The 57,671-nt window shown below is 41.1% G+C and carries 44 protein-coding genes and 2 pseudogenes (1 of these 46 running past the window's edge); 11 read left to right on the top strand and 35 right to left on the bottom strand.

Annotated features, from left to right (window positions below; genetic code table 11):
- The 3 genes from IPO83_03575 to IPO83_03565 form a co-directional block, all read left to right on the top strand.
- Positions 1–835, top strand: the end of a protein-coding gene (locus IPO83_03575) for a serine hydrolase (protein MBK9730361.1). The gene continues 917 nt to the left of window position 1, outside the view; 835 of the gene's 1,752 nt are visible here — the last part of the coding sequence; its start codon lies off the left edge, out of view; the stop codon is at positions 833–835.
- A 124-nt stretch (positions 836–959) separates the two neighbouring features.
- A complete protein-coding gene (locus IPO83_03570; protein MBK9730360.1) occupies positions 960–1,475 on the top strand; it encodes a biopolymer transporter ExbD in 516 nt (171 codons plus the stop codon).
- Between the two features lie 350 nt (positions 1,476–1,825).
- On the top strand, positions 1,826–2,602 hold the full coding sequence (locus tag IPO83_03565) for a DUF2490 domain-containing protein (protein ID MBK9730359.1): 777 nt from the start codon (positions 1,826–1,828) through the stop codon (positions 2,600–2,602).
- Between the two features lie 3 nt (positions 2,603–2,605).
- Here IPO83_03565 and IPO83_03560 read toward each other — a convergent pair whose 3' ends face one another.
- The 12 genes from IPO83_03560 to IPO83_03505 all read right to left on the bottom strand — a co-directional run bounded on the left by IPO83_03560 (position 2,606) and on the right by IPO83_03505 (position 16,505).
- On the bottom strand, positions 2,606–3,118 hold the full coding sequence (locus tag IPO83_03560; GenBank protein MBK9730358.1) for a hypothetical protein: 513 nt from the start codon (positions 3,116–3,118) through the stop codon (positions 2,606–2,608).
- Positions 3,119–3,178: 60 nt separating this feature from the next.
- Positions 3,179–4,483 carry a porin gene (locus IPO83_03555; protein ID MBK9730357.1) on the bottom strand — a complete coding sequence of 435 codons (1,305 nt, stop codon included), beginning with the start codon at positions 4,481–4,483 and terminating at the stop codon, positions 3,179–3,181.
- 17 nt (positions 4,484–4,500) lie between these two features.
- A complete protein-coding gene (locus IPO83_03550; GenBank protein MBK9730356.1) occupies positions 4,501–5,847 on the bottom strand; it encodes an anaerobic C4-dicarboxylate transporter in 1,347 nt (448 codons plus the stop codon).
- A gap of 84 nt (positions 5,848–5,931) precedes the next feature.
- Positions 5,932–7,044, bottom strand: coding sequence for an ABC transporter permease (locus IPO83_03545; GenBank protein MBK9730355.1), 1,113 nt, complete (start codon positions 7,042–7,044; stop codon positions 5,932–5,934).
- A gap of 5 nt (positions 7,045–7,049) precedes the next feature.
- Positions 7,050–8,156: an ABC transporter permease gene (locus tag IPO83_03540; protein MBK9730354.1), complete on the bottom strand. Its 1,107-nt coding sequence runs from the start codon at positions 8,154–8,156 to the stop codon at positions 7,050–7,052.
- 2 nt (positions 8,157–8,158) lie between these two features.
- Complete coding sequence (locus IPO83_03535; GenBank protein MBK9730353.1) at positions 8,159–8,896, bottom strand: ABC transporter ATP-binding protein; 738 nt, start codon at positions 8,894–8,896, stop codon at positions 8,159–8,161.
- Positions 8,893–9,870, bottom strand: a complete 978-nt coding sequence (locus IPO83_03530; protein MBK9730352.1) for an ABC transporter ATP-binding protein — start codon at positions 9,868–9,870, stop codon at positions 8,893–8,895. Before IPO83_03530 ends, IPO83_03535 begins: the two co-directional genes overlap by 4 nt.
- 213 nt (positions 9,871–10,083) lie before the next feature.
- Entirely contained in the window at positions 10,084–10,440 is a 357-nt protein-coding gene (locus IPO83_03525) for a four helix bundle protein (GenBank protein MBK9730351.1), read from the bottom strand.
- Between the two features lie 200 nt (positions 10,441–10,640).
- Complete coding sequence (locus IPO83_03520; GenBank protein MBK9730350.1) at positions 10,641–11,534, bottom strand: HlyD family efflux transporter periplasmic adaptor subunit; 894 nt, start codon at positions 11,532–11,534, stop codon at positions 10,641–10,643.
- Between the two features lie 24 nt (positions 11,535–11,558).
- On the bottom strand, positions 11,559–12,848 hold the full coding sequence (locus tag IPO83_03515) for a TolC family protein (protein MBK9730349.1): 1,290 nt from the start codon (positions 12,846–12,848) through the stop codon (positions 11,559–11,561).
- Positions 12,849–12,870: 22 nt separating this feature from the next.
- Complete coding sequence (locus tag IPO83_03510) at positions 12,871–13,482, bottom strand: TetR/AcrR family transcriptional regulator (protein ID MBK9730348.1); 612 nt, start codon at positions 13,480–13,482, stop codon at positions 12,871–12,873.
- 617 nt (positions 13,483–14,099) lie between these two features.
- Positions 14,100–16,505 (bottom strand): hypothetical protein, encoded by a 2,406-nt coding sequence (locus IPO83_03505; GenBank protein ID MBK9730347.1) that lies wholly within the window; start codon positions 16,503–16,505, stop codon positions 14,100–14,102.
- A 210-nt stretch (positions 16,506–16,715) separates the two neighbouring features.
- Here IPO83_03505 and IPO83_03500 point away from each other — a divergent pair, with 210 nt between their 5' ends.
- Complete coding sequence (locus tag IPO83_03500) at positions 16,716–17,027, top strand: nucleotidyltransferase domain-containing protein (GenBank protein MBK9730346.1); 312 nt, start codon at positions 16,716–16,718, stop codon at positions 17,025–17,027.
- A gap of 246 nt (positions 17,028–17,273) precedes the next feature.
- Here the strand turns inward: IPO83_03500 and IPO83_03495 are convergent.
- The 6 genes and pseudogenes from IPO83_03495 to IPO83_03470 all read right to left on the bottom strand — a co-directional run bounded on the left by IPO83_03495 (position 17,274) and on the right by IPO83_03470 (position 24,525).
- A pseudogene (locus IPO83_03495) lies at positions 17,274–18,892 on the bottom strand (NAD-dependent malic enzyme).
- Positions 18,893–19,009: 117 nt separating this feature from the next.
- On the bottom strand, positions 19,010–20,410 hold the full coding sequence (locus IPO83_03490; protein ID MBK9730345.1) for a DASS family sodium-coupled anion symporter: 1,401 nt from the start codon (positions 20,408–20,410) through the stop codon (positions 19,010–19,012).
- A gap of 226 nt (positions 20,411–20,636) precedes the next feature.
- Positions 20,637–21,206: a hypothetical protein gene (locus IPO83_03485; GenBank protein ID MBK9730344.1), complete on the bottom strand. Its 570-nt coding sequence runs from the start codon at positions 21,204–21,206 to the stop codon at positions 20,637–20,639.
- The gene (locus tag IPO83_03480; protein MBK9730343.1) at positions 21,194–21,829 is read right to left on the bottom strand and encodes a hypothetical protein; all 636 of its coding nucleotides are present in this window, start codon (positions 21,827–21,829) and stop codon (positions 21,194–21,196) included. Before IPO83_03480 ends, IPO83_03485 begins: the two co-directional genes overlap by 13 nt.
- A gap of 28 nt (positions 21,830–21,857) precedes the next feature.
- The gene (locus IPO83_03475) at positions 21,858–23,312 is read right to left on the bottom strand and encodes an aspartate ammonia-lyase (protein MBK9730342.1); all 1,455 of its coding nucleotides are present in this window, start codon (positions 23,310–23,312) and stop codon (positions 21,858–21,860) included.
- Positions 23,313–23,482: 170 nt separating this feature from the next.
- Positions 23,483–24,525: pseudogene (locus tag IPO83_03470) on the bottom strand (type II asparaginase).
- Between the two features lie 371 nt (positions 24,526–24,896).
- Here IPO83_03470 and IPO83_03465 point away from each other — a divergent pair.
- The 4 genes from IPO83_03465 (at position 24,897) to IPO83_03450 (ending at position 29,098) form a co-directional block, all read left to right on the top strand.
- Positions 24,897–25,802 carry a polyphosphate kinase 2 family protein gene (locus IPO83_03465; protein MBK9730341.1) on the top strand — a complete coding sequence of 302 codons (906 nt, stop codon included), beginning with the start codon at positions 24,897–24,899 and terminating at the stop codon, positions 25,800–25,802.
- Between the two features lie 366 nt (positions 25,803–26,168).
- Complete coding sequence (locus IPO83_03460; GenBank protein ID MBK9730340.1) at positions 26,169–27,893, top strand: SulP family inorganic anion transporter; 1,725 nt, start codon at positions 26,169–26,171, stop codon at positions 27,891–27,893.
- 567 nt (positions 27,894–28,460) lie between these two features.
- Positions 28,461–28,727 (top strand): hypothetical protein, encoded by a 267-nt coding sequence (locus IPO83_03455; protein ID MBK9730339.1) that lies wholly within the window; start codon positions 28,461–28,463, stop codon positions 28,725–28,727.
- Positions 28,724–29,098 (top strand): type II toxin-antitoxin system VapC family toxin, encoded by a 375-nt coding sequence (locus IPO83_03450; protein MBK9730338.1) that lies wholly within the window; start codon positions 28,724–28,726, stop codon positions 29,096–29,098. The genes IPO83_03455 and IPO83_03450 overlap by 4 nt, the downstream gene beginning before the upstream one ends.
- 396 nt (positions 29,099–29,494) lie before the next feature.
- On the opposite strand, the gene IPO83_03445 is transcribed toward IPO83_03450, so the two are convergent.
- From IPO83_03445 to IPO83_03390, 12 genes are all read right to left on the bottom strand, one after another.
- Positions 29,495–33,082, bottom strand: coding sequence for a hypothetical protein (locus tag IPO83_03445; GenBank protein MBK9730337.1), 3,588 nt, complete (start codon positions 33,080–33,082; stop codon positions 29,495–29,497).
- The gene (locus tag IPO83_03440) at positions 32,991–35,162 is read right to left on the bottom strand and encodes a hypothetical protein (protein MBK9730336.1); all 2,172 of its coding nucleotides are present in this window, start codon (positions 35,160–35,162) and stop codon (positions 32,991–32,993) included. Before IPO83_03440 ends, IPO83_03445 begins: the two co-directional genes overlap by 92 nt.
- Before the next feature lie 207 nt (positions 35,163–35,369).
- Positions 35,370–36,641, bottom strand: a complete 1,272-nt coding sequence (locus IPO83_03435; GenBank protein MBK9730335.1) for a serine hydroxymethyltransferase — start codon at positions 36,639–36,641, stop codon at positions 35,370–35,372.
- 111 nt (positions 36,642–36,752) lie between these two features.
- Complete coding sequence (locus IPO83_03430; protein ID MBK9730334.1) at positions 36,753–37,943, bottom strand: hypothetical protein; 1,191 nt, start codon at positions 37,941–37,943, stop codon at positions 36,753–36,755.
- A 132-nt stretch (positions 37,944–38,075) separates the two neighbouring features.
- The gene (locus IPO83_03425; GenBank protein ID MBK9730333.1) at positions 38,076–38,954 is read right to left on the bottom strand and encodes a GMP synthase; all 879 of its coding nucleotides are present in this window, start codon (positions 38,952–38,954) and stop codon (positions 38,076–38,078) included.
- Positions 38,955–39,163: 209 nt separating this feature from the next.
- Positions 39,164–41,899: a T9SS type A sorting domain-containing protein gene (locus tag IPO83_03420; protein ID MBK9730332.1), complete on the bottom strand. Its 2,736-nt coding sequence runs from the start codon at positions 41,897–41,899 to the stop codon at positions 39,164–39,166.
- A gap of 59 nt (positions 41,900–41,958) precedes the next feature.
- Positions 41,959–43,065, bottom strand: a complete 1,107-nt coding sequence (locus tag IPO83_03415; protein MBK9730331.1) for a carboxylate-amine ligase — start codon at positions 43,063–43,065, stop codon at positions 41,959–41,961.
- A 124-nt stretch (positions 43,066–43,189) separates the two neighbouring features.
- On the bottom strand, positions 43,190–44,152 hold the full coding sequence (locus IPO83_03410) for a hypothetical protein (GenBank protein MBK9730330.1): 963 nt from the start codon (positions 44,150–44,152) through the stop codon (positions 43,190–43,192).
- A gap of 70 nt (positions 44,153–44,222) precedes the next feature.
- Positions 44,223–44,933: an esterase family protein gene (locus tag IPO83_03405; protein ID MBK9730329.1), complete on the bottom strand. Its 711-nt coding sequence runs from the start codon at positions 44,931–44,933 to the stop codon at positions 44,223–44,225.
- A gap of 145 nt (positions 44,934–45,078) precedes the next feature.
- A complete protein-coding gene (gene rfbB, locus IPO83_03400; protein MBK9730328.1) occupies positions 45,079–46,164 on the bottom strand; it encodes a dTDP-glucose 4,6-dehydratase in 1,086 nt (361 codons plus the stop codon).
- Between the two features lie 24 nt (positions 46,165–46,188).
- Entirely contained in the window at positions 46,189–47,478 is a 1,290-nt protein-coding gene (locus IPO83_03395; GenBank protein MBK9730327.1) for a nucleotide sugar dehydrogenase, read from the bottom strand.
- 33 nt (positions 47,479–47,511) lie between these two features.
- Positions 47,512–48,102, bottom strand: a complete 591-nt coding sequence (locus IPO83_03390) for an N-acetyltransferase (GenBank protein MBK9730326.1) — start codon at positions 48,100–48,102, stop codon at positions 47,512–47,514.
- Positions 48,103–48,277: 175 nt separating this feature from the next.
- Here IPO83_03390 and IPO83_03385 point away from each other — a divergent pair, with 175 nt between their 5' ends.
- Positions 48,278–49,570 (top strand): choice-of-anchor L domain-containing protein, encoded by a 1,293-nt coding sequence (locus tag IPO83_03385; GenBank protein MBK9730325.1) that lies wholly within the window; start codon positions 48,278–48,280, stop codon positions 49,568–49,570.
- Positions 49,571–49,651: 81 nt separating this feature from the next.
- On the opposite strand, the gene IPO83_03380 is transcribed toward IPO83_03385, so the two are convergent.
- The 5 genes from IPO83_03380 to IPO83_03360 form a co-directional block, all read right to left on the bottom strand.
- Positions 49,652–50,599, bottom strand: a complete 948-nt coding sequence (locus IPO83_03380) for an SDR family oxidoreductase (protein MBK9730324.1) — start codon at positions 50,597–50,599, stop codon at positions 49,652–49,654.
- Positions 50,600–51,201: 602 nt separating this feature from the next.
- Positions 51,202–52,935, bottom strand: a complete 1,734-nt coding sequence (locus IPO83_03375) for a tail fiber domain-containing protein (GenBank protein MBK9730323.1) — start codon at positions 52,933–52,935, stop codon at positions 51,202–51,204.
- A gap of 12 nt (positions 52,936–52,947) precedes the next feature.
- A complete protein-coding gene (locus IPO83_03370) occupies positions 52,948–53,340 on the bottom strand; it encodes a hypothetical protein (GenBank protein MBK9730322.1) in 393 nt (130 codons plus the stop codon).
- 12 nt (positions 53,341–53,352) lie between these two features.
- Positions 53,353–54,336 carry a T9SS type A sorting domain-containing protein gene (locus IPO83_03365; protein ID MBK9730321.1) on the bottom strand — a complete coding sequence of 328 codons (984 nt, stop codon included), beginning with the start codon at positions 54,334–54,336 and terminating at the stop codon, positions 53,353–53,355.
- Positions 54,337–54,784: 448 nt separating this feature from the next.
- Complete coding sequence (locus tag IPO83_03360) at positions 54,785–55,585, bottom strand: hypothetical protein (protein ID MBK9730320.1); 801 nt, start codon at positions 55,583–55,585, stop codon at positions 54,785–54,787.
- Between the two features lie 278 nt (positions 55,586–55,863).
- On the opposite strand from IPO83_03360, the gene IPO83_03355 reads away from it, so the two are divergent.
- Together IPO83_03355 and IPO83_03350 are read left to right on the top strand one after the other, a co-directional pair.
- Positions 55,864–56,298 carry a hypothetical protein gene (locus IPO83_03355; protein ID MBK9730319.1) on the top strand — a complete coding sequence of 145 codons (435 nt, stop codon included), beginning with the start codon at positions 55,864–55,866 and terminating at the stop codon, positions 56,296–56,298.
- A 227-nt stretch (positions 56,299–56,525) separates the two neighbouring features.
- Positions 56,526–57,671, top strand: a 1,146-nt coding sequence (locus IPO83_03350; GenBank protein MBK9730318.1) for a thioredoxin family protein, incomplete at its 3' end; no start/stop codon positions are given.

Genomic DNA, 57,671 nt, shown 5'->3' with positions numbered 1-57,671 from the left:
GGTTGGTAACACTAAGGAGCAGCTACAAACAATAAGTCACAGCGGTTTCATAAATGGCTTTAATACGCTGATTACCCGTATTCCATCGGATAAATCATTGATCGTGTTATTAAGCAATGCCGGAGGCGCTCCGCTTGATCAGATGACTATTGCTATTAATGGCATTCTTTATAATAAGCCATATAACTTTCCTAAAAAGTCAATTGCTTATTCGATGATGGAGGTGATAGAAAAAGACGGCATAACAACTGCACTTTCCTATTTTAAAGCAATCAAAGATTCAGACAGTTATTACCTCAGTGAAAGTGAAATGAATGATGTTGGCTATCAATTGTTGCAATCGGGTAAAGCCAAAGAGGCAGCAGCAGTTTTTAAACTGAATGTTGAAGCATATCCAAATTCATTTAATGTGTATGATAGTTACGGGGAGGCACTGATGGCTGTGGGAAATAAGAGTGAGGCAATTGAAAACTATATGCAATCTGTAAAATTAAATCCGGGCAATGAAAACGGCTTGAAAGTATTGAGAGCGCAAGGAATAAATACGGATACCTTAATCATAAAAGTTTCTATAGAAGAATTGAAATTACTGGAAGGTGAATACCTGGTAACAAATCCTGCATCGGAAAGTGATAGCAAGTGGCAGATTGAATTTGAGGTAGTGAATGGAGTACTGTATGGAAACGACCGCGGCTACCGCTACAAGCTGGTTCCCGTTGGTGATAACAAGTTTAGGAATCCGGATGATGGAGCATTATTGGTATTCGATACCACAGACAAGGATGCGATAACGCTCCTGCTTTTTGGAAGATTCAAGTTCAGGAAGGTGATATGATAATGGATATATGACGATTATAGAATTACCATGTCACAAAAATGTGATCTTTTTGCAAATTCCATAGCCAAGGTTAATAGGTAAAGAGAAGAGAATTAAATTACATGTACCTAAATCTTCTGATATGGAAACCTCTTCCAGCAGCTCTTCAAATCGAAATGCATTAAAAAGAAATAAGCAGAAAAAACTCTCCACTCATATCGACATGACACCAATGGTCGATCTGGCATTTCTGCTAGTGACCTTCTTTATTTTGACCACTTCCATGGCTAAGCCAAAAGCGATGCAAATTGTAATGCCTTCAGAGGGAAACGAAAGTGATTCGCGTAGTTCTGAAACGTTGAGTTTACTGATTGGACACAATGCAGTATCCTATTATTACGGAATGGATGTTTTCACTCATCAGGAGATCAGATGGAGTGAATTAAGGGAATTCCTGGTGAAGAGCAACCAGCGAATCCGGAATTTACAACGTGAAAAAAACTGGAAGGAAAATGGTGTGATGATTTTAATAAAGTCGATGGACGATTCTAAATATGGTGACCTGGTGAATATGCTCGATGAAATAAAAATTGCCCGGATTAATTCCTATGCAATCATGGATCCAAGGCCGGAGGAAATAGCAGCCATAAAAAAATGAATGTTTTTCTTCCCTGCAGCAAGCGTTCACTTGTGATATTAGTTTGTGCTCATCCGTCTTTTGAGTATAACTGTCTAGGAACGCGGCCTCAATAGTTTTTGTGAAATTATCAGGGTTTTCGTTTTTTATCGCTGAAGTATTTGATGTTTACGTAATCGAGCTTAACACCATAAACATAATTCCCAGAGATATCAAACACCATTTTCCTCAAAGGACTTAGGGAGTCGTTGCATTATACTTTTAGTTTTTTAGTCCTGCGAAAGTCAGGTCCAGTTTTTCTCCCAACAGCTACTGAAAGAGATAACCCGCTTTCTAAGTTGAAAACTAAATGTTTTCTTTGTGGTCTCGACATGAAAACGCTAATTGTTCTTATCATTTTCATTTTCCCGGAGGCATTTTCCCAAAGCGCATTTTCCCAAAACATTTCATCAACGCAGTTCGCTAATGAACTGAAATTCTCACGGCCACTGGCAAAACGATGGTCGGGTGAACTTTCGTTTTCGAGTAACTGGATGCAATCACCACCTGCCGATGGATTGTTCGATAAATATTCGCAGTGGTCAGTCGGTGGATGGGGACACAATTATATTGCGGCAAAGTGGAGGATATCATTGGGAATTTTATACTATCACAACCTGGAGATTGATGAACCCCAACAGATGAAAAGCAATGAGATCCGTTTCAGCGGTCAAGGAATTTATTACATAAAGAAGATTGGTTATACGTTCACAAACCGTTCGCGTTTAGAATGGCGCAATTTACAGGATACGGAAAGTAAATATAACAGCGTGCTTCGATTACGTGAGCAGGTGAAATTAATAGTGCCCATCAACTCAAAAATTATTCGCCAGGGCGTATTTTACGGATTCGCGTCTGAAGAAATTTTTATTAAAACACCATCAGATGAAACCGGTGATGAAATATTTGACCGCAATCGTTTTGAAATTGGAGTAGGTTATGGCATTACAAACGATATGAATGTGGAGGTTTATTATGCCAATGATTTTGTCCCGCGTGATATTGATGAGGTCAATTCCATCTTTAACATTGATTTCAGCTTCCATAACCTCATACCGAATCTCAAAAAACGACTCAGTCCACCACCACCTTCAGCTCCGGATGAGTGATGCTCACTTCACTTTTTCTTCCTTTAACGATTTGATCAGGCAATCGAGTTGATCCCGTACCGCTTCTTTGTGCAACTTGAATGTGTAAGTTCTTTCACCTTCATCACCCATCATTATCTTCACCTGGATCACTTCTTCTTTTCTGAAAATGGGGATAAGCTCGTCGGCAATAACGTACAGGAAGGTGAGGGAAGTGTCGCGGACAACATACCGTGTATCGAAATGCTTTAGCACATAGGTTGAATCATTCGAGAGTGTAACCGTTAAATCATTCTTCAATTTAGTTCCGGCGGGTTTTGCCGGAAATGGCCTCGGCTTGAGCGCAAGAAAATAATTCTGCTCATCAGTAATGGCGCCCCCTTTGAGTGACTTCGACTGTGCCCAGTAAAATGGAACATAATCCACGTAGTAATACATCACCTCATCCACGCCAAGGCGGTTCTTCACTTCGCATTGACTGAATGCAATGCCAGCTGAAGCAATAAAAAGAAAAACAAGACTCCATCTTTTCATCATTACCTTAAAATTAATACACGTCATGGTTTCCAAAAAAAAATTTCGTGGTCGATCTTTTAACTACAAGAGACTAACCTGAATACGGGCTTCAAAGAATTGCACATTTCCTTTCAGATTAAACCTGTCGAGAATGCCATAACCATATATAAATTCCATTCGAAAAATTTTCGAAAGATACCAGTTAACCATGGGAGTAATACGCGTCATCTGACCACCGTGTATATAACCATTATTCAAATCAAAAGTGCCAACATGCAATACGGCCTCCCATTCTCCCGCTCCACCTTTAAACACGGATTTTTTAACAGGCACAAATCCGTAAATATTTCCGGTGGTATTGTAAGGGCGGGAAGTGTTTGTAAGGAAATAGCTTAATGTTAAGTCTCCTCCATAAAAATGAAGCGTTGCAGAATCATTTGAATAGAAATTGTGAGAGATCACCTCTGAGGCTATCATAAATTTACCGGTTCGAAAATTTATTTCACCTCCAATGGAAGTCGCGTTATTGGTCACGAACTGTCCGGTATTTATAAGCTGCGGAGTAGGATTAGATTCCGGGCGCGACTTTATTGTAAATTGATTATTTAATGGCTTGCCATACCGGATATTAGCAGCTATATGAAACACTGTGTTGGTATTCGTATTATAAACAGGTAACCATCCAACTCTTGCAATAAATTGTGAAGAATAGGTTGAAAAGGACTGTCCTTTAGATAGCAAATCAGTGTAAGCGGCAAGGTTCATGAATATCCTCGATTTCGGTAAGTAGCCAAAGTATTTAATACCATCTGCTAAAATAGGGATGGGATCTAATGCCATTTGTCTTTCATTGTTTATACCTGAATGTCCGTTCATTACCTTGATCATCGAAAAACCTTCTTTTGTTCTTCCAATGAAAATATGTCCTTTTAGTTCCGGTATTCCGATAGTAAGACCACTTTCCCGCACGAGCCATGTCTTTTCATCGCCATCATACATGTACGCAAATTTGTAAGCTATATATCTTTTGGTTTTAAGAAAACGACCGCTAAAGAGCAAACGAAAATCTCTCGTTTCATAGCTGGGAGATAAATCAAGACCAGCGGAGTCCATTTGCTGTTTAAAAACTTCGTTTTGTGCGTAAGAAGTGAAATCGCCAATATAACCGGCTCCAATTCTAAACATTGCCTCTGTGCCTACAAACTCATTGGGCGGTAAATCTTCTTTATCCTTTGCGAAGGTTGTATCAGCATCCCTGGCGTTGAAATAAAAACCATTTGTGCCATCGGGAAGACTATCGGTAGTGCCAGCCTGCGAATAACATTCATAATGCAATGACTGCATCAATATCAACAACAGTACTGTAAATCGGAACAGGTATTTCATGTAGACTATTTTTTTTATCACAATAAAAAACTGGCCAGAAGAAATCCAACACCGATAGAAACAACCGTTGCCACCATACCTGGCAATAAGAAACTGTGATTGATGACTAGATTGCCAACTTTTGTAGTGCCTGTTTTATCCATGTTGATGGCTGCAAGTAACGTAGGATAACCGGGAATTAAAAAGAAACTTCCCACAGCAGGAAACATCGGGATTAGAAAAGCAGCCGGTATACCTAGAGCTAACCCAAGCGGCATCATTGCTTTGGTTGTTGATCCCCAACTGAACATCAAAACACCAACTACAAAGATGGCAATGGTAAAAGTCCAGGGATGTGCTGCAGTGATGCTACCCAATGAATCCGCAATCACCTGTTTGTTAGCATCCATGAAAGTAGCGGCCATCCACACCACGCCGAAAACAGAGATCAATGCACTGCCCATAGAATTGAACAAGCTCGCTTTCACAATTTTCGCCGGACTTGTTCCGGTAAGAATTACCATCAGTGCAGCAGCAGAGAGCGCGATGGTTTCAATCACGGTAACCATTTTCAAAGTGCCATCTGCATTGGTATGAAAACTTGCATTGCCTGCTGCTGTGTCAGGTACTATATCAGGAAAGGTTCCGCTTAACACGATCAAAAGGATCGTTACACCAAATATTATCACCGCGCGTTTTGCTTTTTTTGTTTGAGCCGCATCAGGTGTAGATTCTTCCGACAACTGATTAATAGCTGAAGCGAATTCAGGATCTTTCATCTTCTCCAGAAAAACCGGATCGTTATCGAGTTCTTTTCCGTAACGCATCATTACTAATGCGGCCGCCACTGAACCAATGAAGCATGCTGGAATGCATATAAGCATGATGTCTGCTGCTGCTCCCGGAAAAGCGAGAATGGCAGCAAACGATGCTGTAGCTGCCGACATCGGACTTCCGGTGAGAGCCGCATGGCAGGCAATCACTGACGCACTCAATGGACGTTCAGGACGAATGCGATTCTTTACTGACACATCGGAGATAATGGGTAACAAAGAATAAATGACGTGCGAGGTGCCAGCAAAAAGGCAGAGTACATAAGATACAATAGGTGCAATGATAGTGATGCGTTGCGGATTCTTACGGATAATTTTTTCTGCAATTTTCACGATGTAATCCAAACCACCTGCAGCTTCCAGTGCTGCTGAAAGTGTAACTACGCAAAGAATGATAAGCATGATATCACCGGGCGGATCGGCAGGACGCATTCCAAAAAAGGTGACATAAATAAACACACCAACTACTCCCATTAAACCAAGAGCAATTCCCTTAAGGCGCGAACCAATAAGAATCATTGCGAGAAGAACGAGAAGTTGCAGCCAGATCATAGTTGGAAATTTTGGTTGAAGGAACTCTTATTAATTTTGTGAAATTAATTAAATACTGAAATGCAGGTTAGTGCCGAACTTCCCTCAAACCGTTTTACGGTAACTGCGAATTGCCCACAGGTTAAACAAAAGTGCAAAAGTACCAAGTGCCTTTAACTCTGTTGTGAGTTCAGCAATGCCACTTCCCTTCAGATAAACTAATCGCATTACCTGCATAAAATACTTCAGCGGATTTACGATGGTGATATTTTGCGCCCATAACGGCATGCTGCTTACCGGTGTAAACAAACCGCTCATCAGTATCAGAATCAAAACAAAAAAATACATCACAAACATGGCTTGCTGCATGGTGTCAGAATAATTGGAGATCACCAGGCCGAGACCGGAAATTCCCAATATGTAAATGGCTGCAAAAAAATAAATGGTGCTGATATGTCCTGCCGGTACTAACCCATACATCAGGTAAGCAACGCCAAAGCTGATGGTTAAAACAATGAACCCGATGATCCAGTAAGGAAGGAGCTTGGATAGGATAAATGTAAATCTTGTAATGGGTGTTACATTAATCTGTTCCATCGTTCCGGCTTCTTTTTCGCCAACAATATTCAGTGCAGGAAGAAAGCCACAAAGCATGGTAAGCAACATTACCATTAAAGCAGGAACCATGAAAATTTTATAGTTGAGTTGCGGGTTGAACCTGTTTTGCGTTACTATCTCAATGTTTGGAATTGCTGAAGACGCAGTAACCTGGATCCATTTGGTTCTTACTTCCGATGAAAAATCATTCACAATGCCTGAAAGATAGGCGCTTCCCAAACCTCCTTTTGTACCGTTTACTGTATTCGCCGAAATCAAAAGCTTTGCCTGCTGTTCACGAATCAGATCCTTTTCAAAATTCACAGGAATTTCAAGAATGATATCTGCTTTATCTGTTTCAACATTCTCCAATGCGCTCTTATAATCCGGAGATACATCTGTTAATTTAAAGTATCCGGAAGAAATTACCTTATTAACTAATCGTAAGGAGTAATCGCTGTGATCGTTGTCGACCACGCTCAGGTTTATATTTTTGATTTCAAAGTTTGCCGCCCATGGAAATACCAGTAAAACCATGAACGGAAAAATCAGGATGATTTTCGGCATGAATGAATTCCGGACAATTTGTTTGAACTCCTTTTCCAGCAAGTATTTTAACATTGTTGTTACTCCAACCGGTTTTTAAATTTTTTTAAACTGACAGTGATGATCACCAACGCCATTACACATAGAATGATTATTTCTTTAATAACCGATGATACAGCGGTTCCTTTAATCATGAGGTTCTTCATCGAAATAATAAACCACTTTGCAGGTATGATGTTGGATAGCCATTGTAACGGCACAGGCATATTTTCAATGGGAAACATCATCCCGGAAAGCAACATAACCGGCATCATGAAAGCCATGCCCGATATTAGCATGGCTGCCATCTGCGATTCTGTTAAAGTAGAAACCAATAACCCTAATGCAAGCGAAACAAAAATAAAAAGCATTGAAACTGCTATGAGCCAGAACAGGCTTCCTGCAACGGGCACTCCCAAAACAAAAACAGATAAAAGCAAAACAGTAGTAAGGTTTACGCAGGATATAATAAAATAAGGAACCACCTTGGCAAGAATAATAAGGATCGGTTTCATAGGCGAAACAAGCAGCACCTCCATCGTTCCCATTTCCTTTTCGCGGACTATGGCAATGGAGGTCATCATGGCGCATATCAACATAAGGATCATTCCTAAAACGCCCGGAACAAAATTATAGGCCCCTTTCATTTGTGGGTTGTAAAGAAATTTTGTCTCGGTCGAAATTCGGAGCGGAACACTTGATTGATTCATCAGCTCCTGTTGATACGATGCAATGATGGCACTTGCATAATTGGTAAGCGTGGTAGCAGTATTAGGATCTGTTGCATCAGCAATCAGTTGTATCTGTGCATGGCCGCTGTGCATTAAATTTTCATTGAATCGTTCGCTGAAACAAATTACCAGGCCGGTTTTTCCCTCACGGAAGAGCGTTGTAATTTGATCAGGATTATTCAGAATAGTTGAAATACTAAAATGCTCATTCGCCTTAATCCGCTCAATTATTTTTTGAGTGGCAATATCCTTTGACGGGTCGCAGATCGCCACGTTGGCATTTTTAACTTCTGTGGTAATGGCGAATCCGAATAAAATGATCTGGATAACGGGCATTCCCAGCAAAATCATCATGGTCCGTTTGTCGCGAAAAATATGGCGAAACTCTTTTAAAACGAATGCTCCGAATTGTTTCATGCTCAGTCAGCTTTACGGGTTGCTTTACGCGCAAGTTGCTGAAACACTTCATCCATATTTAACGCACTGTAATCCTGTTTCAGTTTTTTAGGCGTATCCAATGCTTCAATTTTACCATCCACCATTATGGAAACACGGTTGCAATACTCAGCTTCGTCCATGTAATGTGTAGTAACAAAAACAGTGATCCCGCTTGTTGCTGCCTCATAAATAAGTTCCCAGAACTGTCTGCGTGTAACCGGATCTACACCACCCGTAGGTTCATCAAGAAATACTACTTTGGGATGGTGGAGAATAGCCACTGAAAAAGCTAGTTTCTGTTTCCAACCTAATGGCAGGTCTTTTACCAATGTTTCCCGTTCCCGTTCAAAATTCAGTCGCTGCAGCAATTCAGTTGTTTTAATGTTGATTTGTTTTTCTTTAACTCCGTAAATTCCTGCAAACAACCTGATGTTCTCCCACACTTTCAAATCGTTGTAGAGTGAAAACTTCTGGCTCATATAGCCGATATTCTTTTTTATGCTTTCCGGATTCTTTCTAATGTCGAAGCCTGCAACACTTCCTTCTCCTGCCGTGGGTTTGCTCAATCCGCAAAACATACGCATAGCTGTGGTTTTACCTGCACCATTCGCCCCGAGAAAACCAAATATCTCTCCTTGCTCCACGTCAAACGTAATATTATCAACGGCTGTGAAATTGCCGAAGCGTTTGACCAAACTTTGTGCTTCAATTACTTTCATTGCTTATTGTTGTTTGAATTTTCCATACCAAAATCCATAAAGCAGTCTTCAATGTTTGCCTGTATTTGCTGAATTAAAATTCCATCGTGACCTTTTTCAATTAAATAGGATTCCATTTCTTTCATAGAATAATTTCCGGTATCAATAGTAACATGATGCGCATCGCCAAAAGCAAAACAGGAAATTACATGTTCGTTCATCCTCAAGTCGCTTAAAAGTCTCGGCATGTTATTGCTCTGTACAGCCCATAATACTTTTCCAAATTGATTAATAATATTTTGAGGCGAGTCAATTTTCAATATTTTTCCCAGGTTGATTAAAGCGATACGGTCGCATAAATTAGCTTCGTCCATATATGGTGTTGAAACAAGAATAGTGATCCCTTGCTGTTTCAGGTTTTTCAGCATGCCCCAAAACTCCTTGCGTGAAACAGGATCAACTCCCGTGGTAGGTTCATCCAGGAACAATACTGTTGGTTTGTGAATTAACGCACAGCTCAATGCAAGCTTTTGCTTCATCCCTCCGGAAAGTTTTCCCGCTCTTCTGTCTTTGAAGGGTTCAATCTGACTGTAAATATCTTTTATCAAATAATAATTCTCTTCAATAGTAGTGTTGAACACCGTTGCAAACAGGTGGAGGTTTTCTTCAACGGTCATATCCTGATAGAGAGAAAACCGACCGGGCATATACCCAATACTGTTGCGTATTTTTTTATAATCATTCACCACATCCATTCCATCCACAGTGGCTGTACCTTTATTGGCAACCAGCAAAGTAGTCAGCATTCGAATAATCGTTGTCTTGCCTGCACCATCCGGACCAATCAGACCGAATATTTCTCCTGCATATACACTAAATGAAACCTCATCAACAGCCACAATTTTCTTCCTGCCATACCACTTAGTCAAGCCGTGGACTTGAATTGACAATGGATAATTGACAATTGACAATGTGTCTTCGTTGTTAGATCTCATTTAATTCTTAAAATAATATTCCATTAATTTTTTTACACTGTTGGTTGTACATTGATATAAATTGAATTGACAATTGATAATTGACAGTTGACAATGTGTCTTCGTTTTTAGTTTTATTTAATTTGAAGATGATATTCCATTTATTTCTTCTTCGCTGTTAATTGTCAATTATCCATTATGAATTATCTATTATCCATTGTCCATTGATTCAGATTATCTTCCTAATGTTTTCTTCGTCGATTTTACTATGCTCATTAATAGTTTTACTACTTCGGAACAGTCATTGTGTATTGATTGAAATTCTTGCATTGATATATAATCTGTGTCTTTCAGCAACATCAACCAGTATTCGGTTTCATTCGCTTCTTTTAAAGCAATATTCATTTTGTTTAGAAAATCCGCTTTTGATTGAGCATGCTCGGCCTCACGAACTAATGCGCCAATTGGGGTTCCACTTCTCAATGTTTGCTTTGAAAGAACAAATTCCTTTTTATCAGCAACAAGAATCTTGTATAGATTCACAATTCGAATAGCGAATGAGTAAGTTTTTTTTGCAATTACATTTTCCATAGATTCAGTTACTAGTTGACAGTTGATAATTGATAGTTGACAATGTGTCTTCGTTTTTAAATTTCATTTGATTATTAAGATGATATTCCCTTTATTTCTTTTTTGTTGTTAATTGTCCATCCATTGTCAATTGTCCATTGTCCATTGTCCATTGTCCATTGTCCATTGTCAATTGTCAATTGTCAATTCTACATTGTCCATTAAAAAACCACTTCCCCATACATCCCAATCTTCAGCAACCCATCATTTTGAACCCTGATCTTAATAGCATAAACCATGTTTGCTCTTTCATCTTTTGTCTGAATACTCTTAGGAGTAAACTCAGCTTTGTTGTTGATCCAATCTATTGTTCCATCGTAGGATCTTAATTTATCGTTACCATCGTCAACATTCACTTTCACTTTTTGTCCAAGCTTAATGTTTGCAAACTGATCGTTGGTAATGTATGCTCTCAATTCAATAACCGTTAAGTCGGCAATTTTATAAAGCGGTTTTCCGGCTGCAGTCATTTCGAATGTGTTGGCATATTTAGTCAGCACGGTTCCATTAACAGGATTAATTATCCTGCATTTACGCAACTGATCTTCAACCTGCGCCAATTGCGTTTGAACTGTATTTCCCTGCTCATCGAGCGTTGTAGTAGTGGTGTGCAGCACACTTTTCTGCGCAGCAATTTTCGATTGGAGGACAGCAATTCTTGTATTCGCATCATCCAGTTGTTTTTGCGAAGCCACTTCGCCTTTCACTAAATTCTCCATTCGCTTTTTATCAATCACGGCATTATCCAACTCGTTTTGTAAAGCTTCAATTTGTGTTTTAACATCGGGCCTTCCGGAAAGAATTGCCTTCTGACTTTGCGTCAATTGCATTTTAGATAAGTGTAATTGCGTGCTGTCAATGTATCCAACCTGTTGACCTTGTTTAATCACATCACCTTCGCTGATATCAAAAGCAAGGATTTTACCGGTTGCCTCAGCCGAAATAATTGTTTCCGTTGCTTCAAAGGTTCCTGAAGCATCATGATTACTGTTCTCATTTTTACATGAAAACAACAATACACTTATGGAAAAGATTTGTAGCAAATTACTTTTCATACTGCTTTGTTTGAGATGTTCCTGTTAGTTTCCGCTGATGGTTTTATAATTGTACATACTCATCAGCAATTGCACATTGTGCAACGACTGATTGCTGCGCGCTTCACTTTCCTTGCTGATGGCATCTATTAAATCGTTCATCGGACTTATGCCGTTGTCGTATTTCAACTGGTACGATTTTTTGATGTTGCCTTTCAACAAAACAATTTCATCATCCTTGCTGATGATTGCTTTTTGTTTTTCGATTTCACTTGCTGCCTGTTTGAGTTGAAGACTATTGGTAAACAAAAATGCTTCCTGTTGGTTGGAGATTCTATCCAACTGGATTTTGGAGAGCTGCTTATTGTTGGATGATTTATAAATTCCCGCGGTATTCCATGAAACACTTAATCCTGCCACAGCTAACGAATTTATTTTTGTTGAGGCGAAATCCATTCCCGGCTCAATCAGCACTCCGGCAGCCAGGAATCCAACTTTAGGCATATTATAAACCTTATCAATTGTAGATCTCGCGCCAATTAATTCCTGTTGCCTGGCATACAAACCAAGCTCCGCCCTGTTATTGATGAGCGCTGCGTATGATTCAATCACTGGAGGCTTTTCAATCTTCACATTTTCATTCAGCGGCACACCGGTCATAAATGAAAGCATTTCAACATAACCCTTTCTTGTAAAATTGAATTCAATTTTCTTTTGCTCGATGTTTAAAATTTCTGCTTTCACTTCATCCACATCACTCTGGTACGCAAGTCCATTGTCTTTTGAAAGTTTTACTTTATCCAGGTTGCGGTTCAGGTTTTCATTCAGAATATTGAGTTGCTTTAATTGTTCATCGATCACCAAAATCCCGAAGTATAATTGATTTACACGCTCCCTGATGTTATAAAACGCCAGGTCAGTATTTGCTTTGTCAACTTCGGTACTTGCTTTCGCAATTTCCTTTTGTGCATGTGTTGCTCCGCCATCCCAAATTGCCTGGTTAATTTGACCGATACCAATGAATTGAAATTTCTCCGGCTCCGTTGGTTCTTGGCCGGGAATGTTTACAGACGGAAATCCACTTATGATATAAGCACCAATTGCATTGAGACTTACCTGCGGCAAGTAGGCTTTGTTAGCATTTGAGATGGTATACTCCAGCGATTTTGCAATCAGATCATATTGCTTGATAAGCGGATAATTTTCTTTTGCCTTTGCCTGGCAGGTATCAATATTCAGTTGCGCAAAACCATTCGTTCCGGTCATTATAAAAACGATCGCAAGCAGCATTGCGTAACCGGAATATAATTGGTGACAAGGTCGCGGTTTTATCATTTGAATAAAGTTTTATGTAAAATCACTTTGCTTTTAAAATGGCTTTTACCCAAACAGGAATCAATTTCTTCCGCTCATTCATCAGAGTGATGAACGATTTTTCATTCACCATGCCCGTCATTATCAGCATGGGTTTGGCAACAAACGGAAACACTGTCATTCCTAAAATATTGACCAGGAAATGAGCAGGATTAATATCAGCTCTTTTTTCTTTCAACTGTTTGATAAAGGATGACTGAACAATTATTTTGTCTACCGGGAATTTCTGTATGATTTCGAAATTCTTCTTTCTCAGTTCATTCAAAACGAAAGTGGGGAGGTCAGGGTTTTCAGCAAGCACATCAATATAACCTGAAACAATCAATTCAATTTTTGTTTCAAGGCTGGTCGACGGATCGGTCAGCAAGGGCACAATAACTCCGAAAAGCTTTTCAATTTTTTCCTGCATCACCAGGTCAAACAATTTCTTTTTGCTGCGGAAATAATAATTCAGCAGCGCGAGGTTGATGCCAGCTTCCTCTGCAATATCACGCGTTCGTGTAGCTGAAAATCCTTTCCGCATAAAAACCTTTCGCGCGGCAGTTTTTATTTTCTCCTCCGTATTGGTTTGAACCGATGCTTTTTTCTTTGCCACCCTTCACTTTATTAAGAGACTGCAAAGAAAGAACCTTTTATCTTTTTAAACAAGTATTTTAATCATTTGATTAAATCAAAATTTTAAACACTGATTTGAATCAGCCGGACACTTTCTTACGTCGCTTACTCTTGGACAAGCTCAGGGCAGATAAGCTCAGAGCGCGCAATATCAGGGTGAGCTTCCATATACTTTTCGAGACAAACGGTTGTGGAGTTAAAGTTAGTCCCACATAATAAATCCTCCGTTCGCTGCGGGTTTCATTTTGCCTTTGCACTTTTCCCTTGGGCAGTGAGGATCATACAGGTAATCCCAAAGTTTGAGAGAATCCTTTCTTTTACACTCAGGACACTTTACAACTTTCCTGACGAACATGCTTGTTTTCTTGTCCCGATCCTTTCCATCGTAACCTATCGTTGCATCAAAGAGGATTCCGCAGGACGTACATTCGAAGGTGCGCGTTGTAGCCACAAATCCCCGGTCGCGACCTCCGCTTCCAAAAAATTCATACGCACAGCTTGTGCATTTATATTTTCTTCCTATACCCATAAGCAACACTTATACTGATCATAATTCCATTTCCTCATCCGACATTTTTAAGATGATCGGGACGCATTTTAATTCTTCAAAAAACCAAGCTCATAAACCATTGGCTGCAATTTTTCGGTTAATGACCTGTACGCTTCTTCAAAGGATTTAAAACTTACAGGAGCAAAATCGCTGCTTGCATTACGCGCCTGCAAGGCTTTTCGCACCTGGTACCAGCCCACATCGGCGCGGTTCAGTTTTAATTCATGCCTTACGGTGCGGGTATCCGTCTGCGCAAAATAGGCCTGCCATAGTTTCTTTCCTTCTGCTAAAACAAGCAGTGCTTCGGATGAAAGTTCTTTGTCTTTTAAATATTGCACCATAAAATCACTCTCAAACCTGTCGGGCGCATTTACTTCTTCTTCGGTATAAGGAATAAAATGATTGACGATGCTCCATTTTTTGCCATTCCATTCTAAGTCGTTGGCGCTTGCTGTTCTTTGCTGACGATTAAATAGCATCCAAACCAAACAATCGTTTTTAAACTCTTCACTTAATGGTTTGGAAGGCTGTAAAAATTGATCTCTATCGTTGAGCCATGTTGGTATTACAAGCCTGCGAACAGAAAATAGAATTGCACTTTGCCAAAGATTTTTATCGGTAACAAAAAATCCACCTGCGCTACCATACCCAGATGAATAAATAACAGTATGTTGCTCTGCATGCTGTAAATCGTTGCCCGCACAGTCCATACAGCCAATTGCACCATCTACCCATTTCGTTCCACGTAAATCTTTGGTGGCAGTGGCGGGAGTAACAGCATTTTTTAAGGGAATGACTTCTACTTTATTTGCCTTTGGCCGAATAATCCATTCACTCAGAAATTGGTTGATGGGTATATTAAAAAATGATTTATCGCCAATAGCATTTGCGCTTTTATTTAATACTTCGACGGATATTTCAGTAATCGAACTTTTTACGGCTGCTTTTTGATTTGATTGCCAAATTAAAAAGCCGATAGGGAATTTGCCTGTTAATCCATCGAATGCTTTGTTGTGAACAACAAACCCGCCTAAATATTTTGCGCTCCATTTCTGACGAAATTTTTCAAAGTCAGGTGCATTGATGTATTTCATTGTACTAAACATTGCAATTGTAGCATTAGGTATTTCTGTTGCAATCCTACCAATAAATTGTGTAAACAATTCATTACTTGCTTTCCCATAATCCTCCATTGCAACAGCGGCGAATTTTGTTTTTGCAAGACCGCTTTTATTTTCTGCGTCACCGACCATTGAAGTATTTCCACGATTAGTAGCCGAAGCATACGGCGGATTCATCAACACCAAAATCTTTTTCCCCGCAGCAATTGCTTTGCGCAAGCTCTCCGGTATTTTGTTGGTGAGTGTGTAATCTATTTTGCCATCGTCGGTAATGTCATCATTCAGATAATCGTATTGAAAGCGTGTGGCAGCAACACAGGTTTTGGTGGCCTTCATTACATCCACATCAGCAGTATCCAACGTGCTCATGTAAATATTGCGCGGATTGCTGTGTTTTACTTCCAGGTTGCCCACGCCGCAGCACATATCCCAAACGATGTATTCCTTCTGCCAGTTCTCGCCAAGCGTTTCGGTGAGCTTGTCGTAAGCTTTGTCCACCACATTCAGCGGTGTATAGAAAGCACCTTTAAAGCTGCGCTCGTCGAGCGGTATCAACGTATCGCGCCGTTCCAATAAATAATCGCGGTATTGTTCCTTCGGAGGGCGGTGGTAAATGGCCCAGAACTGCCGGTAGGCCTCGCGGTTGCCCAACTCAAAAAGTTTACCACCAAGCGTAAACACAGGAGAAGTGCCTTTGTGTAGTAATTGCGCAGGCAAATCATCATGCGTGCTTTGTGTGCCGTCGCTCATCACATCCGCAAAAAACAACAGGGCGTAATCTTCATCGGTCACTCCTTTTATTTCGCGCCCGATCATTGCCACCCATTTATCAAACACCTGTTTCAGGTTGTCGGGTGTAATTTGTGTGCGGATAATATCGCCTTTGGCAATCGCATTTTTTATGGTACTGATAAACTCCTCTTCATGTGTTTCAATTTTAAAGGAAACAAAATGAGTTCCGATGTAAGCGCTCACGGCATCCAAAGCATCCTGCGTGTAACCGCTGGCACTCTTGCCCCACTTGATTGTTTTCTTTTCGAGGAAAGGAATTACATCAGCGCTTTTCATAATGGCTGCCTTCTTCGTGTCAATCACCGCAAGAAAAGGCGGTACATATTCACCATCGTTAAGCGCCCGCTGCACATAGTGCATCAGTTGGGTAAACATGGCGTACGTAGAATGTTTGCTGGTGTCTTTAGCTTCAAACCATATTTCTTTGGTTTGAATATCAATCAGGTTTTTGCTGTAGCCCTTTAAGCCAAGCGCTTTAATGTAAGCGTCTTTTACATCTTCTTCGCTTTTGGCTTGTTGAAGTTTTTGGTAAAGGGACATGCTGTTTTTTAATTCTTATTTTTTATTTCCGCTGTGTAAGACATCTAATTCTTTAAGCACATCATAAGTATAATGGTATTACAAAGAAAAGAAAAGAGTTCTCTTTGTGGCAATTTCTCTTTCAACATTTGGTGCGAGATAATGCGAATGAGTTGACCGTTACTCTCCGGAACCATCGTTGCAAACATTTTTTCTTACTACCTTCATTCCATGTCATCAGAAAATCATCTTCGGCAATTAATCAGGCAAGCGGTACTGGATGTTGATCCTTCGGCAGAGATGTACCTATTCGGATCACGAGCTCGTGGTGACGCCGATAAGTTTTCTGATTGGGATGTTCTTATTCTCTCCTCAATGCAGGTAGATGAAAAAGTGAAAGATCTATTCCGCGACAAAATTCTTGAAGTGGAGATCGCCCAAGACCAAATAATTACATCCATCATCTACTCAAAGTTGAACTGGGGAAACTATTCAGTGACTCCACTCTTTCAAAACATTCAGAAAGAAGGCGTGCAGCTATGAAAAGTAATGAGGAACTGATTCAATATCGCATTGAACGTGCAAGAGAAACATTGGCTGCTTCCAAAGACTTGATTACCGAAAATTTTATTGATACTGTTGAAGGGTTGATTTGAAAATAAAATTAATTTCTTTTGCTTCACGTTCTCAATGGGACAGGCAATACCCGAAAAATCGGCACAAGTCGACAAACTCAGGACAAGCCCTTCGACAAGCCCTTCGACAAGCTCAGGACAAGCCTAAACAATTTTAATCCGAATATTTTGGCTCGTACATCTTGCTTTTTATGAAAGCACTTATGTCCTCCGGTCCTTCCACGCCTGCTAATCCGCTTTCAAATATTTTATCTGCAATCTTTACGGCTATATTATAAGACACTTTTAAAATATTATCTACACGCGGATAAATCAAACCCTTTGCAAAGTCTTCTTCCGTTACCTGTTCGGCAACTGCTTCAGCCGCGATAACAAACATTTCATTGGTCACTCTTTTTGCTTCTGTTGCAAGCACCGCCAAACCCATGGCCGGAAAAATAAACACGTTGTTGCCTTGTCCGGGTGTATATTTTTTTCCCTCGTACATAACAGGCGCGAACGGACTGCCGCTTGCGAAAATTGCTTTGCCTTTGCTCCACGTATATGCCTGCTCAGCCGTACATTCTGAATGCGACAAAGGATTTGAATATGGAAAGATGACAGGCCGGTCGTTTACTGCACACATATTTTCAATCACCTGTTGATTGAATGCTCCTCCCACAGTACTGACCCCGATGATGGCTGTGGGCTTCAGTTCTAATATTGTGTTTGCAAAATCATCTGAAGGTTCGCGTTCATGTGCAAACGGCTTTTGATATTCGGCAAGGTCATCTCTTGATTTTACAAGCAGTCCTTTTATATCAAACATCCAGACACGCTGATAGGCTTCTTCCTTACTAAGTCCATCCTTCATAAATTTATAAACGAGCATTTCAGCAATGCCAAATGCGGCCGCTCCTGCACCGAGAAAGAGAATTTTTTGTTCCCGGAATGGCTTCCCTGAAAACCTGTTCGATGTGATAATGCCAGCGGTGGCAATTGCTGCAGTGCCTTGTATGTCGTCATTAAAAGTGCAAATCTTATCCTTGTATTTATCGAGAATGCGGATGGCATCGACACCCGGCAAGTCTTCCCATTGAATACAAATTTTAGGAAACACTTCATTTACTGCGGCTACAAACTCCTCTATGAATGCATCAAATTCCGGTCCCCTGATTCTTTTTCTTTTCAGTCCTGGATACAAAGGATCATTAAGAAAATCTTCATTATTGGTTCCAACATCCAGTATTACAGGAAGCGTATATTCAGGAGGAACACCGGCACAACTTGTATACAAAGCCAATTTTCCTATCGGGATGCCAATGCCGCAAACCCCAAGATCTCCTAAACCTAATATGCGACCACCATCGGTAACAACAGTGAACCGGACATCCTTAACCGGCCAGTTTCTGAGAATATCCCTGATGTTATTTTTTGCTCAATGGAAATAAATAAACCTCTTGGTCGCCTGGAAATATGACCAAGACGCTGGCATGCTTCGCCAACTGTTGGCGTATAAATTAATGGTAAAAATTTTGCCGGATCACTTATTATTGCTTTAAAGAATAAGGTCTCGTTCGTGTCGAGGAGATTGGCGAGATAAATGTACTTATTGATGGGTGAGTCCGCATTATTCAATTGCTCGTTTACCCTCATGATTTGTGTCTCTATTGTTTCAACGGCATGTGGCAAGATTCCCTCCAGCCCATATTTCTTTCTTTCAATCAGCGTAAAAGCAGTGCCCTTATTCTTTCTCGGGTCCCGCAATAATGAATAACCGGATTTTTCCATCATGTTTTTATTTAGCAATCAACATGTTCGTGTTGTCAAATTCCTTTTTTCTAATGCAATGGATTAAAATGGTGATTGAACAATCTATTTTATTCATATTTTATTATTTTTAAATACCTTCTAAGACAAAAACAAAACCCACAAAATTGTGAGCAGCGGCCCAAGAATCCCAACCAGTATTCCTGTATACCGAAAGTCTTTTTGTTCCACCAATCCAGTACTGTATATTATCGCATTGGAAGGGCTTGATGCCAGCAATACCAAAGCGGCAGATGATGAGATGGCAACAATCATTGCCGCTTCTAACTTCAGTGCAGGAAGTATGGCCATGCAAATTGGAACCATGATGGCCGTTGCAGTGGAATTAGTCATCACATTCGCAAGCAGCATTGCCAGAAAACCAAAAATAGTGAGCAGCACTATGCTGGTTAATTCAAGACTTATCAGCATAGCAGCATAGTGTTCTAACAATCCTGTATGTTCAAGACTCAGCCCAAGCGATATGCCGCCGGCAACTAATAAAAGGGTGTCCCAGGCCATGCTGCGGACATCCTTTCCATCAAGAACACCTGTAAGCGTAAAAATAACAAGCGGAATTGCACATACGGATGCCACCTTCATTCCATGCAAAGAAGTAGTAAGCCACAAACCCACGGTTACTAAAATTACTGCAATCACTATTTTTCGATGGAGTGATGATCCTTCAGATTTTTCACTTTCATTCAGATCAGGAAAAGAAATGGGAGTCGTGTCTTTTACATACGTCTTTATTAGAACAAAGCAACTTACCACCGTTATAAATACTGCTATGGGTGTGCCGTAAATCATCCAGTCGAGAAACTCGATGGTGACACCATTATTTTGCAACGCTCCGGCAGCAATTGCATTGGCAGGCGTACCTATGATGGTTGCAATTCCACCGGCTGTAGAAGCCAGCGGAATGCCTAACAAAAGTCCTTTGGCAAAATTTCGGTTTTTATCAAGCAGTTTAATTAATGGCAACACTGCTGCCAACACCATGGAAGTAGTGGCGGTGTTGGACAACACCATAGAAACGAGCATCGTGATAATCATCACGCCTATAATAATGTTCCTTGGGTTTGTTCCTGCAATTTTCAGTGTGAACCTGAAAAGCGTTTCATCCAGCTTTGTTTTAGCCATTGCTTTTGCAAGAAAAAATCCTCCCAGCAAAAGCCAGATGATGCTATCAGAAAATGTTCTTACATAAATATCAATATTTTCAGGAGATGCATTAAAATGTTTATTACCGAGCGCGAATACGAGATAAGCGATTATAAAAAGACTGACTGCAAAAGCTGGAATGGCTTCCGTAATCCATAATCCAACAGCAAAAAATAACAGGAACAAAACATACACCTGCGAATCGGTAAAGCCAGGCTCCTTAATAAGAAGCGTTAAAATAAAAGCAACAACAAAAGTTATCAGAAATAAATAGAGAGACTTATTCTTTCCCCAACTTCCATTGGCATTTTGTTTTTCCAAATCCGTCGGTATTATCATTCGTCAACTAAATTTCAGAACATCTTTTTGAAAACAAAGAGAGACTGCTCACTCAATTTTATTTTGATAGTTACGGACATTCCCTGATTGTATTTGCAAGTATTTAAGACAATAACATTCAGCTCATTAATTCTGTCCAGAGAGAAGTTTCATTCGAAGTGGCAACATCAAACATGCTAATCCGTCAGTGAACAGCATGTTTGATGTTGACCAATTGCTGTAATCTTTAAAATACTGCCAATGGTGTAACAAATCCGATCGAAAATTTTCCTGTGGTGTAATCCACTGCTCCCAAATTAGTCTTGGAATAATCGGAATAATTATAAATTCTTCCGACCCAGTTAGCATAGAAACGCAGGTTGAGATCTTTGAACGGATAATACTCAATGGTAGGAATGTAGCCGTAAGCAACCCGGATGCTATTGTCATCACCAGGTGCATACTCATTATCATCCATCCAGTTTTCAAATTCAACCATGCCGACTAACGCAAGGTTGATATGGTAATTCAACCTGTAATAGAGATGGAGCCAATTCCCGATGTACGTTGTATTGGGTACAGCATAAGGATAAAGTTCATCCGGAATGGTTGCACTTACAATACTGGTACGGTCAAGGTCTTCCTTGTAATAGTTGAAATCGTATTCAATCGTAAACTTCTTGGATATCTTCACCTGGTTGCCCAGCGTAATGTACTGCATGTAAGTGCCGCTGGCTTCGGTGAAAAATGAATAGGACCAGATGGGTTTGTATTTGCCGTTAAATAAACTTCCGCGCCAGTTTGCTACAAATGCCAGCGGCGCTTTGCTTCCGTTATGTTAGGCTGGCTTCCGTAGATTTCATTGAAAGACTTTGTTCTCGAATTCAAAACCTGAACTGTAAACTGATGTTGGGGCGCTGCTTTGTAGCTTACTCCTACACCAGCCAGGAAATTGTCTGCATAGTCAATGATATCCGAATACTGGTAGATGTCGATCGGATTGTAATCAAATTCGTAGCCGCCCCAGTCAGCGCACAATTTCCCTGCTGAAAGGCTCCACTTATCGGTTAAATCTACACGCACCATGGCAAGATCAACAGAAGCGCTCAGGTTGTCAACAGATTGCGGTTCCGTTGTTTTGGTGAAGCGATTGCGCCAACGGAAATAAACCTTGTCTGTCACCATTCCGCGTAGCTCCACGCGAAATTGCTCCATATTGAACCGTGATCCTGTATAATCATTGTCCGTGAAATAATTTTGGAACGCGAAACGCGTGTTAGCGATCAGGCTCATATTTTTAAGCAACCCTTGTTTCTCTTCGGGAATAAGTGTTTTGTAATAAGTGGTATCTCCTACCTGACGTTCTGTTACCTGGGCTATTGAAGCCATTGGCACAAAAAGTAATGCGAGCAGAAAGATTAAAAGGTGGGTCTGTTTCATGGCTCTAATTTTTTAGGTTAACCAATATTTATTTCTGTCCTGTCATGGCAGCAGGGTCTAAAAGCTTATTTATCTGATCTTCTGTCAATAATTTCTTTTCACGTATCAATTCCAATATCCCCTTGTTTGTCGCTAGTGCTTCTTTTGCCAGCTCAGTTGTTTTTTCATAACCCAATATAGGATTAAGCGCCGTTACAATTCCAACGCTGCGATCCATGTAATGCTTGAGCACGTCTTCGTTGGCAGTAATTCCATCAATACAATTTTTTGCGAATAATGGCAATGATTTAAAAAGTATGGCTTGTGATTCCATGATAGCAATAGCAACCACGGGCTCATAAGCATTCAGTTGCAACAACCCGTCCTGCGACGCGACCGTAACAGTTAAATCGTTTCCAATAACTTTAAAACATACATTGTTCATTAACTCCGGCATTACGGGATTTACCTTACCAGGCATAATAGATGAACCGGGTTGAAGTGCAGGTAAATTGATTTCAAAAATACCAGTGCGTGGACCTGATGCAAGGAATATCAGATCGCTGCTGATCTTTGACAAAGTGACAGCAAAGTTTTTTAATGCAGCGGAGTACATCACAAATGCCTGCATGCTGCTTGTAGCTGCAACCAGGTCATGAGCCAGCACCATGGGCTTGCCAGTAATTTTCGCAAGTTGAACTGCGCATTTTTCCGCATAACCAGGAGTCGCAGTTATACCTGTACCAATAGCTGTTGCACCCATATTCTCTTCATATAAATAAGCCTCCGTTTTACGGAGCACATCAATTGCGTCATCAAGCTGATTACCAAAGCCATGAAATTCCTGACCCAGCGTCATCGGAACCGCATCCTGGCCCTCCGTGCGGCCCATCTTCAGTAGGTTTTTAAATTCATCTCCCTTTTTATGAAATGACTGAGAGAGCAACTGCGCCTGGCTTATTAACTTGTCGTTGTGTAATAACAATGCTACGTGAATAGTTGTAGGGTATACATCGTTTGTTGATTGACCCATGTTTAAATCATCATGCGGTTCTATGTACTGATATTCTCCTTTTTTATGACCGCTCATCTCCAGCGCAATGTTGGCCAACACTTCGCATGAATTCATATTGGCCGACGTTCCGGCTCCACCTTGATACAAGTCAACCAAAAACTGGTCGTGATATTTTCCATCGATCACCGCCTGGCAGGCTTTTTCAATAGCTGCCAGCTTTTCCTTCGACAATCTTCCTTCCACCTGGTTGTTGGCACGGGCAGCAGCCAGCTTTACCATGGCATATGCTCTTACATAGTCCGGGTAAAAGTTTGTTTTTACTCCGCTCACCGGGAAATTTTCCAGCGCTCGCGCGGTCTGAATACCATAATACGCATCAGCGGGAATTTGTTTATCGCCAAGCAAATCGTGTTCTGTTCTTGTTTGAGCATAGATGTCCTGAGTGAAAAATAAGATCAGGATAAGTAGCACCGGTTTTAGATTTTTCATTGTTCTTTATTTATGGTTAGAAAATTTTTATTTCCTGAAGACTGTTGAAATTTATTTATCGGACGTGTTCCAATACTTCGACAAGCTCAGGATGGCATCGCAAGATGTCACCTGAACTTGTCGAAGATTATACTGATTGGATATGATTTGCAAATCACTTCAGAAACAACTTAGTGCTTGAAGAAATAGCTCTGCAGTTGCTTTTTATCTTTTGTTTGTGTAAGACCAAGCATTAATAATATCCTGGCTTTCTGAGGAGTAAGGTCATCTGAAACGATAGTGCCCAGTTCATCATCATTAATTTCATCATGAAGAACAACCCTGCCTGATGGTGTCCGGCTTGCACGGCAAACAATAATTCCTGCTGCAACAGCACGCTTCACTCCATCCGTAAATGCCTTGTTGAAGTTGCCATTTCCGACACCTGCTATTACAATGCCATCCACTTTTTACTAATCAGCAGATCAATCTGGTCGGCTGATGCATCAGCATACATGTAAACAATATCCACCCGCGGCAGCTTGGTTTCCGCAGTTATACTGAATGGTGTTTTTCCTTCCCGCATAGAAGAGGAATAATATTCTACTTTACCATCGTAAGCCTGGCCAACTGCACCGGTATTTGGCGAGCCAAATGCATTTGTTTTTGTGGTGCTCATCTTCATTACTTCCCTTGCATCATAAATCCCCTCATTAAAACTAATCAGTACACCTCTGCCCTTGGTCTTTGGATCTATAGCTACTGTAATGGCATCGTACAGATTCTTAGGACCGTCAGCACTGATGGCAGTTGCCGGGCGCATGGAACCGGTAAGTACAACCGGCATATCGGATGGAACTACCAGGTCGAGAAAGTAACCGGTTTCTTCCTGGGTATCAGTACCGTGTGTAACCACAATACCTTCAGCTTCTTTATTCTTAATGATTTCATTGATACGGATGGCAAGCTTTTTCCAAATATCAATGGTCATGTCCTGACTCCCCACGGAAGCAATTTGTTCACCCGTAATATTTGCAATTTTTTTTACGGTAGGTATGGAACCAATAAGATCATCGATGGGAATTTTACCTGCGGTATAACCTGCCCGGTCAGACGATGCGCCCGCTCCGGCAATGGTTCCACCTGTTGCTAAAATTATTACACGTGGTAGTTGTTGTGCCTGAACTTGTGTAATCAGAATCAGGATTACTAAAATCGAAAGTAGCTTTTTCATAAATAAACTTTTTGGGTTAGGAATTTATTTGAAAGAAATGGTTCGGATTTATGGAGCGCCTTTAAAGCACCATAATACACGTTTTAAGTTTTTGCAAAAATGCGAAAAATACTACTGAGTATTGAATAAATATCGGTAACCATAGGTTTGTAATTCATCGGGCGAGATGTATTTTTTTCCGGGGGTCATGTTATACGATCTTCCTTTTGAAAGCATGCAAAAAAACATTGTTATCGGAATGAAGTCTCACACACTGCCTTAGATTTTTTCAATAAGTAACAGGTGCGTGTTCAGCCTTATAAATAATAATGTCATTGTAATTTAGTTTGGAAACTTCTATTATTACATTTTTCATTCAATTTCTTCAAACAATGAAACTCAAAGAGATCATCAAAGTATCAGACGAACTATCAGCACCTTATCGTATTACTGATGGTGAAAAATTCAAACTCAAAGACATTGATCCTGATGATACCGGCCAATTGGGTTCGGAGGATAAGCCCCGCGCAAAGGAAGCGTTGCAGATCGGCGTAGAAGCGCTTGCTACTTTGCAGGACATGCTGTATGCACAGGATCGCTGGAGTTTGTTACTGATTTTTCAGGCCATGGATGCTGCCGGAAAAGACGGTGCCATCAAGCATGTAATGAGTGGCGTTAATCCACAGGGTTGCCAGGTATCTTCTTTCAAAGCACCCACTTCAACAGATCTTGATCACGATTATCTATGGCGCTGCCAGAAGGAATTACCCGAGCGTGGCCGCATCGGAATTTTTAACCGTTCCTACTATGAAGAAGTGCTCGTAGTGAAAGTGCATCCTGAATTGATGAAATATCAGAAAATTCCTCAGGACCTGGTAGATAAAGATCTTTTTGACAATCGTTATAAAGACCTGCGCAATTTTGAAAAATACTTATCACGTAATGGTACACTTACCATAAAATTCTTCCTCCATCTTTCGAGGAAGGAACAGAAAAGAAGATTTCTTGAGCGCTTTGACAATGCAGATAAGAACTGGAAGGTTTCTTCATCAGACATAAAAGAACGCGCGTTTTGGGATGATTACATGGATGCTTATGAGAAAATGATCCAAAATACCGCCACTAAACATTCGCCATGGTATGTGATTCCTGCAAATAATAAGTGGTACACACGTGTGATTGTTGCAGCGGCAATCATAGATACCATGGCAGGGCTGGATTTACATTATCCTAAAGTCGATGATGCAAAGCTGAAAGAAATTGCAACAGCGAAGGAAATGCTGCTGGCTGAAAAGTGAACTTGATAATAGCGAATATCGATTAAAGATTTTTTTAAAAAGTAAAAACTCAGTCTGGATTGACTGAATTGATAACTGGCAGACATTTCAAAAAGCTAAAAGAGCGGAGTCATTCCGAACTTGATTCGGAATCTCGTGTAAAAAGGAAGATGCCGTAATAAATTCAGCATGACGTATCAATTTTAAGATGGCTTCTAAAATTATTCATGCACGCGAGAAATGAAATGGCCAAAGAAACAAAATTCAAAATATGGAACAACGATCAACGATTTTGAATTGAGAAATAAAAAGCTCAGCGCCTCATTAAATTCGAAAATCATACATCGTTAATCGATAGCCGATATTAGTTTTTGATGCATAATTCTGATGGAAGAATCTTCGCCCACAACAACAAAACCAATCCTGCATCACCTTCGCAATTGGAGAACACTTATTCCCATCCTCCAATGGTTTCCAAAGTATGAGAAGAAATTTTTAACCTGGGACATCATTGCCGGAATCACACTGGCCTCCTTCGTTCTCCCTGAATCAATGGCGTATGCCACGCTTGCCGGACTTCCTGTGCAGGCCGGTATTTATTGCTGCCTGGCTGCAGGATTGTTCTTCGCGGTTTTCACTACTGCAAAACAAGTAGCTGTTGGTCCAACATCAGCAATTTCGCTCATGGTGGGAACCACTGTAGCTGTTCTTTCCGGCGGAGATTTACAGAGATGGATGGCCATTGCTGAACTTACTGCATTAGTGATCGCTGTCATTTGTGTACTGGCTTATATTTTCAAGCTCAGCTCTCTAGTCAGCTTCATCAGTGAAAGTATTTTACTTGGATTCAAAGCTGGCGCGGCACTTTCAATTGCAACCACCCAATTACCGAAAATATTTGGCGTAGAAGGAGGAGGATCAAATTTTTTCGAACGCATTATTACCTTGATAAAAAACCTGCCTGAAACAAACTGGATCGTATTTGCTTTTGGAATGGTTGCACTCGCGCTGTTGCTCATTGGTGATAAACTATTTCCCGGAAAACCGGTTTCGCTCGTAGTGTTGATTGCTTCCATTGTAGTGATTTCTGTCACGTCCTTAACTTCCTATGGCATTCACATTACGGGTGCTATTCCGAGTGGAATGCCATCGATCGGCAAACCCTCTCTTCGCATGAGCGATGTGGATGGCGTGCTTGCGCTTGCGTTCGCCTGTTTCCTCATGGGTTACATTGAAACGGTTTCTGCTGCCCGCACCTTCGCGTTGAAAAATAATTATGAGATCAATCCACGGCAGGAATTACTTTCCATGGGTGCCGCGAATTTTGCAGCGGCATTTTCAGGCGGTTATCCTGTTGCCGGTGGTTTATCACAATCAACTGTGAATGAAAAGTCAGGAGCAAAAACTCCGTTGTCGCTGATTATTTGTTCAGTTACACTTGCTGTGTTATTACTTTTTTTCACAGACTTGCTCAAAAATCTTCCTGAGGTTTTACTGGCAGTGATAGTAATTCATGCAGTTGCCGGTCTCATAAAAGTGAAAGAACTTAAACGCATTTATAAACTCAGTAAGCTGGAGTTCACGGTGGCCATGATTGCTGTTGCCGGTGTACTGACTTTTGGTATATTAAAAGGCGTTATGATTGCTGTTTTAATGTCTATTGCATTTCTGCTGCGTCGCACAGCTACGCCGAATGTAGCAGTGCTTGGACGGATTGGCAATACCGTTCGCTTTTCCGATATCTTGAGGCATACTGACAATACAGAGATCGATGGCGTAAAAATTTTACGTGTTGAAGCATCCATACTATATTTTAATGCTGATCATATTTTCGCTGATATTATGCGCAAAATCAGTCTCGACAAAAACAACAATAAGCTGTTGATACTTGATTTGTCGTCTTCACCATTCGTTGATGTTTCGGGATCAAAGATGTTGCTCCAGCTTAGCAATGAGCTAAAACTCAGAGGTGTCACCTTTAAAATTGTGGAAGCTCTTTCGCAAGCGCGTGACCTGTTGCGCGCCCAGGGCATGGAAGAAATAATCGGACATATCAGCAGGAAAGTTTCAGTGAATGATATCGTGTTGGAATATGCATCAACAAATAAATAACAACTATCGTCTGTTTTTTTTAACGTTAATTGGTTTGACAAATAGAGTCGGGTTGTCTTTTGAAAAAATTATCAGTTTAATTCCTAAAAAGCCTCCACTTTTCACAAGCTACCTTCACTTGATTTAACTAAAATTTCAAGGAAATTTATTGCTAACCAAAAGTCGTGACGAAAAATCTTATAACTATTGATCCGGAAATTATGAGCAGCAGTCCTGTATTGGCAGAAACCGTATGCCTGTTAAAAACCTTTAAGATTACATATAAACCGGTGAAACATTGGAATCATTACTCGATGACTTTCCACCGGTAAAAAAAAGTCAGACAGTAAAAGTGCTTGATGTAGGTTTAAGTATGATATTGACTAAAGTATTTTCAAATGAAAATCCTACTCGACGAATGCGTATCCAAAAAATTATGACTCAGCAAAAAAGCCGGTATTGCTTTTAAGACTGATGAAACTCCAGCCTTGAACAGCGCTTATCGTAAAGGGCATGAAATAAAATCACATTCTTATAAAATAGAAATGAGCAGTTGATAATATGTACAGGGGATGCAGATGAAAAACTATGAAGAATCTTTCCATGAAAATATTTACCTTTGAATTGATCATGAAAACAAAAACCAGCTACCGGGAAGTGCTCAAACTGATCACTCAGTTGCCTGAGCAGGATTTTGAAAAACTTCTCTCAGTTTTGAAGAATGCTAAGTCTGATTTTATCACTGCTAAGCAATTCGATAAAGAATTTCTACTCTCCGCTCCAGTTATGTCTTCAAGCCAATTTAAACAGTATCAGAAATTCAGAAAACAATTCAATGAATGGCGACAGAACTGATTTGCCTCGATACGTCGATACTCATTGATTTCTTCAGAAAAAAGGAAAAAAATAAAAGCAGGTTCTTTCAATTTTCATCACAGCAATACCTGTTTGCAGTTTCCACCATAACAGAGTTTGAAATTTTTGTTGGTAGTAATTCCATGCAACAAACCTATTGGGAAGAATTTTTCAACCAGCTTCTAATTTTACCTTTCACAAGTCAAGCGGCCCGAAGAGCAGCAACAATTGAAGCGGAATTGAAACGCATAGGTAAAGGATTGGAAATTCCTGATCTAATGATCGCTGCAACTGCCATTGAAAACAATCTGAAGTTAGCAACATTAAATATTTCTCACTTTCAAAGAATAACCAACTTAAGGTTGATGTAGAATTATTCCATTAATAGGAACAAATGCATCACACCTTTGTCGCTGAATTAAAAATTTCCCAGTTAAAACAACTTTTCTTTCATTAAAATTTAAAGTGTATAAATACAAACCATCAGCGCCAAGTTGTGAGACCGGAATGATGAGTGGACTGGTTCCCATTTTTTCTTATGAGCTAACTCACACGAACTACTTGCTTTCATTTGCAAAATCAACTTCTTTCCTTATTCGATCACTTATAACACGCCTTTCTATAAATCATGAGGTCACAGAAAGTTTACTTCGCTGACATTTTATTGTAAGTATTATACACACTTCAAGTTACATTTTTTCAACTCTCGATGAAAAAAAACGCAACACATACATTGTATGTGCTGCCTGAAAAATTCCGAACAATGATTATTTCCCGCTCACCACAAATGGTGCACGATACATCATATCACCCACATGTATCACTACGAAATACATTCCGGCGGGAATGCCGGCGTCAAGGTATAAATCAGTTTCAATGGAGTGATCCATAAATGTTGATTTATTAAACCAGATGGTAGTACCCATCAGGTTTTTTATTTCTGTGAGGCAGTCTCCGCTTTCTACTTCACCTGTGCTCATCCGGATGTGCAATTCATGGTTCGTTGGATTTGGATAAATCAACCAGGAAACATGATCACCTTCCATACCATTTTGCGCATCACCTTTGCAATTGATGACGATCGTTATGGTGTTGGAAGTAACAGCACATCCCGATGAATTCGTCACAACACAAGTATAGTTACCTGCAAGTGAAGCTATATAGGTAGAAGCTGTAGCGCCGGCAATCACATTACCCTCTCTTTTCCAGAGATAAGTAAGACCTGAACCTGTGTTGGCTGTAATGGTCTTTGTTTGTCCTGCACAAATGCTGTTGCTGCCACTGATGCTGATGGTGGAAGCCGGCAGCGGATTTACAGTAACCTTAAGACCGCTGCTCGTTTTGTTGCAGCCATTAACATCTGTCACTTTCACTTTATAGGTGCCGGAGGAAACAGGGGCAAATGTTTGATTGGTGGCGCCGATCACATTGGTTGTGCCTTTAAGCCATTGGTAGTTATACGGTCCGCTGAGTGTAGTAAGATAAGTACCTGAATTCAAGCAGTAGGTGATCGGCCCCACTGCAGTTACACTCACCGAAGGTATAATCCAGGCCGTTACATTCATCGCTGCAGAAGTTCCTGTACAACCACCTGCATTGGTGACAGTGACAACATAGCTTCCGGAAGCACTCACGACATTGGTTTGTGTGGTCTTGCTATTTGACCAGTTGTAGCTGCTGTAACCACTGCCTGCGTCAAGCGTTACACTGCCACCATCACAAAATTCTATTGGTCCGGAAGTAGTGATAATGGGCACAGGTAATTGACTTAACGCTACCGTCTTTTGAGGGGAAATGCCTGAACACCCATTTAAGTCAGTAACTGTTACATTAAAGGAACCCGCAGCATTCACGTTTATAGTGGAAGCATTGGAACCTGTGGACCATACATAAGAAGTGAAGCTGCCACAACTTAAAGCAATTGATGACCCAACACAAACCGTTGCCGGACCGGAAATTACAGGTGCCGGACTTGTGTTGATGATGACTGATAAAGCCGAAGAAGTTTTTGAACAGCCATGATTATCCGTAATAATTACTTTATAGTTTGCTCCCACTGTGGGTGAATAATTTTGATTGGTAGCTCCAGAAATATTAGTTCCTGTCTTTTGCCATTGATAACTATAACCGCCTATTGTGGTAAGATAAACGCCACTGCCGGAACAAAAAGTTGTGGTCCCTGAACTGGTGGTAACTACAGGCGTTGGAGGAATCCATTCATCTACTATAGCTGCCGCAGAAGTTCCCGAACAACCACTTGCATTGGTGACGGTCACTACAAAACTTCCCGAAGCCGTGATTGCATTGGTCTGCGTGGTTTTACCATTTGACCAGAGGTAGCTGGAATAGCCGCTTCCGGCATCCAATGTTACAGACCCGCCATCACAGAATTGGGTGGGACCTTGTGCCGTAATAACCGGAACAAGTGCCAGGCCAGAAGTAACAGTTTTTTGAGGTGAAGTGCCTGAACAACCATTAGCATCAGTAACAGTAACTGCAAATGTGCCGGCAGTGTTTACGTTGATGGAAGCAGTAATAGCACCTGTTGACCATGTATAAGATGTGAAGGTGCCGCAACTTAAAACAATGGACGAGCCCTGGCAAACCGTAGCAGCACCTGAAATTACCGGTGCCGGAAGAGCATTTACTGTGATTGAAAAAGAGCCGGATGTTTTCGAGCAGCCATGATTGTCATAAATGATTACTTTATAACTACCACCGGAAGCGGGAAAATAATTCTGTTGTGTTGCACCGACAATGTTACTCCCGGATTTTTGCCATTGATAAGCGTATCCCGGCAGTGTTGTGAGATATACGCCAGCGTTAGCACAGAAAGTGGCAGATCCTGTACTGCTTGAAATAACCGGATTTGGCGGAATCCAGACAGTCACTGCAACAGGAAGCGAGGTCGCAGCGCATCCATTGGTACCTGTTACCGTAACGGCATAATTTCCTGAACCCGTGATGTTGACTGTTTGTGTTGATTTTCCATTCGACCAGTTATAAGCGCTATAGCCACTTCCGGCATCAAGTGTTACGCTTCCCCCATCGCAGAAAGAAGTAGCTCCTGTAGCTGTGATGACCGGTTGTGGCAACGGATTCACTATAATGGTTTTGGGGGTGGAAATTGCCGTGCATCCGTTGACATCTGTCGTAGTTACAAAGTAATTACCTGCTGCAGAAACAGAAATGGAAGCAGTGGTTTGTCCTGTCGGCCACAGGTAGGAACTATAGCCTGCTGTTGCTGCAATGTTGGTACTCTGTCCCTGGCAAATGGTTGTTCCTCCCGTTACTGTTAATGACGCCGGCGTACCTGTATTTACATTCACTGCAAAGGTGCCTGAAGTTCTGGCGCAGCCGTGCAAGTCAGAAATTGTTACTTTATAATTCGCATTGGTGACAGTTGGCTGATAGTTTTGATTCGTGGCGTTTGTAAGTAACGTGGTTCCCTTCTTCCACTGGTAATTGTATCCTGAAATGGTGGTAAGTGTGGATGGATTTTCTATGCAATAAGTGGTGGGTCCGTTACAGCTTACGGTCGGAACAGGAATATCCCATACAGTAATATTAACTGCGGACGAAGTGCCATAACAGTTATTTACGTCCTTTACTGTAACTGTGATGGGTCCGTTGGTTTCGGCCGAAATACTCTGGCCGGTCTTTCCATTCGACCAGGTATAATTAATATAACCCGGTTGCGCCGAAAGTGAAACGCTTTGATCATAACAAAATGAGGTAGGACCAGCCGCACTTATCACGGGTTGTGGCAAGGGATTCACGGTAATTATTTTTACAGGACTGGTCGAAACACAACTATTAAGGTCGCTGATGGTACAGGAATAACCACCGGAACTGCCAACGGTAATCTCATTTCCAGTAGTGCCGGTTGACCATAAATAACTGCTATAACCGGCAGGCATACTTAGTTGGGTAGTTTCATTCTGACAGAGCACGTTGCCATTGGAAACAGTAACCGCCGGAGCGGAAAGTGAATTGACTGTGATATCAACTCCCGTAAAGTTTTTCTTGAAACAGCCATGCGCATCAGTGACGGTTACTTTGTAGAGTGCACTCGATGTTGGAATATAGGTCTGTGATGTAGCACCTGTTACCGCCGTATTTCCCTTCCACCATTGATAGGAATAACCAGGAATAGTTGATAATGTACTTGGCGATTCAAGGCAATAAATGGCGGGACCTGTGAGGACAATGTTCGGATAATCGGGCTCCCATACTGTTACACTAATAGCATTTGAATTGGCATTACAACCGTTCGCATCTTTCACATTCACCCAATACGTACCTGAGGCAGTATATTTTTTTTGTTTGCAGTGTTCCTCCTCCAGACCAGTCATAACTATTGTAAGTCTGATTGACCTGCAATGTAACTCCTGCATCAAAACAGGCTTGCTGTGGTCCAACGGTACTGATCACCGGCTGTGGCAATGGATTGACGGTTATGGTTTCTGTATCCGACACAGCATAACAGCCTGTTTCAATACTGGTGATTTTCAGATAATGATTGCCACTGGTTGTGATGGAAGCTGAAGGAGTAGTATGTCCGGTAAGCGGCCATAGGTAGGAAACATTTGTGTAAGTAAAATTAGGTCCCAGGTAAAGCAATGCACTGCCTCCATCGCAAAATATTTTATTGTCGGTAACCTTAATATTGGGTTTGGTTGGATTGGGGTTCACTGTTATGTATATGGCAGCTTCGCCATAATATCCAGCCGGATGATCGTACGCTTTTACAGAATAATCACCTGTAGCTGTTACCCAGATTTTTCTGGTTGTTTTTCCATTAGACCATACATAGGAAATATGTCCCGCACCGGCATCCAGTTGCACGCTGTCCCCGGCACAAAATGTGGTGGGCCCGTTCACAGTAATTGAAACAGTAGGTGGAGCATCAGGAATGGTACTGGCACTGATGCGCGTAATAGAATAAGGTGCTATTGTAAATGAAGAAGGTAATGTTGCATTTACGACGGTAACATCTTCGGCAGTTGCAATAAGTCGTAACGCGGGAGCGTACCGCATCTCATAAGTGCCTCCGGAAGGAAACATGATATTGGTGGTCAGCACTTGCGAATTACCGGTAAGATTAATGATCAATGCGTCTGAGCCGGTGTCATTGTTAAAAAGATAACCGAATAGTCCGTTATAATAAATTGAATCATCTTTTTCAATAGCAAGCACCTGAGGGTTAGGCGAAAACTGGATAGGTGAAGCGGTGGATTTATTATACATGGCATTTCCTACCATAATCGTATTGTTGCCGGTAGCAGTTAAACCCCAAAAGGTAGTGGTCGGTTTCTCTATCGTAGCCACGAAATTGGAATCTATGCCATTCCCGAATTCGAATCCTTCCGTATCAAAAAAATAACTGCCATATACTGCAGTACCACACATGTCATGTGGAGTTATCTTGGTAATGCGGTCGTCCTGAAGCAAAAGTAAATTCTGTAAGGCAAGAAAAAGTCCGTGCGTCCAGTAACCGTGTGTAGGCCGCTCATGATCTGACAGGTTGAATTCTGTGATCCAGATTTCTTTTCCCGGCCGCACTTTCACGATAGATTTATCTCTTAAAATTTCCCAGGCCCTGTAAGGTTGGTACAGCCAGTCGGGAACATCCTGCATATTGACATCTAACTTTTCTGCAGTTGTTTCCAGTGAATCGGCATCGGCTGAACCATAATAAAAGTGAAAAGTCATTGCATCTTCTCCATGAAGATGAGCCAGTACACTATCGTTCCATATCTTTCTTCGCGGCTTGGAATTTTTATCAAACACGCCCTGTGCAGCGATCTTGGCATCGGGGAAATATTTATGAATACTATCTGCCCAAATGCTGGCGGCTATTCCGTAATCTGAAGGTGTTGGATATTTTTCCAGGATGTAAGTGGAGTCTTCATCCCCTTCCAGGTAAAATTCATTTCCCAACTCAACATACTTAACAGGAATGCCGATGGAGTCTGCATGTTTCAGCATTGCTATCTGGTCAGTAATAGTAGAAGTAAGCATGTTAACATCAAGAATGGTTGATTGCACTCCTGACGCATCGCGCAATATTTTATAATCCTCTAAGCTGTTGGGTACCTTCGTGAGATTAGCGTATTTCTCCGGCACGTTGACATCGTCATAAACCCAGCCTACTCTCCAATTGTACCAGTTTGCAAAAGCACCATCCGGAAAGCGGTACACCTTTGGTTTAAGGGCAGGCATTTTGGCCAGCAGGTATGGGTTAACACAGGAAGATCCACCACGGATAGTGGTGCCGGCATCAAATCCAAATATATCCGGCCCAATGGATCTCCTGGTTGATAAACCAAGTGAAATATTTTGCGCTGTAATAGAATAGGATACGGCAAGTAAGTTCACGAAAACAAAAAGGAAGTACCATTTACAACCGGCAGGGTGTAGATTTTTTGTCATAAAAATCTAAGTCTTTAAAGAGTTACCTAAAAATAGTTAGTCTGGGATAATTGCACTTACGGCAGCATTCCGGAAAATGTTACCTATTCAATAGAATATTTGCAAGTAAAAGAGGAGATAATTACATAGCAAGTTCTTCTGAAAGCGCTTTCTGTAAAGTGTTTCAGGTGGTTTTTATAAAACCGGTCGGGTAAGAATCTGCGTTATTCAGGCATAAAGCGGAAACTGCTGCATGAAATCATGCACGTCTTGCCGGGTTTTGCTGATCAGACTTTCATTATCCGGATCGGACAATATATTATCAATCCAATCCACAATCTGAAGCATATGATCCTCCTTCATGCCGCGTGAGGTTATAGCTGCCGTGCCAACACGAATGCCGGATGTAACAAAGGCCGATTTATCATCGAAGGGTACCATGTTTTTGTTAAGCGTAATCTCCGCGCGTACCAAAGTGTTTTCAGCTTTCTTTCCTGATATATTCTTATTGCGAAGATCAATCAGCATCAGGTGATTGTCTGTTCCTCCGGAAACCAATTGATAGCCGCGATCTGTAAATGCCTGGGCAATACGCTGCGCATTTTTTTGAACCTGGCTGATATAGGTTCTGAAAGATTCGGAAAGCGCTTCGCCAAAGGCAACCGCTTTAGAGGCGATCACATGTTCGAGCGGACCTCCTTGCGTACCCGGAAAAACAGCACTGTCAATTAGTGACGACATCATCCTGGTTTCGCCCTTCGGTGTTTTTATTCCGAATGGATTTTCAAAATCCTTACCCATCAGAATAATTCCGCCGCGCGGGCCACGCAACGTTTTATGCGTAGTAGAAGTAACAAAGTGACAATATGGAATCGGATCGTTGAGCAAATCAGCAGCAATTAAACCGGCAGGATGCGCCATATCGCAAAGCAGGAAAGCTCCCACGTTATCTGCAATTTCCCGGAAGCGCTTGTAATCATAATCTCTCGAATAAGCTGATGCGCCGCAGATAATCAACTTAGGTTGTTCCTTAGTTGCTACCCGTTCCACTTCATCCATGTTAATACGGCCTGTTTCCTTTTCTACACCATAAAAAGTAGCACGGAAATATTTGCCGGAGAAGTTCACAGGCGATCCATGTGTGAGATGACCACCATGAGAAAGATCCAGTCCGAGTATCGTATCTCCCGGCTGTAACAGTGCAAGAAAAACTGCAGTATTCGCCTGTGCGCCGGAATGTGGTTGCACATTGGCATAACCTGCTCCAAACAATTCTTTGATACGATCGATGGCTAATTGCTCCACTTCATCCACCACTTCACAACCTCCGTAATATCTGCGGCCCGGATATCCTTCAGCATATTTATTGGTCAGGCAACTGCCCATTGCTTCCAGCACCTGCGCGCTCACGAAATTTTCTGAAGCAATCAGTTCAATGCCGTTGCGCTGGCGTTCAAGTTCTTTGTTGATAAGAGAGAAAAGGAGATCGTCACGTTTCATGCAGACTGGTAGTTAAGGGTGCTAAAAATAATATGAATTATAAAATTAAGGAGGAAAGAAGTTTCGGGTACTTAGAATTCTCTTGTTGCCGGATGATGGTTTATTTCCAATTTACTGCTCATAAAACCCCACACTTCCACCCACCCAATCCAGATCTTTATTGTAATCCACTCCAATCATTTTTCCTTTACTCAACCGCACAAGATTGATAGTTAATTTTGGCGCAGTTTCTTCGGGCAGCCAGACGTATAACAAACGGATTTCTGCTTTTACAGGTCCTGTGGGCGATTGAATGATGGGTGCATATTGCACTTTTCTTTGAAGAATATAGTTGTGTGGATCTTTTACCGCATCAATATCTTCCTTCTTCACATCAAACATTACACCATGCCCGGAGAAAGAAAAAAGTGGTTTCAGCACATAGTTTTCCAGATCGGTGGGAATAGTTTTTACCTCGTGCAGAAACTGTGTTTCAGGAACATAAGGACTATCAATAAATGGCATTGAAAATTTGCTGATTCTGAAAAACCAGTTGGGATGAACAGTCCAGGTGACATCAACATCTTCCGTTAAATTAAACTGGCATTGAAGATCGGTTCGTTTCACAAACTCATCGAATATTACACGATTGTAAATACGCTTCACAGGTATTTTACGGCCCTCCTTTTCATAAAACAAATTTCTTCCTTCCCGGATTACTTTACTGATGCATACGTATTGAATGCCCAACATTTGTTTGGTCAGTTCAAAATCAACGCGTGTTTTTTGTTTCTCTGGTTCAATTTCCAGCAGTATTACATTTTCCGGATTTTCATCCGCTACAATCCACTTTCTGATTCTGTCTACGTAGGATTCATTGGTAAGACCATTGAACAGGTGACTCATGTTTTCAGGCACCCAAAAATGCTCACGAAATTTTCCTGCCAGCCAATGCTGATAAGCAAACAGCGATGGAAAGGCCTGCATCTCAATCAACTGAGGCAACAATTCACCTGCTTCATTTTTACAGACGGCAAAATCTATTGCAATGGTACCAGGCTTTTGATCTTCGTTCGGTACTCTTAAATGCGGCGGAATGGCACGATCTGAAGTATGATAGTATTCAGGCGAAGTAACAGTGCGCAGAATTTCATTGCCACCGGCTATCAGTTGATCTTCGAAATCACGGGGAACAAAAATCGGCGTTTCCGCTATCCTGAATTCAATGTGATAGCCGGCTTCCTGGTTAAGATTAGCGAGGAATTGACTGTATTTTTCAGCAGTAAATTGAGCATTGTATTTTTCACGATAGTAGGGAACCATTGCTATTGAATTTGAACAGCCTCAAAAATAGATAAATACTGCAGAGCGCAGCACTGTGATAAATAGCAGGGAAGCGCATTTCATTAATAGGAAGAGAAAGCTGCTGATACAGCTCCTTTATATTTTTGCAAATCAGCCGGAAAATTTTTCAAAGGCGTGATTCATCCTTGTCTCGGGGACAAGGTCAGCAGTTTCAAGTACCTTTTTAAAGGCGTTGGTTAAAAAGGAAGGAAGTATAATTTGTTGGGTCAATATAATTTTATTCGGATCGTCAAGATAATCTACCATCTGGTAATATTTTTCAGCACCATGATGTTTGATTACGTGTTCTTTCTTATCAGGACGTGCAAGGTAACGCAACATACCTTGCGGATCGGCTTCAGGATGAAATTGGGTGCCGAAGAATTCATCGGAAAACCTGACAGCCATCATCGCACGTTCGAGATCTACATGTGGCCTTGGTTTTTCAAGTGCGAGCAATTGATAACCCTCGCGATCCATAAGGGTTTGGTTGGGCTGAATTACCTGGTAATCGCGAGAATCAACAGCGTAAAAAGGTTCAGGTAATTTTTCAAAAAGTGGTTCATTAACCGCTTCATTAGTTGCATACATAGGAAAAACACCAAAGGAAGTGGATCTTCGCCTGGTAACTTCTCCCACTTTCCAGTGCCGGCAAATCAACTGAAAGGAGTGACAGATGAAAAAAACATGTTTTTTCTGGTCTGTATTTTTCAAATTGTGTTCCCACAAATTGTCTATCAGCCTGAAGTAATTTTTCTCCCAGTGTTCACCACTTGCAAGCGGGCTTCCCGGACCGCCGGATGAAATATATACATCATAACTATCATCAGGCACTTCCGCCGCATCCCGAACGTCGTAAACATCCCAGCGAACCCTTGCATCCGTTTTTTGCCGTTCAAGGTAAAGGAGGGAACGGATACCGCGCATGCCTTCATTCTTCTCGCGGTTGTAAAGGTCGAGAATGGCTACTTTGATTGTCGGCTTCTCCATGATAGTGGCTAAACTACTTTCTGGTGGTGTTTTGATCGGTCAATTTAACAGACCATTAATCAAATTTCTGTTAATAAGGTTCAAATATAGAATTAACACAGAATTAATTTTCCACAGGCGGAAAATTAAATGCATCAATACATCTGCAAGTGTATAGAAATTGATACAACAATTAGTTGAAAATGGCCTTTGTAGAACGGCGCTTCTAATTATTTTATCACCTGAATTTTTTGCCTGAAGATCGCATCTTGAGTAGAACATGTTATGAAATACATTCCCGAATAGAATCCGGATAAATCTATTTGTTCAGGCTGGTTACCAATTGCACCAAATTTCTGTTGAAGCAATTTTTCACCAGTCATTGAATACACATTTATAGTTGTCTCAGCCAGGGATATTTCGTTTGATTGAATATGCACGATGCCATCTGTAGGGTTAGGGAATATGGATATAGAAAGGTTGTTGGGAGTAATATCATCTGTATTTACTTCAATGTCATTAAGATACCTTGCTAACCCAAAATCACCATTTGTCCCATAAACATATCCACCGGCTACAATTTTTCCATCAGACTGAAGGCCTAATGAATAAGCTATATCATTCTCCCCATTAAAATCGGTTATTGCAATGCCTTGTGATCCGAACGATTGATCAATTCCTCCATTGTTATGGTATTTTACCAAAACAAAATCACTTTCTACCGATCCTGCAACTACGATCTTATGGTCAGGAAGCAAAAGAGCAGCAAATCCTTCAAGATCGGTGTCGGGGTTACTTGTTGTAACTTTCCCTTCAACACCAAAATCCGGGTCTATTTCACCATTTGTTTTATAGCGGACTAAACCTATCATGCTATAAGAAGCAATTGGGTCTACTGTACCTGCGCAGACAATTTTCCCATCTGACTGAAGCATCACAGCATGAACACAATCCACAATGAAATTTCCAAAATCAGTTGACACCTTCCCAGATGAGCCAAAAGTATTATCTAATGTTCCGTTGAGAAGAAACCTGTATAAGACGAAGTCCGGGCCATACGTACCCCAAACGGTTTTACCGGCGAGCAGAATTTTTCCATCTGGTTGAATTGCTACAGCATATATCTGACTTTCCAAAAGGATCTCTCCATAGTTTCCAAAACTGCTATCAACTGATCCATCGGAATTAAATCTAATCAATGTGTTCGTTCCGAATTCTTCATAGGCAGCGGCTGCCAGAATTTTTCCATCTGGTTGAAGTGCAATGTCTCTTGCTTCTACTTCTTCATCCCCCAATACATATTTCACCACTCCATCATTTCCAAATGTGCTATCAAGAGAACCATCAGTATTTAACCTGGCAACAACTATAGAATGCTCCCAATAAGATGCGGTTCCATATACAATGATCTTACCGTCAGGTTGAAGTGCTCCGCTGTAAGCCTCATTGCCGGTGCTTGAAAAGGCATGAGTTATTCTTCCACCAATACCAAATGAAGTATCCCGTAAACCATCAGGTAAAAACCTGGAGATCGCAAAATAGTCTTTGTTAAAAATGTAGGTGTGACCAATCTCTAATATTTTATCATCGGGTTGAATAAGTATTTTATGGCCAAAATCATAAACATCCTCTGCAAAGCTGAGTGTTACCTTCCCATCCGGAGGAAAGTTATTTATTGAACCATCCGCATTCAACCTGATCCATGCAAAATCATAATCCGAGCCCACACTGGCTGAACCCGCCACAATAATTTTATCATCCGGTTCTAAAACGATAGAAGATGCACGATCATAAAATCCTGCAAAATCATAAACGACAACCCCATCTTCACCGAATGTATTGTCAAGTGCTCCACTGGTCTTTATTCTCGCAACGGCAAAGTTTCTGTGAGGATTTGTTCCGTAATTATTCCAATATCCCCCCACAACTAATCTTCCATCGGGTTGAATTTGTAAAGAACTAATTGCTTCACCGTCATTCGGAATATCAAGGATAAAAAAACCATTTTCTGCAAAAGAACTGTCTACCACTCCCTCGCCGGAATACCTAACCACAAGAAATTTTGATTGACTGTAATCATCATAATTTCCTGCAACCACTATTTTTCCATTTGACTGAATGGCTGCGCAGGAAATAAAACCAGTCGTGGAGGGAACATCCGTAATGACCTTTCCATTTATGCCAAAAGTAGCATCCGGCAAACCATCGGGTAGTAATCTTATCAGGGCAATGTCGTCTTCTGCATATCCGGCTACCACTATTTTTCCATCACTCTGAATAACAACAGCATTTGCAGCCGAATATTCGCCGTTAAAATCAACAAGAACGATACCTCCAATGCCAAAGGTGACATCAAGTGAACCATCCGGATTGTAGCGTGCAATCGAAAAGTCACTATCATCCAGACCTGAATAACCTACTGCTACAATTTTATTATCACTCTGAAGAGCTATAGAACTTATTCCATCACTTTCATCCGGATCAAGATCGGTAGTGACGTTTCCTGAAGAACCAAATGAGTTGTCATTACTTCCGTCTGCATTAAATCTTGCAAGCATAAAATCGCTGTTTTCACAGTTTACTATTCCGCTTCCTCCGGCAACAATTTTACCATCGGGTTGAACTAATACTGAATTTGCTTCCGCCTCATAGCAAACTGCCGATAGGGTAATTTTTCCATCTCCACCAAAAGTGCTGTCCGGTTCTCCATTTGAAAGATACCTCACTAAAGCAAAATAACTGAACTGTTCTCCCCAATAGGAATCGTAAAAAGAGTATGCTCCGACCAGTACAATTTTACCATCAGGCTGCCTCACAGCTGCATTAGCAAAATCTCTGTAATTATATGAAATATCAGTAGTAATGTGAGTGTTTATACCGAATGTCAAATCCAAAGTTCCGGGTTGTGCAAAAAGAGCCAATCTTGATGCTACAATACAGATTGTTAGGAGGAATATAAATTTCATAGATGCGAAATATTTGCATCCGAAGTTAATAAAATTTTATATTGATAGAAATCCGGTAATCAATCTAACCCCACGTTCGTCTCCTCCACAATATAATCAACCACTTTCTTCAGGTCGTTGGTTTCATTGAACACTTTTAACTGACGGTCAGCGCCGCTGCCCATTTTCACTATTTCCTGCAGGTAATTCACTTCTTCCCGGCAGTTAAGTTCATCTACTACATCGTCTACAAAGGAGATCAGTTCATCCAGCAAACTTTGAAAAGGAACTTCCGCCTCTTTTCCGAAATCAATCAGCTTGCCTTCAATACCATATCGTGCGGCGCGCCATTTATTTTCGTTGATGAGTGCTCTTTTATAGGTACGGAAGGTTAGGTTTTGTTGCATCAACTTGTGCTGCTTCGCGACAACGGCCTGCATAATCGCGGCGAGCGCAATCGTTTCATCCACGCGCATCGGTACATCGCAAATCCGGAATTCAAGCGTGCTGAAAACAGGATGCAACCGCAGGTCCCACCAGATTTTTTTTCCATTGTCAATGCAATTGGTTTTCACCAGCAGCGCAATGTATTCATCAAACTCAGAGGCAGTCGTAAAATTTTCAGGGATACCGGTGCGTGGAAATTTATCAAACACTTTCGTGCGGTACGATTTATAACCTGTATTTCTTCCCAGCCAAAAGGGTGAATTGGTTGACAAAGCAAAGATGTGCGGAAGAAAATACCGCACTGCATTCATGATCTGCACGCCTGTCTGCCGGTTATCAATTCCCACATGCACATGTAAGCCAAATATCAGGTTAGAACGTGCAGCATCCTGCATTTCATTTACAATCTCCTGGTATCGGGGATGATCAGTAATAATCGCATCCTGCCAGCGCGAAAACGGATGCGCTCCTGCTGCACCAATCAGGCAATCTTGCTTTTTGGCAATATTAGAAATGATGCTGCGAAGGTGCTTGACTTCCTTACGCGCTTCTTTTACATCATGACAAATATTAGTGCCAACTTCAACTACTGCCTTGTGCATTTCTGCTTTCACCTGTTCATTCAAAACGGTCATTCCGCCTTCTACTACCTGGTGCAGGTGCGATACCAGCTCACGGCTTTCAGGATCAATGATCATGAATTCCTCTTCTATTCCTATCGTGAAAAGTTTATTCACCATGGTTTTGTTTGTAGGTTAGGCTAATGGCAGCAAATTAAGTAACAAAACACGAATCAGTTAGCCGGTTCACAAATTTTGTCTTGTGATTCCTTTACAACATCATTCGTGTTTCGCAATTATGATATCAACCTTCTTTTGAAATGCCCAATCCCCGCGCTGCATTTTTGATGTAAGTGCCCCATGTGAGGTTGTCAGCGCCATCTTTGTGAGCGAGTGCTTTTTCAATGGCCATATTCGCTGCGTTTTCCACCACCCATTCAAAATTTTCTTCGCCAACGGAATGCTTGTCGGCATCAGGTGAAGGATTACAAAAGTCAATCGCATAAGGTACACCATCACGAACAGCAAATTCAACTGTATTGAAATCGTATCCTAAAGCGTGGTTCAATTTCAATGTATAGTCATGAACGGTTTGCATCAGTTCATCAGAAACATTGTGATTAGCAACATACCTTAAATGATGCGGATTGCGTGGCTCATAATGCATGATTTTGACGTACTTTCCACCAAGGCAATAGCAGCGGAAATACGCATCAAATTGAATTTCTTCCTGCAACAGCATCACCAACTGACCGGTTTCCGCATGTTTGGCAAACAGATCATCTGCATCGCTGATCTTATAAACGCTTTTCCATCCGCCACCGGCGTATGGTTTCATGTAAGCGGGAAAACCAATGTATCCGAACATGGCTTCCCAATCGAGCGGTGTTACCAGGTTGGAAAAAGAATCAGAGGTTGTGTCTGTCGGATGTTCGTTAGAAGGGAGGATGACCGTTTTAGGAACCGGTACACCTATTTTTATAGCCAGGCAGTTATTGAAGAATTTATCATCTGCGCTCCACCAGAATGGGTTGTTAAGAACCGCTGTTCCACACAATGCCGCATTCTTAAGATAGGTACGATAAAAAGGAACATCCTGGGAAATGCGATCAATGATCACGTCGTATCCGGATGAATAAGCCTGAGCTACCTTGTCGATGCTAACAGCTTCTGCCGTTATACCTTCAATGTTCTTTGAGTTCACCCTGTCGATAAAGGCCTGGGGAAACGTGCGTTCCATGCCGAAGAGAATTCCGATTTTTTTCATGAGAAGTTTTAAGTTATTTAAATGGAAAGTAATACTGAACGATTGCTGCAGGTGATTTGGAAATCTGCAATTAGAATTTCATTTGAGAGAGATAATGGGGAAACATCTCACGCCAGATTGGCCAGTCATGCACAGCGCCCATCCTGATATCCAACCAATGTTTTATCCCTTTTTTATTCAGGATTTCAGAAAGTTCTTTATTTGCTTCGAGACAAATATCATGTTCGCCTGCACCTAACACAATACCCATTTCGTAAAGTGCAGGGTTTTCAAGTCCGGGAAGGTAATCCGTTGGATTATTGTAATAGACATCATCATCGTAATGACCGTCCAACTGTGGCTTGATATCATAGGCCGCACTCATGCTGAAGAGGTAACCCACTTTTTCAGGATAACGGAAGGCAAAATTCGTGGCATGATAACCGCCAAAACTACAGCCGGCCACAGCCACCTTTGACTTGCCTGTTTCTCTCAGAGCGCGTGTGAATATTTCATCATGAATGAAACGGTCATATACCAAATGGTTCTGCACTCTGATTGCAGGACTTACACTCTTATTATACCAGCTTTCTTCGTCAATACCGTCAACACAATAGATTTTAACATATCCATTATTAACATACCATTCCACGCTCTCAATAAGTTTGAAATCGCGGTTCTGATAATACCGGCCCATAGAGGTAGGAAAGGCAATAATCGGGTAACCGCCTTCGCCAAATACCAGCATTTCTGTTTCGCGGTTCAAAACGGGGGAATGCCACTTAAAATATTGTTCGTTCACAGTTGTTGGGTTTGATGCTTTATTAAATAGTAATCAGAGGAAATTTAAACGAGGCGCAAAGGTAGAAAATGATTGTGGAAGAAGGAAGGGGCAGCAACCTGAAATTACACGCAATACATCGACACGTCATTATTAGAGCCGATAATTAGCGTTTTACATATTGCTCCACATAATACTTCTGATAATCGCCCGAAGTAACATGCCGGAGCCACTCTTCATTTTCAAGATACCAGTCTACTGTTTTTGCAAGACCTTCTTCAAAAGTCAATGTGGGTTTCCATCCCAACTCATTGGTGATTTTTGAGGAATCAATAGCATACCTGAGATCGTGGCCTGCCCGGTCTTTTACGTAAGTGAGCAACTTTGCTGAGGAACCTTCTGCGCGCTGCAGTCTTTCATCCATGATCTTACACAACTGCATGATAAGGTCAATATTCATTCGCTCATTAAATCCGCCGATGTTATAGGTTGCGCCACTTTTTCCTTCATGAAAAACAAGATCAATGGCTGCAGCGTGATCTTCTACCCATAACCAGTCGCGCACATTTTCTCCTTTACCGTAGATGGGCACAGGTTTGTTGTTTTTGATATTGTTGATTGCCAACGGAATTAGTTTTTCGGGAAACTGAAACGAGCCATAATTATTGGAGCAATTCGTAACTAATACCGGAAGACCGTAGGTATGACCATAAGCGCGAACCAGATGATCAGCACTGGCCTTCGAAGCGGAATAGGGAGAACGAGGATCATACGCAGTGCTTTCTGTAAAGTATCCGCCATTATCGAGTGATCCAAAAACTTCATCGGTAGAAACCTGGTAAAAAAGATTTCTAACGGATGGATTTTGGATGGCAGCTTTATCATTTTTCCAGGTAACATTTGCCGCATTTAATAAGTTGACAGTTCCCACAATATTGGTGAAGATGAAATCCATTGGTGAAACAATGGAGCGGTCAACATGACTTTCGGCAGCGAGATGTATCACTGCATTAAAATGGTGCTCCTGAAACAATTGATTGATAAAACCAGCATCAATAATATCGCCTTTGATGAAACAATAGTTCGCAGCATCTTCCACATCGCGCAGATTTTCGAGGTTGCCTGCATACGTAAGATTATCGAGGTTGTATATAAGATACTGCGGATATTTTTTGATAAACCTTCGCACAACATGCGAACCGATAAATCCGGCGCCACCTGTTACCAATATTTTTTGCTGAAAGTCTGACATACAGTTAATTTAATATCCTTGATTTTACAACGACCAATACTTCATTTTAGTAATCTTCTTTCTGAAAGCACCTTTCACATCCATGAACAAAGCATCAGGTTTTGTGATGGAAAGAAAATAATCCTCCGTCAGGTTACGGAATTCGGCATGAATTACTGCCACGATCACAGCATCATAATCTTTTGCAATATTTTTCACCAATGAAAATCCATGCTGTTGCAACACTTCTTCATCCGGTGCATGTGGATCTGTTACTTCCACCTTCAATGAAAATTCTTTTAATTCATGAATCAGATCCACCACTTTAGAATTACGCAGGTCGGTGATATTTTCTTTAAAAGTCGCTCCCATCACCAATACTTTTGATTTGCCCGGATCTTTGCCCAGTTGGGTAAGCAACTGAACAGTTCTGCGTGCAATATGAGGACCCATATCATCATTTATTCTCCGTCCACTTGTAATTACTTCTGGCTCATAGCCCAATTCATTTGCTTTGTAGGTAAGATAATACGGATCAACACTGATGCAATGACCACCTACAAGTCCGGGGTAAAATTTGAGAAAATTCCATTTAGTGGCAGCCGCTTCAATTACATCATAGGTATTGATGCCCAGCAGTTGAAAAATGAGCGACAACTCATTCATCAAGGCAATATTTACATCGCGTTGTGTATTCTCAATAATCTTGGCTGCTTCCGCCACTTTGATGCTGGGCGCTTTGTGAATGCCGGCCCTTGCTGCAATGCCATACACCTTCGCTATTTCATCCAACGATTCTTCATCGCAACCTGAAACCACTTTCATAATTTTTTCAAGTGTATGCTCTTTGTCACCCGGATTAATTCTTTCCGGAGAATAACCAAGCTTAAAATCCTGCTTCACTTTTAATCCCGACCATTTTTCAATTACCGGAAGGCAATCTTCCTCGGTGCAGCCCGGATAGGTAGTTGATTCAAACACTACGTAATCACCTTTCTTCAAAACCTTTCCAATAGTTTCAGATGCCAGAAGCAGCCATTGCAAATCGGGCACATTGTGAATATCAACCGGTGTGGGAACTGCCACAATAAAAAAAGAGGCTTCCTTCAAAACTTTAATGTCGCTGGTAAATGTGATATCGCAATTTTCAAAATCAGCAGCAGTCATTTCACTGCTCGGGTCAATTTTTTTATTCAGCAGGTCAATACGTTTCGAATTGATGTCGAAACCAATCACACTGACATGCTTTGCAAAACCGAGCGCCACAGGCAATCCCACATAGCCCAGTCCTATTACAGCTAATTTTATTTTCTTATCAAGAAGTTCTTCAAACATAATTCAACGGGTTTGGCAACAACAGTTGCAGCACTACGGGTTTAATTTTTCCACCTCGTGATTCTTCAATACATATTTTTCGCCGCTCTCCGGACAAATTGCAATGTTGCTTTCATCAAATTGCAAACGGTGTCCGTATTCACTCATCCATCCGATTTGTTTTGCGGGATTTCCTATAACCAATGCGTAAGGTTTCACATCTTTTGTAACAACCGTTCCTGCACCGATAAAAGCAAATGTTCCAATCGTGTTTCCACAAATAATAGTCGCATTGGCTCCAATGGTAGCACCTTTTTTCACGAGTGTTTTTTCATACTGATTTTTACGTGAAACAGCACTGCGGGGATTGATCACATTAGTAAATACCATCGATGGACCCAGAAACACATCATCTTCACAGGTTACACCTGTATAGATGGAAACATTGTTTTGCACTTTCACATTGTTGCCCAACACAACATCAGGACTGACCACCACATTTTGTCCGAGGTTACAATTTTCTCCGATCACACATTGCGGCATTACATGACTGAAATGCCAGATGTGCGTACCCTTTCCAATGAAGCAGCCTTCATCAATCACAGCCGTTTCATGGGCAAAATAAATATGTTCATTAACCGGCATCTCGCTTTATAAAGGAATTTTTTGATTTACTCTAAGTCAGAGTTGCTGAATCGATTTCTGACCAATCATTTATCAGAGGCGCAAACTTAACAGATTTCAAACAGATATTAAATGGCAACTGAACCATCTGTAGCATTATTGTTTAACTTTGAAATTCCCATTAAACTTTTTAGCCATGAAAAAAATTTACACCTGTTTCTTTGTTGCCTTTCTGCTTCTAACAATTATCCCCCGACAATCAAAAGCTCAACTGGTAGTAGACACTGCAATTTCTGTGTCCACCATGATGCATGATTTTTTCGACAGCACTTGTGTCAGCATCAGCAATGTTACCTATAACGGCGCGTCAGTAGCTGTTGGATTTTTTGATGGATCTGCCACCAATCTCGGTATCAATGCAGGCATCATGATGACAAGTGGAAGTGTTTACAATGCCATCGGCCCGAATGATAACGGTTCAGTATCCCTGGCCAACAATCTTCCGGGAGATGATGCCCTGAATACGATTGCAGCATTCCCAACCTATGATGCCTGTGTGATTGAAATGGACATTGTGCCATCTCTGGATACGCTCTATTTTAAGTATTCATTTGGATCTGAAGAATATTCAGAATGGGTAGGAACCAATTTCAATGATGTATTTGCTTTCTACGTCAGCGGCCCCGGAATAACCGGCGAACAGAACATTGCAGTGGTTCCCGGAAACAGCAATCCCGTATCTGTGAATTCCATCAACTGCATAAATTCCAATCAGGAATATTATGTATGCAATAGCCTCGCTGATTGTCCTGCACCTTTGGCCTGTCCGGGTGACATCAACGAAACCACCTTGCAATATGATGGATTCACCGTACCCATTGCAGCTCAGATCACTGTTATACCAGGTGAAACATATCATGTAAAACTTGCTATTGCCGATGCCGGTGATGGCATTCTGGATTCGGGAATCTTTATTGGCGTGGAAAGTCTTTGTGGTGACGGACAACTGAAACCTGTTGCCGGATTCAGCGCTTCGCAGAATGACAATTTCGTACAATTTCATAACCTGTCGCGTTATGCCACCAGCTACACCTGGGACTTCGGTGATGGCATCACCTCTACAGAAACCAATCCTACGCATGCCTATGCAGCAAATGGTTTTTACAATGTGTCGCTAACGACTCAGAATTATTGCTGCACCAATGGCGCAACTGAAACCCTGAATATCGGAATGGCAACAGGAGTTCAGACAATCAGTGATAATTCAGTGCAGATTTTTCCTAACCCTTCCAATGGACTGGTTACCGTGCAACTCAATAACGGACAAGAAGGCATCGTGAAATTATACAACCATGCAGGAGTTTTATTAAGCTCATTTGAACTCACTTCAAATGCCACGCTTGATCTTTCTGCTTATGAAAAAGGCATCGTGTTTATGCAGGTGATCGTAAATGGAAATGTTTACCTGAAGAAAATTGAATTGAATTAATAGCCGGATCATCTTCAAAAAGAAAGGCGCTTTCAAGCGCCTTTTTTTATATATCAACCTGAACAAGAATCTTTCAATAGATTATTTTCCTAGTGCTTTCTTAAAGTATTCATAGGTAATATTCAGGCCTTCACTTCGTTGCACTTTCGGTTCCCATCCTAAAATGTTGCGGGCTTTGGTAATCTCCGGCTGCCGTTGTTTCGGATCATCAACAGGAAGCGGCTTGTAAACAACTTTCTGATCAGTCTGCGTGAGGGAAATAATTTCTTCAGCAAACTGACTGATCGTGATCTCATCCGGATTGCCAACATTTACCGGCATTGCATAATCGCTGAACAAAAGCCGGTAAATACCATCCACCAAATCACTCACATAACAGAAGGAACGAGTTTGTGATCCGTCGCCATAAACTGTAATATCTGATCCTGTGATGGCCTGGTAAAAGAAATTAGGCAACACACGTCCATCATTCAATCGCATCCTCGGACCGTAAGTGTTAAAAATTCTTATAATCCGGGTTTCCAATTGATGTGCATTGTGATAAGCCATGGTGATTGCCTCCTGGAAACGTTTTGCCTCATCATACATGCTGCGTGGCCCGACAGGATTTACATTGCCCCAGTATTCTTCTGTCTGCGGATGTACTAACGGATCTCCATACACTTCACTCGTGGAAGCAACAAGTATCCGCGCTTTTTTTGCGCGGGCAAGTCCGAGACAATTGTGAGTGCCCAATGAACCCACCTTCATGGTTTGTATCGGCCATTTCACGTAATCAACAGGACTGGCGGGTGATGCAAAATGAAGGATGTAATGCAATTCATCCGGCACATGTATAAACTTTGAAACATCATGATGATAAAATTGAAAATTCGAAAGTGGAAGCAGGTGTTCAATGTTTTTCATGTCACCGGTTATGAGGTTGTCCATGCCGATCACCTGGAACCCTTCACCCGCAAACCTGTCGCACAGGTGTGAACCAATAAATCCGGCAGCGCCGGTAATGAGGATGCGTTTATCTTTATTCATGTTTGCTTAAAAAATTATGGCGGCGAAGGTAACAAAAATGAGGGGGGGGGGGGGGGGGGCCAACTTGACCAGGAATAAAGGCAGGCATAACAGTTAAAGGATTCGGTGTGCGCTTTTGCATTATGCCCACCACCTGGTTTTTCTCACCCACAAAATCGCGCAAAAATTCGAAAGTTCCTGCGAATACTACAATTACCAATTATTTCCATTCCCCCCCCGCGAGCTTCACGGCAACCTTTGATGCAAAACCTGAGAGACTCTTTTTAAATATTTTAGGAATGATTCGTTAGACTTTACATGTACCAATTCAAGCGCTGCCTTTTATGAGAGGTCAATTTCTTGGTTCATGGTGAAATCAGATTTTACAACTTATCAAATGAATTTTGGGGGGGCCCCCCCGTCCCCTTCGGGAGACACGGGCGGTGTAAAGTGACGAGTGTTCCGCCTGTTAATCGTGGCTGTGAAAAAAATACATTGTTTGAATACAAGACGATCACTGTAATTGGCCACTTCAGGTGCTAACCATAACAACAGTTCAGCGTCAAAAGAAAAGAAGCCGACTCTTTATTAGAACCGGCTTCTGTTTTTTTAATAGTTCCTGACTAATCCTGTTTAATCATCTTCTTAGTACCGATCACGTTGCCATCTGCGATTAAAGAATAAGTATAAACACCATTTTCCAATTGTGATGATTGTACCGTAAGCTGACCACTGCCACGACCGATTATTTCAACACGATTGATTTCCCTTCCGGTTTCGTCAATGAAAATGATAGCGGCATGCTGAACCGATTCTTCAACATAATAAGGAATCGTACATTGATCCCTATTTGGATTGGGAATGCTTTGACCAAGATAAGTTTGATGATTTGATTTGAGTTCAACACTCTGCTTATTTACATTTTCAACTCCGTCATTTGAAGAGTTGCGCATTCCTAAGCCGCAGCAACCATCCAGTTGAGCCTGCAGTTCATTTACTTTTTGATCTTCTTGCTGAAGCGCTGAAATCAATATTGGAATAACCCCGATATAGTTCATGTACGAAACATCTAACGCTTCGTGAATTTGATTGCCATCAGCATCGTACTGTGCAGGAATTGTAAAGTTTTTTACCAGGCTCGGGTTTGTTTGATGAACATCTTCGGCAATCAAACCATATTGTAAGGTGCCGGGAAGATTCATAAAATGGAATTGTGCCGTATCGAAGTAATAATTTTTTGGATGCAACAGGTTTATCATCGAAAGTCCATCTGTCAATGGTTGAACGCCTGTTTTCAAAATTGCATCAGAAGGATTCCAAATGGTAGTTCCGCCTGCATTGCCATTGGCATACACGGCCCAGTTGGTGGTTCCACCGCCAGCTTGTCCATATACCCCATAATTTGTAGTTGCACTGCCGGATGCTACTCCGATTACACCGTAAGCAGCGGTTGTTGCACTTATCCCATCAAAATATCCACCGTATGCAGTAGTTCCACCAGTGCCGCTACCGTAGGTTCCGATATTTTCCCAAGATGCACCTGATACCGATGCGTGAGTTCCAAAATTGGCTGAAGACCCACCTGAATTTGTTACGGTATTGAGAACGTCAACACCATGAGTTGAAATATTCGATGAGCTGGCTGTTATTAAGTCCACGCCAACTCCATTGAATTTACCGGCTACATGCAGGCCATTACTCAGAGCCGTTGCATTAATATCCATTCTGTAGGAAGTGTTAGGTGAAGTAGTAGCAACTCCAACATTTGTTCCATCATCATAAAGCTGGCTGTTGCAAACATCAGTTACGGTTGTAGAAAATTTAGGAAGATAATTAACCGTATTTCCACCGGCACACGGACTTATAAAAGTGGTAGCATCTCTGTATTGAAGCAATCCGCTTGAACCTGAATTCCACATCAACACCTTTAGTTGTGTATTGTCTTTTGCCACGGTTTGAATAGCTGCTGTTCCATTTACATCAAGTGTTTGTGAAGGCGAATTCGTATTAATTCCGATTTTACCCAATGTCGTATTAGAAGGTACCATCCCTAAGGTTCCATTGCTTCCGGTAGTAAAGCTCGTATAGGCAGATCCTGAGATAAGTCTTAATTGCTCAGTTGTTCCGCCGGTAATAGTTTTAATTTCCAAATTTGCAGAGGTTGGATTTACATTAATTCCATGATTTCCACTACTAGATGCAATTCTCAAATCACCGTCAACATTTGTTTCAAAGATTGTAGACAAAGTGCCATGAGTATAAGATAACCTCAATTGGGGATCTCCACTTCCATCTACCACTTCCAATTTGTTAGTGGGATCATCAGACGTGGCAAAGTTTCCAATGCCCACCTTCATTGCTGTTGGACCTCAACTCAGAGGATTGATAATCAGATTTCCATTTGAACGCGCTTTGAAATCCGTATAATTGCTTGCATCATAGCTTATGCGGAATTGAGGTGAATTAGCAGCTCCCAAAACATCTAATAATCTGCTTGGAGAAGTCGATCCAATACCTACATTTCCTCCCGAAAGTATTGTCATTCGTTGTGTATTATTAGTCCAGAAATTGATGTTCAATGATGGAATAGTTTTAATGTCGAATGGAATTGTGCTTGTAGAATTAGCTCCCAAATACTCTGACCCATTAATCACGTCTCCTGTTGTATGCCACGTTTGTGCTTTAACACATTGACTTTTCGTTGAAATGAGAATAATCAAGATTGCTATTCCCAGTGATTTCTTTAGTTTTAAGTTTTTCATAAGTTTTATTTTTTAGTGATGAACAATAAATGAATTGAATACGTATCTTTTGTAACTGAATATTCCACACCAATACACACCATTCTCAAATTCTTTAGTATTAAATTCTTCATCATGCCGAATTTCTTTGTCATTTCTTTGTTCAACAACGATACCTTGGCTATTGAATATGGCCAGTCTATATACTCCACTTTGAGGCATTTCAACAATTAATTTATCATCAACAGGATTGGGATAAAGTTTAAGGGATATGTTTGGTTCAATTCCTCCAATGGAATTCCACGTTTCGCAATTACTTTTTGTTCCAGTCACACAGACATCATCAATGTAGTAATAGGCTCCAAGTGATGTGGGTCCATATGAAATAGCAGTTGTATATCCGGCATCGAAAAAATTTCCAAAAATCACATATTCATAATTAGAATCAGCAATAAACGAATTGCTGACTTGTGACCAGTTTAATGAATCAGCAATGACTGAATTTTCGTATATGTGGGCACTATTAGGCAAAGGATCGCTCGTTAAGCTATTTTGAGGCAGAATTGAAAACCGCGCTCCAACCTTATTCGTTGCCCAATTTATCGGATAATAAATTCCTTCTGTAGCCCATGAAATCTTGAAACTGACATAATAAGTTTGCCCAATAGTAAGAGGTTGAAGAAGATGAGTTCCCATGAATTCTCTATAGTTTTCACTTCCACCAGCTGGATTTCCATATGTATAAAAGCCACCGTATGCATTCCCTGATGAGGGATATTGATTTCCAAATCCATTTGAGGGCACATCAAATAAACCTAATGTATCGTCCACACAGGAATGGAAATAGTTAGGCGATCCTCGCATACTCATCCATCCCGCCGCATTTTCGACTAAACTGCCATAAATGTTATTTGGGCAATGAATGGAATCTTCAAAGTCTCCATTGGTCACTAAGTTCTGCGCTGAGGAGTTTAACGTTGAAAGAGCACACAACAAAATTATGTACAGGTTTTTCATAGCAAGATGATTTGGTTTTTCTGAAAGCTACCAAAAAATGCGCCTCCTCGTCCTTTAAAAAAGACATTGGCAATAGAGTAGAATGGCGTTTCTGAATACTTCTTGATTTGAGAAATCATTGAAACAAAAAGAATCGCTTCAACCGGTACTTACGCCGTGAAACGCTGTGAGCGATCAGGCGAAGTACCAAACAGGAATTGAAGGATGCAAGGAATGTATATAGCAGAAAACTTATAATCAGTATAGGTGTGATAAGAAAACGAAAAATGAATTCTTTAACGATGAAGAGGCTATTTAATACTTGCAGCAGCATAATGGTTATTAAAGATTTGTATGTAATACGCACTTAATATGTTTAAGTTACCGGTTTTAAAATTATTTTTTCAATATTGAAAGAAAATGGATTTGCGTTTTATTCAGGCACACGAACCATCCGCTCATGGATTTGCTACATTCGCGCGCCAGGCGTGTTTGGATTTACATTAATTCCATGAAGGCCGGAAGTAGATGCAATTCTCAAATCACCGTCAACATTTGTTTCAAAAATTGTAGACAAAGTGCCATGAGTATAAGATAACCTCAATTGGGGATCTCCACCTCCATCTACCACTTCCAATTTGTTGGTGGGATCATCAGACGTGGCAAAGTTTCCAATACCCACCTTCATTGCTGTTGGACCTGAACTCAGAGGATTGATAATCAGATTTCCATTTGAACGCGCTTTGAAGTCCGTATAATTGCTGGCATCATAACTTATTCGGAATTGTGGACTGTTAGCCGAGCCAAATACATCTAGCAGCCTGCTTGGAGCTGTAAAATTTCCGATGCCCACATTTCCACCAGATTTAATAATCATGCGTCCGTTTGCACCTCCTGTTTGGAAAATCATATCACCTCCGCCATTCACCGCCTCTAAATAAAAATGATTGTCCGCATTATTATAAATAGTTCCAAATTCAGTGGGTGTTCCTGAAACCATTCTAAGCAAGCGCCAGTAAGACGCAGTTGATGAGGGTGCAATCGTGCGAAACAATTCCCCAGTATTAACTGAGTATGCCGAACTTCCATCGACTTGAAGCATGGATGAAATTGTTGTATTCGTTCCAATACCTACCTTATCGGTATTTTGCAATGTCGTAGCATAGTTATTACCGCTTACTGCCTGCCACATTTGAGCTTTAACCCAGCTTATGGGCGACATTAGAATGACTGAAAGGCAAATTGCCTTTACTAAATTTTTGTTTTTCATTTTGTTTGAATTTTATTGCTTGATGAAATATCCGTGGCAAATTTTAATGCCATCAGAAACCTGCAGTAAATAAAATCCTGCTTTTAAATTAGAAACATCAATGCTTTGGCCTGTATAAATTTTTACACCGCCCCCGTGTCTCCCGAAGGGGACACGGGGGAATTCAATGCCTGTAATTCTTATCTTCCGCACATATATTTTATATGTAAGGCAAGACCATTCACGATCTCCCTGGGCAATTATACTTCTGCAAGTTCACCTGCACCAAGTGGCTTCCATTGTTTGAAGTTACCAAATCTTATGACCAGGTTTATAAATGGTTTGAAATCATAACAGTTAAAGGATTTCAGGTGTGCGCTTTTGTCATTATGCCCAACCACCTGCATTTTATCCTGGCTACACCACTTGATCACCCAAGGTTAAATACATTGATCAGCAATGGAAAAAGATTCATGGCATATGGAATAGTTGCCAGGTTGCGTCAATACGACAATTACCAATTACTGGATCAATTAAGCAATGCAGTCACCACCAGTGATCGAAAGCGTGGAAAACTGCACCAGGTGTTCCGGAATTCCTTTGATGCAAAACCTGTGAGAGATAGGAAAATGCTGCATCAAAAGATTAATTACATTCATCACAATCCTGTAAGAGGAAAATGGAATCTCGCTAGCGACTTTACACTGTACCAGTGTAAGCCCTGCCTTTTATGAGTATCAAAGACAGTGTAAATTTCCTTTGGTTCATTATGGTGAAATCATAGAAGGCTTTTGACAACTTATTAAATTGCTTTTTGTCGTTGAATCCCCCGTGTCCCCTTCGGTAGACACGGGGGCGGTCTAATTTACCTAATTCTGTTTGCCTGATACAGATGTGAGATGTAATCTTACCTCTTCCATCCTCCTTTATCTAAAGGTACAGATGCGGGCAACATCGTTTCATGTGCAGGACATTTTTTACTTTCGTTTGTCCTTATCAATGTTCCATGCAACGCTTCGCACTTTTCTTTCTATTGCTGCTTCCGAGTTTTGTAGAGGCACAATCACAACAGCTCTTTCGCGACATCAGCTATAAGGAAGCCCTGGAAAAATCTTCAATGGAATCGAAACCTGTTTTCCTGATGTGCTATACTTCGTGGTGTGGCCATTGCAAGAAAATGAAGGAAGAAGTGTTTATTGACAGCTCATTGATTGCCTATTACAACGCCAATTTTATCTGCATAAAAATTGACATGGAAGCCGGCGAAGGCATTGACCTTTACAAGAAGTTTGCAGTTAAAATGTATCCGACTTTTATTTTTCTTGATAAGAATGGAACTACGTTATATCGCCTGATGGGCGAATTCAAACCGGCTGAATTCATAGACCAGGGGAAAAGTGCATTGACCGTTGAAAAACAATTGCCTTACCTGCAAAAGCAGTTTGATGATGATGTGTCCAATCCTGATAAGTGTTATGCTTACCTGATGGCTTTGCGGCGCGGCGCGATGGATTATACTGCAGTTGCATCAAAATATTTCGCCACAAAAAAAGATTCGGATTTATTGAATGAAATTAACTGGAAGATCATTGCGAACGGAGTTAGCGACATCAACTCATCGCAATTTCAATTTGTGCTGACGCATCAGAAAGAATTTTCAGCCATTGCTTCTCCTGGAAGAGTGCAGCGCAAAATCAGTAACATCGTTACAGAAACACTTGCACCAATGGTAGAAGCAAAAGATACAGCAAGTTATTTCCGCAAACGTCCTTCGGCTGCTGCCATTCATAATTTCAAGGTTGATTCAGTGCTGTTCCTCTACGACAAAGAGATTTATGAGCATACGTTCAACTGGAATGGTTATAAAAATGTCTGTTTATCCGGTGCAAAAAATTTCGCCTGGAACGATTATCACCAGTTGCATGATATGGCCGATGTATTTTACAAAAACATAGAAGATATGACGGCGCTCAGTCAGGCCGCCCTGTGGGCACAGCATGCAACAGTTTTAAACCCTGAATATTCCACTTTTATAGTGAGTGCGCGCCTCTTTCAAAAAACCGGAGATAAAACCAATGCCATCAGCATGGCGCAGCAGGGTAAAGAT

This window comes from Chitinophagaceae bacterium, from assembly GCA_016717285.1.
GTDB lineage: Bacteria > Bacteroidota > Bacteroidia > Chitinophagales > UBA10324 > JACCZZ01.
Note: the sequence above shows the minus strand (reverse complement) of the source record. Positions and strands in the feature narration are given on the sequence as shown.

Bases quoted from the DNA above. Each gene is read 5' to 3' on its own strand.
- IPO83_03570 (MBK9730360.1), top strand. From the start codon at position 960: ATGGAAACCTCTTCCAGCAGCTCTTCAAATCGAAATGCATTAAAAAGA.
- IPO83_03360 (MBK9730320.1), bottom strand. From the start codon at position 55,585: ATGAAAAACAAAAATTTAGTAAAGGCAATTTGCCTTTCAGTCATTCTA.
- IPO83_03440 (MBK9730336.1), bottom strand. From the start codon at position 35,162: ATGACAAAAAATCTACACCCTGCCGGTTGTAAATGGTACTTCCTTTTT.
- IPO83_03540 (MBK9730354.1), bottom strand. From the start codon at position 8,156: ATGAAACAATTCGGAGCATTCGTTTTAAAAGAGTTTCGCCATATTTTT.
- IPO83_03515 (MBK9730349.1), bottom strand. From the start codon at position 12,848: ATGATAAAACCGCGACCTTGTCACCAATTATATTCCGGTTACGCAATG.
- IPO83_03530 (MBK9730352.1), bottom strand. From the start codon at position 9,870: ATGAGATCTAACAACGAAGACACATTGTCAATTGTCAATTATCCATTG.
- IPO83_03420 (MBK9730332.1), bottom strand. From the start codon at position 41,899: ATGAAATTTATATTCCTCCTAACAATCTGTATTGTAGCATCAAGATTG.
- IPO83_03390 (MBK9730326.1), bottom strand. From the start codon at position 48,102: ATGCCGGTTAATGAACATATTTATTTTGCCCATGAAACGGCTGTGATT.
- IPO83_03445 (MBK9730337.1), bottom strand. From the start codon at position 33,082: ATGACTGGTCTGGAGGAGGAACACTGCAAACAAAAAAAATATACTGCC.
- IPO83_03455 (MBK9730339.1), top strand. From the start codon at position 28,461: ATGAAGAATCTTTCCATGAAAATATTTACCTTTGAATTGATCATGAAA.
- IPO83_03535 (MBK9730353.1), bottom strand. From the start codon at position 8,896: ATGAAAGTAATTGAAGCACAAAGTTTGGTCAAACGCTTCGGCAATTTC.
- IPO83_03365 (MBK9730321.1), bottom strand. From the start codon at position 54,336: ATGAAAAACCTGTACATAATTTTGTTGTGTGCTCTTTCAACGTTAAAC.
- IPO83_03565 (MBK9730359.1), top strand. From the start codon at position 1,826: ATGAAAACGCTAATTGTTCTTATCATTTTCATTTTCCCGGAGGCATTT.
- IPO83_03460 (MBK9730340.1), top strand. From the start codon at position 26,169: ATGGAAGAATCTTCGCCCACAACAACAAAACCAATCCTGCATCACCTT.
- IPO83_03480 (MBK9730343.1), bottom strand. From the start codon at position 21,829: ATGAAACAGACCCACCTTTTAATCTTTCTGCTCGCATTACTTTTTGTG.
- IPO83_03415 (MBK9730331.1), bottom strand. From the start codon at position 43,065: ATGGTGAATAAACTTTTCACGATAGGAATAGAAGAGGAATTCATGATC.
- IPO83_03370 (MBK9730322.1), bottom strand. From the start codon at position 53,340: ATGAAAAACTTAAAACTAAAGAAATCACTGGGAATAGCAATCTTGATT.
- IPO83_03550 (MBK9730356.1), bottom strand. From the start codon at position 5,847: ATGATCTGGCTGCAACTTCTCGTTCTTCTCGCAATGATTCTTATTGGT.
- IPO83_03555 (MBK9730357.1), bottom strand. From the start codon at position 4,483: ATGAAATACCTGTTCCGATTTACAGTACTGTTGTTGATATTGATGCAG.
- IPO83_03410 (MBK9730330.1), bottom strand. From the start codon at position 44,152: ATGAAAAAAATCGGAATTCTCTTCGGCATGGAACGCACGTTTCCCCAG.
- IPO83_03475 (MBK9730342.1), bottom strand. From the start codon at position 23,312: ATGAAAAATCTAAAACCGGTGCTACTTATCCTGATCTTATTTTTCACT.
- IPO83_03525 (MBK9730351.1), bottom strand. From the start codon at position 10,440: ATGGAAAATGTAATTGCAAAAAAAACTTACTCATTCGCTATTCGAATT.
- IPO83_03395 (MBK9730327.1), bottom strand. From the start codon at position 47,478: ATGTTTGAAGAACTTCTTGATAAGAAAATAAAATTAGCTGTAATAGGA.
- IPO83_03490 (MBK9730345.1), bottom strand. From the start codon at position 20,410: ATGATAATACCGACGGATTTGGAAAAACAAAATGCCAATGGAAGTTGG.
- IPO83_03430 (MBK9730334.1), bottom strand. From the start codon at position 37,943: ATGGTTCCCTACTATCGTGAAAAATACAATGCTCAATTTACTGCTGAA.
- IPO83_03375 (MBK9730323.1), bottom strand. From the start codon at position 52,935: ATGAAGGTGGGCATTGGAAACTTTGCCACGTCTGATGATCCCACTAAC.
- IPO83_03380 (MBK9730324.1), bottom strand. From the start codon at position 50,599: ATGAATAAAGATAAACGCATCCTCATTACCGGCGCTGCCGGATTTATT.
- IPO83_03500 (MBK9730346.1), top strand. From the start codon at position 16,716: ATGTCATCAGAAAATCATCTTCGGCAATTAATCAGGCAAGCGGTACTG.
- IPO83_03545 (MBK9730355.1), bottom strand. From the start codon at position 7,044: ATGTTAAAATACTTGCTGGAAAAGGAGTTCAAACAAATTGTCCGGAAT.
- IPO83_03520 (MBK9730350.1), bottom strand. From the start codon at position 11,534: ATGAAAAGTAATTTGCTACAAATCTTTTCCATAAGTGTATTGTTGTTT.
- IPO83_03435 (MBK9730335.1), bottom strand. From the start codon at position 36,641: ATGAAACGTGACGATCTCCTTTTCTCTCTTATCAACAAAGAACTTGAA.
- rfbB (MBK9730328.1), bottom strand. From the start codon at position 46,164: ATGTCAGACTTTCAGCAAAAAATATTGGTAACAGGTGGCGCCGGATTT.
- IPO83_03425 (MBK9730333.1), bottom strand. From the start codon at position 38,954: ATGGAGAAGCCGACAATCAAAGTAGCCATTCTCGACCTTTACAACCGC.
- IPO83_03505 (MBK9730347.1), bottom strand. From the start codon at position 16,505: ATGTCCCTTTACCAAAAACTTCAACAAGCCAAAAGCGAAGAAGATGTA.
- IPO83_03385 (MBK9730325.1), top strand. From the start codon at position 48,278: ATGAAAAAAATTTACACCTGTTTCTTTGTTGCCTTTCTGCTTCTAACA.
- IPO83_03560 (MBK9730358.1), bottom strand. From the start codon at position 3,118: ATGATGAAAAGATGGAGTCTTGTTTTTCTTTTTATTGCTTCAGCTGGC.
- IPO83_03465 (MBK9730341.1), top strand. From the start codon at position 24,897: ATGAAACTCAAAGAGATCATCAAAGTATCAGACGAACTATCAGCACCT.